Origin of the sequence: Frankia sp. CgMI4 (assembly GCF_001756285.1) — a bacterium.
Classification (GTDB): domain Bacteria; phylum Actinomycetota; class Actinomycetes; order Frankiales; family Frankiaceae; genus Frankia; species Frankia casuarinae.
The window spans coordinates 1-57,671 of the sequence record NZ_MAQZ01000044.1 but is presented as its reverse complement, the minus strand read 5'-3'; the positions used below and the strand labels follow the sequence as shown (position 1 = coordinate 57,671).

The following is a 57,671-nucleotide window of genomic DNA, read 5'->3' as shown; positions in this document are numbered from 1 at the left end:
CGCTTCCCCCCCGAACGGTTCCGAGCCCGCCGACGCCGGCGAGTACGCGGCGACGGCAGGCGCCGACCCGGGTACGTGGCTGCACGACCTGGTCGCCACCCTGCTGCCCCCCATGCGCAGCATCACCGGGGACGGTGTCCGCACGACGCTCGCCACCGTCGCGCGGGCGCTCGGCCCGGAGCCCGCGCTCACGGTGCACGAGGTCCCCAGCGGGACACCGGTCCTGGACTGGACCGTGCCCCGGGAATGGAACGTCGCCTCGGCCCGGTTGACCGGCCCGGACGGCAAGACCGTCGTCGACGCCGCTGACAACCCGCTGCACCTGCTGGGGTACAGCACACCRGTCCGCGCCCGGCTGTCCCTCGACGAGCTGCGCCCGCACCTGTTCTCGATGCCGGACCGCCCGGACTGGGTGCCCTACCGGACCTCCTACTACACCGAGAACTGGGGCTTCTGCCTGACCGACCGGCAGCTCGCCGCGCTGCCCGACGGCGAGTACGACGTGGAGATCGACACCACCCTCACCGCGGGGTCGCTGACCTACGGCGAGATCGTGCTGCCCGGGACCACGGACGACGAGTTCCTCATCACGACCCACACCTGCCACCCGGCGATGGCGAACGACAACTGCTCGGGCATCGCCACGGCCACCCTGCTGGCCCGCACCCTGGCCGGGCTGCCCCGCCGGCACACCTTCCGGCTGCTGTTCATCCCCGGCACGATCGGATCGATCACCTGGCTCGCGCGCAACCGCGACACCGTCGGGCGCATTCGGCACGGGCTGGTGCTGACCGGCCTGGGCGACCGGTCGGACCCGACCTACAAGCGCAGCCGGCGGGGTAACGCCGCCGTCGACCGGGCCGCGGCGGCGGCGCTCGCCGAGACCGGGCGGCCGCACCGGGTCGTCGACTTCTCCCCCTACGGCTACGACGAACGGCAGTTCTGCTCCCCTGGCTTCGACCTGCCCGTCGGCCGGTTCGGGCGCGGCCAGCACGGCGACTATCCGCAGTACCACACGTCCGCGGACGACCTCGACTTCGTGACCCCGCAGTCACTGGCCGACTCGTTCGCGATCCTGCTGCGGACGATCGACATCTGCGAGCGCGACCGCATCTGGCGCAACACCACCCCGTACGGGGAGCCGCAGCTCGGCCGGCGGGGCCTGTACCGCGCCATCGGGGCCACCATGAACCGCCAGGCGATCGAGATGGGCCTGCTGTGGGTGCTGAACCTGGCCGACGGCACGCGCAGCCTGCTCGACATCGCCGACCGCGCGGACCTGCCGTTCGACACCGTCGCGGCGGCGGCCGATGCCCTGGCGGGCGTCGATCTACTCAGCGACGTCACCAGCAGCGACGTCACCAGCGCCGCGCCCGCGGGAGYCCGGCGGTGACCGACACCGCTGTCGCCGTCGCCAACGGTGCGGGGAGCACCGGGAACAGCGGCCCGGTCTGGACGATCGTGCTGGCCGGCGGCGGCGRCACGCGTTTCGGCGGGCCGAAACAGTTCTTCGACCTCGGGGGTGAGCCCCTGCTCGCCCATCCGGTCGCGGCGGCGCGGCCCGCCAGTGACGGCATCGTCGTGGTCGTCCCCGCCGCCCTGATCGGCCACTGGTCACCGCCGGACGGAGTGCGGATGGTCGCTGGCGGCGCCACCCGGGCCGAGTCCGTCCGGGCGGGGCTGGCTGCCGTGCCCGCGGACGCCGGGGTCATCGTGGTCACCGACGCCGCCCATCCACTCGCGACTCCCGCCCTGTACCAGCGGGTCATCGACGAGGTCCGCGCCGGCGCCGACGCGGCCGTACCCGGGCTCCCGCTCACCGAGGTCGTCAAGGAGATCCGCTCGACGGTGCTCGGCAGCCCCCCCGACGACACCCCCCGGTTGGTCACCGGGGCCTCGCTGCCGCGGGAGACTCACCGGCTCGTGCAGACCCCGCACGCCTTCCGGGCGGACCTGCTGCGCTCCGTGCACGCGGAGGCCCGCGAGGCCGTCGAGGACTCGGCGATGGTTGCCGCGGCCGGCGGCCTGGTCGTGGTCGTCCCCGGCGAGCCGGCGAACATCCATGTCACCACGCCGGACGAACTCGCCATGGCCCGGCTGCTTCTCACCCATGTTCGTTCCGAGGGGGAACCTAATGAGTTCGGTACTGGTCGAATCCACGCTGTCCGATGACGAGCGGCGGGCGAGGCTCTACGCCGGCGAGCTGTTCGTCTACGCGCCCAGGCCCGCGACGCGGGAGTTCGTCGAGTTCAGCCGCACCCTGATCCGCGAGGCCTTCGGCGATCTCGACCCCGAGACGGCGCAGTACCACATGCCGGTCGAGGACTACGCGGCCCTGCTCGCCGAGCTGAAGCCACGGTTCATCCAYCACCCCACCTGCAAGGAACTGCTGCCGGCGATTCTCGCCGAGCACGGCTGCGACCTGTCGAAGACCTACTTCGACGTGCCCCGGCTGCGGACCTCGACGTCGGACGACTACCTCACCTCGGGCATCGCCTATGCCTTCCACCCGCACCGCGACACCTGGTACTCGGCACCGTTCTGCCAGCTCAACTGGTGGATGCCGATCTTCGACATCGTGYCGGAGAACGCCATGGCCTTCCACCCGCGCTACTTCTCCCAGGGCGTGAAGAACGGTTCCCGCGACTACGACTACTACGAGTGGAACGCGAAGAACCGGGCCGACGCCGCGAAGCACATCAAGTCCGACACCCGCAAGCAGCCCAAGCCCGAGGAGGAGGTGGAGATCTTTCCGCAGACCCGGGTGGTCGCCCCCTCCGGCGGCATAATGATCTTCTCGGCGGCCCAGCTGCACTCCTCGGTGCCGAACAACTCCGGCCGCACCCGGTTCAGCATGGACTTCCGCACCGTCCACTTCGACGACGTGGTCAACCACGTCGGAGCGCCGAACGTCGACGCGGAGTGCACCGGCACGACCATGCGGGACTACCTGCGTGGCACCGACCTGAGCCGGATTCCCGAGGACATCTGCCTGACCTACGACACCGCGCCGCCGCGGGAGGACGCGATGCTGGTGTTCTCCCACCAGAACGCATGACGGCGGCCCCGAACGGATCCGGCGCGGGCGACCCGGCGGCGGACGAGGTTCCGCTCGCCGGGCGGGTCGCCGTGGTGACCGGTGCGTCGAGCGGCATCGGCCGGGCCACCGCGCTGCGGCTGGCCTCGGGCGGAGCCACCGTCCTCGCGCTCGGGCGCGACCAGACCCGGCTCGACGCCCTCGGCAAGGAGGCGAGCGGTCCGGGCACCCTGACGCCGGTGCGCCTCGACCTGACCGATGACGCGGCCGTCGTCGCGTTCACCGCCGAGGTCACGGACCGCTACAGCCGCGTCGATCATCTGGTGCACAGCGCCGGCGCCTACGGAAGCGCCCGGGTGGACGCCGTGTCGCTGGCCGATCTCGACGCCCAGTACCTCGCGAACGTCCGAGCACCATACGCGCTCACCCAGCGGCTGCTGCCGGCGCTGCGGGTCGCCGGGGCCGACCGCGGCGCCGACATCGTCATCGTCAACTCCACCCAGGGCATCCGGGCCGGCGCGGGCACCAGCGTGTTCGCCGCCACCCAGCACGCCATGCGGGGGTTCGCCGACAGCCTGCGCCAGGAGATCAACGCCGACGGCATCCGGGTGACCACCATCCATCTCGGCCGTACGGCGACCCCAAGGCAGGAGGCGATCTACGCCCGGGAAGGCCGTGAGTACGCACCCGAGCTGCTCGTCCAAGCGGCCGACGTGGCCGATCTCGTCAATTATCTGATCCGGCTCCCACCCACCGCGGAGATCACCGAGCTGCACCTGCGGCCGGCGAAGAAGAGCTACTGACGCACTCACGCTGCGCAACGACTCGGGGCCCGTGGGCGCGCCAGAGCCCACGGGCCCCGAGGCCCAGAAGTCCGCCGACGGCGCGGTCCCGGACTCGGGACCGGAACCCCGGGACCGGAACCAAGATCCGGAAGCAAGATCCAGGACCAGGACGAACCGGCCTCCGCGGCCGCGGCGGAGCAGGTCAGCGGTGTAGCGTCCGGGTCCCGGGTGGCCGAGGGCATGTGTCCGCCCCGCCCCGCCGGAATCCAGATCTGCACGGATACGAACCGATGGCGGTCAAGCCTGACGACCGCTATTATTCATCGCCCGTGCCGGGTTCGAAGAGCCCCCCAGCAGCTGGCTGCAAGGCGTGACGGAGACGCAACCATGCGCTCCGGAAACGGCACGGAGACCACCTTGCGAGACGGCACGAGGGCCCCGGATAGACTGAATCGCCCACGCCGTCCGCCCGTAGCGCCAGCTAGCCGACCTGCCGACGTGCGGATGGGCTTCCATCGCCGGACCCCCGTCGCCGGACGCGGCGCCCGGGAGCCCACTGACCAGGAACGGGGGGGACGGGAACCAGTGGTCACCACCACGCTCACGACCAGGATTCCACGGTCGTGGGTGATCCCGACCCAGGAGGCCGGCAGCGGGAAGTCGGTCAACGACGCCACCTTCCGGATGCTGACGATCCTGCTCTTCTGCGAGATCTTCCTGCAACGGATCGCTTTCCCGGTGGGCGGTTCACAGGTCCAGGTAATCCTGCCGATCACCTATGTCTGCGCGGCCTTGATGCTGCGCCGCGGAGGTCTGACGTACAACTCCAGCCGGGTGACCACCTACCTCGTCGCGATGACGGCATGTTCGGCCTCGGCACTCGTCTGCTTCCTCCGCGAGAAGGACGACACGTCCTTCACCTCATTGCTGCTGCTGCTGGCGACGTACGTGCCGTTCGTCCTCGGCCTGCGCGGCGCGGACGCCCGCGCTCTCCTGCCCCGGCTGCTGGACCGTTTTCTGATCATGATCACGGTACTCGCCGGTCTCGCGCTGTTCCAGTTCGCCATTCAGCTCGTCGGCGTTCCGTACACCGACGTCGTCAAGGACATCGTGCCGTCGCAGTTCCTGATGCATGGGTTCAACACGTCCTACCCCGTGCAGTACGGCTCGTCGTTGTACAAGTCGAACGCCTTCATCTGCCTCGAGGCGTCATTCTGCTCACAGTTCCTCGGCTTCGGTATCGTGGTCTGCACACTGCGCAACGGCGGCTGGTGGCGCATGATCATGTTTGTGCTGGCCATCCTGAGCACCGTTTCCGGCACAGGTCTGCTCCTGCTGGCCTGCGCAGGCGTCCTGCTGGCCGTTCACAAGGGCGCCCGATTCGCGCTCACCGCCCTGCTCGGAGTGAGCCTCGTGGCGCTGATCATCAGCTTCACCCCGGCATCGAGCATCTTCGCCGCGCGTGCTACGGAGACATCCTCATCGACGTCCAGCSGCAGCCTGCGCTTCGTCCAGCCGTACCAGCGGACCTGGGACGCGCTCGGCAGCGACCCGATGACGGTGGCGTTCGGCTCGGGGCCCGGGTTCGCCGACCGGGACGCGGCCGCGTTCTTCTACCGCACCGGACTGCCGCTGAACTACGCCCTCCTGCCCAAGCTGATCCTCGAGTACGGCGTCGTCGGGACCACCGCGTTCATCGGTCTGGTGGTGGYGATGTTCGTACGCGGCTCGCAGTCGTTCGTGCTCTCCGGGTCGGTGTTGATCTTCTATAGCGTGCTGTCCGGAGGCCTGCTGGCCCCGGTTGTCACCGGGCTCGGCCTCCTGCTCGTCACCTGGTTCACGGTTACCCCCGAGGAGACCGTCAGGCTCCAGAGGGATCCGGGAGCGCCGTCACCGCGGATCCCACCGGCTCCCGCACCGGGCCGGTCCTTCGCCTCGATCTGACCCAGCGCGCAGCAGGCGCGCGACCGCACGCACCACAGCGCACGGATGGCGCCATCCGCCCATACCGCCATCCCTGCCCGTGCTCGTCTCGCCTCTCGCCTCTCGCCTCTCGCCTCATCTTGGCAGGTAGGGCCATCGCGATGGCCGGAACTGGGACCGGGCGCCGGGACCAGACCCAGGGACCGGAGATACGACAAGAAGCCGCGACAAGAAGCCGGTACAACGAAGGAGCCGGGCGGTCAGATTACGCTGACCGCCCGGCTCGTCATACCGGCGTTGCGACGCCTGGAATCCAGGGAACCTCGGGGTCCCGGACCCTCGCGGCTACGGGCTCTCTAACGCTTGCCGGGGCGGGCGTAGCGGTCGGTGGCCTCCGAGTCCACGCCGCCGCCCCGCTTGCTCACCGCGGCCGAGTCCCCCACCGGGGAATTGGAGGTGATGGTGTCGACCGACGAACGACGCTCCGGGGCCGCCGCGACGGCCCGGCGGATGCCGGTCCGGYCGTCGTGCACGACGCCCACGACTCGCTCGGCGAGCGCCGGCCAGTCCCGCGGCACCTGCTCAAGCTCCTTGAGGCTGGTTTCGGTGGAGGTGATGACCACGACGGCGTCGGCCTGGATGGCGGAGGCCGCGGTCATCGGCAGCTCGGCCAGCGCCGAGGTGACGAGGATGACGAGGTCGACGACCGGCGCCCGGTCGGCGAGGATCGGGGCGAGGCCACCGGGCCGGGCGGCCCGGGCCGGCGACACGCGGTTGTAGAGGATGTGCCCCCGTCCGGTGCCGGACGAGCGTGCCAGGCAGGTCGGCTCGTGCGCCCAGCGAGGCAGCTCCCCGGAGGTCGCCCGGGGCAGTCCCTCAAGAACTCCCCGCACCTCGGACGACGGCGAGGTGTCCAGGATCAGGACGACGCCCTGATCATCGGACCATGCGGCGGCCACGGAGGCGACGAGATCGGCGGTCAGGTCCCCTCGCGACGCCGGGGTGAACGCGATCACCTTGCTSGTCGGGGACATCACCGCGGACATCGCCGAGACCAGGGTCTCGGCCGCGCTGGCGGTGGTCCGTCCCGGCTCCAGGACGGCGATCAGCGGCACGCCCAGGGTGTCGGATGGGTTGTGCGGGTCGAGGATGGTGGGCCGGCGCTGATACATGATCCAAATCGCCGCGATCGAACCGAGCAACCCGACGATCGCAGCGACCAGCGTGTTACGGAACAGGTTCGGCCCGCTCTGGCCTTCGGCGACGGGTGGCTCGGCCAGKTTGATCGACGCGCTCGCCAGCGCGGAGGCGGTACGGGCGGTGGCGATCTGCGTGTTGAGGTTCGCGATCTGCGTGTTGCGGACGGTGTTGTCGACGCTCCCGGCAATACCGGCTCCCTGGCCCGCAGCGGCCTGCTCCGCCACCAGCCCGTCACGAAGTTTGATCATGGCGCTGATATTCGCCTGGCTGTTGGGGCCATAGGTCGTCAAAAGCTTGCTGTAGGCATCCTCGGCCGACTTGACCAGCGCGTCCGCCGCCTGCTGGCTCGGGCCCGTCCCCTTGATGACGAAGAAGTAGCCCTCGTCGGACGGCGAGGTACTGAGCCGGGCGGCGACGTCCAGCTCGGGCAGCTTGAGTTCCTTCGCGATCTCCGCGACGGCCGCCGAGGACTGGGCGAACTGCGCCTGGGTCTGCACGAAGCGGGTCGCGTCGACCGAGTTGGCGCCGAGCGTACCCGAGTCCGTCGAGAGGAAGACCCGGGCACTCGACCGATAGGTCGCCGTCTGCGTCTTGGAGTAGGCGGCCGCCAGAGCCGCGAAGACGACCACGACGATGGCGACAACCAGCAGCCGTGGCTGGAGGATACGAAGCAGGGACGGGGCGGAGGGAGCCCGGCTGGTCTCGTTGCCCGCCTGCACGTTGCGACTCATGACGCACCCGCCACGGACTCGGAACGAGCGGACCGGGCCCGTACCCGGATCGGAGTGCCGGTGAGACGACGCAACGACTCCTCCAGCGGGACATGAAGCGAACTCAATGTGGCCCCCCACAGGAGCATCCGGCCCGTTTGCCGGACCACGGTCTAGATCTGACGGAACCGATTTGTGAGCATAGCCGATAGCGGATAGTAAACGGTCTATAGCTATGACTGACGCCGCGCGGATGCTCAGGTGCCCCGCCCACCACGCCGCGATCCGGTTCCGCGACCAGGCCGGCGAGGGCCGTGCTCCGGAGCGACATCCATACCCTCGACATCATCCACGGGATCCATTCGATGGTCAGATTCGCCAGCGTTCGACCGTCTCGACCGACGTGCGTCGCTCATCCCGGCCCGGCGCGGGCGCGGCAGCTCTCGTCCTCCCGGCCCCGCCGGGGCGGGGTCAGGCCCGGAGCCGCCCCGCGCCGCCCGCAGCGCGGCCTGCTCCGCGTCGTGCTCCCGAGCGAGTCGACGGAGCAGCACAAACCACACCGGCGCAATGGACCAGAAAGCAATGTTATAGCCGACGACCGCACCCCGCGCCTCCCCGACAAGCAACCCAATGATAGGAAAACCAAACAACATCGGCGCAAAGACCGCATTGACCCGAAATGTGATCTTGGCTTTTCCGAGTGCGTAGACCATGCAGGCCGGTCCGACCGGGACCGACGCGGCCAGATAGTGCAGAATCGACAGCCCCAGGATGTTCCTGACGCCGTCCCACGAGTCGCCCAACAACGCCTGGCCGTAACGTTCCGGAAGGAGGTAGAAGATCAGGCTCCACGCCGTGCCGATGGCGAGGACGAGGGCCGAGAGAGCGTAGGCGGCGCGCTCCCGGGCGTGGCGGGTCATGGAGGTCCGCTTGGAGAACTCCGGCAACGCGAAGCTCACGACCCCCACCCCGACCACCGTGGTCGGGCCGAGCAGCGTGCGCRCACCTTGCAGGGCGCCCACCGTCGCCAGCGAACCMACCGCTCCGATCACCAGCAGCGAGGTCTGCATCGCGCCCTGGACGGTGATGAACTCCGCCGCCAGATAGGCGGAGTTCGACTTGTTCCTGCGGAGCCATCGAAGGGTCTCGCCGGGCGACGGCCAGAAGCCGGCCTGGGCTATCCCCAGCAGGGCCGCGACGAGAGCCGAGGCCCCCCAGGCGAGCAGCAGCGGCGGGGATGCGGTCACACCGCGGTGGATGAGCAGGAAGATCCCGAAAATCTGGACGACCGCCCAGACGGTGTCGTTGACGAAGGCGCCGAAGGGCTTCCCCATCGCGAAGAAGACATAGCGCCACGCATCCTGCAGCAGCAGGCCGGGCAGCACGAGGCCCATCGCCGACAACGACGACCCGACCGGGCCGCCGAGGAGCAGACCCGGACCGACGAACGCGATTCCCACGGCCACACCGAAGACGAACGACGAGCCGGTGGTGGCGGTGGCCGCCGCCCGGAAGTCGCTCCGAGTGGCACCCGAGTAGAACATGCTCAGCGGCATGCAGCTTCCGGCGCGGACCAGGCCGATGACGATGGAGAACAACGTGTACGCAATACCGAACGCGCCGTACTCGACGTCGCTGACCTGATGGGCGATCAGGAACGAGACCGCGGCGTTCGTCGCACTGGAGACGGCCTGGTCCGCCAGCGTCCAGATCGCCTTCGACCTGGCTCCGCCACGGCCGCCGGAACCCTCGCGGCCCGGACCCTCGCGGCCCGGACCCTCGTCGCCGGTCAGATCGTCCACCAGGCCGTCGGCCCCGTTACCGGGCCCCGGCCCGAAGGACGCGGCCGCGGCGGCCCGCTCGCCGCCGCCCGTCGCGGCGGGCCTTCGTCGACCGCGGGACCGCGCGGTGCCCGCCCCGGGAAATCGGCCGCCACGCCCGGCGGGGGGCGGCCGCGGAAAGATCTGTGTGCTCTCCGGATCGGTCTCGTCGGTTCGACGCGCCCGCCGGTCCGAGCGGCGATGCCGGGGAGTCTGCCCCTCGACCCGCCGGAGGAGCTCGGTCTTCTCCGCCCGCAGCCGGCGTTGCAGCGCGCTCAGGTCCATCGTGGCGGTGACGACGTCGGGCGGCTGGATCGCGGGCCCGGACCGCCCGGACACCGGCCCCGCGGGGCGGACCGGGTCGACTGGCGGTCTTCCCCCGGCCTCGCCCGACGGTTCTCCCGCCTTCCCGTCTCCCGCCTTCCCGGCCGTTGGCACCCGGCTCACGGAGATCTCGCCCGGGGAAGCGGTGGGCCGTTGCTCCGACGGATCGCCGTGGGGCCGCACCGGGCCGGTCCGCACGGTACCCGGGGGCGGGCGGCGGATCAACGGCAGTCCAGAGACCTTGATGGTCTGCTCGCCCGCCCCGGATTCCGGCCGCGGCGCCGGAGCGGGCTGCGGGCGGATCGGCCCCGTGGACACCTCGAAAACCTCGCCGGGTCGGCGGCCGCCACGGCGTTCGAACCCTTCGCCGAGACGTTCGGTCCGCTCTCCGGGACGCTGCCCGGTCGCCCGCGCGGGACGCTGGGATCGTGGCACGTACCGGGTCTCGTCAGGGGAACCCTCGGGTGGGGAGTCGTCCTCCCCACCCGTGGCTCTCAGGTCCACGTCGATGTCCGTCATACCCGCTCTCTCGACCAGCCCGACCGGCTCAGCCGGCCCAGCGAGCAGGGTCCGCACAACCGCGGACGGAAATAACGACGGCCTGAGACCACGATGGGTTGCCTACAGCACTACGGGCCGGGGAACCGGCACGATGAAGGAGCCACCGCGCGCGGCGTACTCGGCCTGCTGGGCGATGATCTCCTTCTTCACGTTCCACGCCAGCAGCAGCAGGTAGTCGGGCTGCCGCTCCAGCAGGACGGCAGGATCGAGGATCGGCAACCGGGCGCCGGGCAGGTACCGGCCCTGCTTGTGGATGTTGCGGTCGACGACGAAATCGAGCAGGTCGGTACCGATGCCGCTGGAGTTCAGCAGGGTCGCTCCCTTAGCCGCCGCGCCGTAGGCGGCGATGGTCCTACCGTCGGCGCGCAGCGAGCGCAGCAACGCCACCAGCTCGTCCTGCACGGCGCGGACGTCGTCGCCGAAGCTGGCGTACCGGTCGAACGTGTCGAGCCCGGCGGCCCGCTCGGCGTCGAGCACCGCCGCCACCGACTCGGCCGGGTCCGCGGTGGCGGTGTGCTGCATGCTCCACCGCAGGGTGCCGCCGTGCAGCTCGGGGAACTCCTGGACGCCGACGAGCGCGAGGCCGTGCCGGCGCATCAGGGCGTCGACCGCGATCGTGGAGAAGTAGCAGAAGTGCTCGTGGTAGACCGTGTCGAACTCGGTGTGGGCCAGCAACGCGCCGACCCCGGGGTTCTCGACGTCGACGAGGCCGCCGTCGGCGAGCAGGATCGAGAAGCCCTCGACGAAGCTGTTGAGGTCCGGGACGTGGGCCATCACGTTGTTCGCTATGATCACATCGGCCTTGCGACCCTCCGCGACGAGCTGACGGGCGAGCTCCGCGCCGAAGAACTCCTCGCGGGTCGGCACGCCCGCCTCCCGGGCGGCCGCGGCCGGGCCCGGGGTCGGCTCGATCCCGAGGACCGGGATGCCCCGCTCGACGAACGCCTTCAGCAGGTAGCCGTCGTTGCTGGCGACCTCGACCACCAGGCTGTCCGGCCCGAGGTTGCGGCTCGCGATCAGGTCGATCACGTGCTTCTCCGCGTGGCGGACGAGCATGTCGGAGAACGAGGAGAAGTAGGGATAGTCCTCGTCGAAGATCTCGGACGCCGGCAGCTCGTGGGTGAGCTGGACGAGTGCRCAGGCCTCGCAGAAGCCGACCTCAAGCGGGAACGACGGATCGGTCGCGTCGAGGGCGTCGGCGCGCACCAGGCGGTTGGCGATGGGGGTGGACCCCAGGGAGAGGAACAGGCGCGGGGCCGGTCCGCCGCAGGACCGGCAGGCGATTACCGCCGTGGCGATGCCGCCGGGAGCATCCTGCTTCTGGGTCGCCTGCTTCTGGGTCGCGTCGGCCTCGGCGGTGCCACTACCGCGCTGGGCCGGGGTTGCGGATGACATGCGTTCCCCTAGGTGAGGTGTCGACATCGATCTTCACGATCTGGTGGACGGGAATGGCTGTGCCAGTCGGCCGCGAGGCCGAACGAGAGGCCGAACGACATGATGACCGCACATCCGACCAGAAGGATGTGACGGTCCCGCGAACGACATGATCTTCGTGAAGCCGGGACGGGCCCGCCACGCCGCCGGGCGATCGCCGGCGAAGGCARGAAGGAGAGCGCGGGCACCGGGCATGCGGGCACCGGTCATCGGCCGGACACCCGCCACCCACCGCCGCAGCGGCGACCGCCGGACGAGCGCTCGTTTCCGTCGGCGAGATGCCACCGCCGGCACCGCTGACGGCAGCCCGATGATTTTCCGGCGAAGATCGGCGGTCATGGGTTCTGCGCACGCCGGGTCATGCTAGCCGGTGGGCACCACCCCCCACGTGACCCACAGTCGCCGAGAGGAAGCCGTGGCACCACCCCCCGACGCCGCCGAGCCGGCCCCGCCAGCCGTCCCGCCCGGCGGGTATCCGCGGCGTTGCAGGCATTGTCGGCCGTCGGTCGACCGACTGTCGACCGACGGCCTCGTTCAGCCGGTCGGGGGAAACCCCGGTAATCCAACCCTCACGTCCGCGCCTGGTTGTCCAGCTGGCAAGACGTGGGATGCCCTCCAGCACCCGCCCCCGTTCGTGGGCAACACCCCACACCCGCCCACTTTTCCCTGCCAGCATTGATTTTCACTGGTGGAGCGGAGGCCCGGCGGTCGACCGAACCGGKGACGACGGATTCAGGCCGTCGCGCCGACCCCGCCGGATGCGTGAGCTACAYCACGTTGGATGCCGGGAGGGCCGGGTGGCGCGGCGTCGCCGGATGGTCCGGCCGGGCCATCGCCGGCCAGCAGCGGCCACGCACGGTCCTTGTCGGAGATCACCGAGACGGGCAGCGGCCAGACGATGCCCAGTCGCGGGTCGTCGAAGCGCAGCCCACGGTCGTGTCCCGGCGTGAACGGGACGTTCATCTGATAGGTCGCCTCGGTGGAGTCGACGAGCGTCTGGTACCCGTGCGCCAGGCCCGCGTCGATGAACAGCGCCCGATGGTTGTCGGCCGAGAGCTCCACMGCCACGTGCCGCAGATAGGTCGGCGAGTCCGGGCGGGGATCGACGACGACGTCGAGCAGGGCGCCGCGGGTGCAGCGCACCAGCTTGGTCTCCCGCACCGGCTCCCCCKCCCAGTGCATCCCGCGGACGGTGCCCGCGGAGGCGTTGTAGGCCACGCTGCACTGGGCGACGTCGACCGTGAGCCCCGCGGCGGCGAACTCGTCGGCACAGAACGTGCGCGCGAACATGCCGCGGGCATCGGGGAACGGCTCGACATCGACGATCATCACCCCGGCGATCGGCGTCGGCGTAATGATCACGAGTGGGCCCAGAACAGGTCGGCGTCGAGCTGGCCGGTGCGGATCAGGTACTGAAGCTGCTTGAGCCGGGTGTGCCCGCGGCCGGTGAACGTCTCGTTGTCGAGCTGGATACGGGTGAAGACGTCGTGCAGCTGCTGGGCGCCCCTGAGCGCGTTCCAGTCACAGGAGAAGCCGGGCAGGGTGGAGGCGATCTTGTCGAACGACACCCGGTAGCTGCGATTGTCACCGCCGTTGTCACCGAAGCTCAGCGTGCAGCCGGTGAACACCGTGGCGACCGCGTCCGCGATCTCCTTCACCTGGTAATTCTGCTCGCTGTCGCCGACGTTGAAGATCTGGTTGTGCACGATGTCGCGCGGTGCGGTCAGCACCAGGCGGATCGCCTTCGCGATATCGAGCCCGTGGACCAGCGGGCGCCACGGGGTGCCATCCGAGGTCATCGCGATCTCGCCGGTAGTCCAGGCCACCCCGGCCAGGTTGTTGAGCACGATGTCGAAACGCTGCCGCGGGGAGGCACCGTAGGCGGTGGCGTTGCGCAGGAAGGTCGGCGAGAAGGTGTCGTCCGCCAGCGGGGCGACGTCACGCTCCACGTAGACCTTGCACTCGGCGTAGGGGGTCTGCGGGTTCACCGGCGAGGCCTCGGTGACGTCCACAYCGGTCGCGACGCCGTAGACGCTGCAGGAGGACATGTAGACGAACCGTTCGACGCCGGCCTGCTTGGCCAGCTTCGCCAGCCGGACCGAGCCGACGTGGTTCACCTTGTACGTCACGTCCGGGGCGAGCGCGCCGAGCKGGTCGTTGGACAGCTCCGCCATGTGCACGACGGCGTCGACCCCCGCGAAGTCCTCGACCGTGAGATGGCGAAGGTCCTTGTCAAGGGTCAACGGGGTCCGGTCGACGCCGCGGTACAGCCAGCCGTACTTGTAGTAGCCGGTGTCCACGCCGATGACCTCATGGCCATCACGCAGCAGCTCGGGCGCGAGCAGGCACCCCAGATACCCCTCCGTGCCCGTCACGAGCACCTTCATCCGCGAGTCCTCCCCATCTCGGCAACGGCACAGGTCGGGTCCAATCGGACACCAGTGTTCCGGCCTCAAACCGTACCGAGTCGATCCCACGAGCCGGTCGCCGACATCCCGCAGTGGCGCGTCGGCAGTCTCAGCGCGCCGGCGGGCGCGTCACCCGGACGGTCTCAACGCCCCGGTGGGCGCATCACCCGCGCGGGAGCGGCGAAGACGGTCGAGCCCRCCGGCACGTCCGTCATCACGATCGAGCCCGGACCGATCCTGGCGTCGTCGCCGATGCTGATCGCSCCGATGAGGTGGACCCCGGGGGCGAGCTCGACCCGCTTGCCGACCTTCGGCACGTCCCGCGGGCCCGCCGTACCGCTCGCGTAGCCGATGGTCAAGTTGTGCCGCAGGGTGCAGTCGTCCCCGATCACGCAGTGCGGCGGGATGAGGATCGTCTGGTGATGGCCGATGTGGACCCGGCRGCCGATCCGCGCCTGCTCGTCGAGCTCGGCCCCGTACAGGTTACGGATGACCAATTTGTTGACCACCTTGTAGAAGACGGTCACGATCCCGCGGACGGGCTGGCTGCGGGTGCGCCGCCACTGCCCGATGCGATAGACGGCGAGCACGTGCAGCCCCGGGTGGGCGAACGATTTGTAGTGCCGGCGCCAGTCCTCCCGCAGGATCTCCCACAGCCCGAGGTCGGAGGCATCCCGGGTGTCCTGGTCGCCGTCCGTCTCGGCTACCCGGGGGGACGGGGCGGCTGCGGGCTGATCGGCTCGGACGGCGCCGCTCCCTGCGGAGTCGCTCCCTGCGGAGTCGGGTCCGGCGGACCCGCCGGACCCGAGAGGGGCACCGGGGCCGGGGCCGTTGACACGCTCGATCTCAGTGGACACCACTCAGCTCCTCGATGTGCTCGCGCAGGTCACCGACGGTGGCGAAACTCGCGAGCCGTTCATCGGCGATCTGGATCGAGAACTCGCGTTCGACCGCGTAGATGAGGTTGATATGCGCGAGCGAGTCCCACCCCGGTACATCGGCGGCGGTCATTCCGTCGCTGATGACGAGGTCGTCGTCACTGAAGATCTCCCGGAAGATCTGCTGTAGTCGCTCCTGCACCATCAGCGAGGCACCTCTTCCATCTTGCGGTCCTGTGGCCGCGGCTGGGGGAACACCTGGGGAGACAGCCCGGCCACGACGCCGGACGGCTCGGCCACGACGACCCGGATGAGCCCAGGCGGCAGGTACGGCGACCGCGCATCACGGCTCCAGCACGTCGTCTCCGCCGCCGGGGTCGTGGCCGGCGCCGGGTCGACCCGCTCGAAACCGAGCCGTTCGTAGAGGCCGGCCACCAGAACGTTCTTCGCCGACGGCCGGTAGTGCCCGGTCACGCGGGCGAGGCCGCGGCGGCGGGCCTCGGCGAGAACAAGCGCGGCCACCTCGTCCTCGAGGGTCCGGCCGATCACCCGGCAGCTCATCAGCCAGGTGTCGATGTCCAGCGCGTCCGCCGACTCCACCGCGATGACCACGGCGACCAGCCCGTGGTCGGCGAACCGGTCGGCGAGCCGGACGCAGAACACCGCCGTGCCGGGATCGGCGGCCAGCCGCTCGATCTCGGCGGCGCCCCGGCGGCGACCGGTCAGGTTGAACTGGTTGGTCTTGCCGACCAACTGGGCGACCCGCGGCAGGGTCATGTCGTCGAGCGGGACCACGGTAGCGGTCATGTCCAGCCCGCGGTGGAAATCCTCCAGCGAGGTCGCCGCCGCGGCGGCGGCAGCCGTCTCGGCCCGGGCCCGGTACGCGGCGGTGCGCGCGGCGTCCTCGGCCGTGAGGGCGCTGGCCTCGAAGAAGGGATAGTCCGCCAGCGCCCGGACGTAGCCGTGCGGATCGGCGGGCAGCGCCACGACGTCCACCTCGGGAACGAGTTGGYGGACGACCTCGCGTTCGGCCGGGTTGTCGTCAACGAAGACCAGCGCGTCGAGGCCGAGGCCGAGCGCGGCGGCGATCCGGCGGATCTGCGTCGGCTTGTCGTCCCAGCAGGCGCTGAACACCGCGATGTCATCGAGGCCGAGCCGCATCCCCGGATGACGCTCGAACGCCTCCCGGGCGTCGGCGTCGTTGTTCTTGGAACAGACGGCGAGCACGACCCCGCGGGCCTTCAACTCGGCGACGTACGTCTGGAACGCGGCGAACGCCTCCCCGACAGCGCCATCGCCGAGCGCGATGCCGGCCAGGCCCTCCTCCCCGAGCACGCCGCCCCACAGAGTGTTGTCGAGGTCGAGGACCAGGCACTTCCGGCTCGTTCCCAGCTGAGCCCCGATCACCGCGGCGGTGTGCMGGGCCAGCAGCGGCACCTGCGCGAGCGACACCGCCTGCTTGGACCGGTGCCAGTACCGCGCGTCGAACCAGGCACGCTTGCCCACGTCGGCGGCGAGCCGCTCGCAGTCGACGAAGGCGACCCMGTCGCCCCGCTCGCCGGACACCCGGCCGAGTTCGGCGTTGACCCGCGCGAGCATCGCCGGCCGGGAGCCGGGAACCCGCAACGCCAGATGGCCGAGCGCGACCTCGCCGGGGATGGCGAAGGTGTGCTGGACGATCCGGGCCCCGCACCGATTTATGATCATGTCCCACAGCGACGTCCAACGCTCGACCTCGGTGGCCACCGCGGCGGCCGGGTCGTCGGCGACCGCCGGCAGGGCGGTCTCCCCGGCGTGCACCGCGAGCACGACGACGTCGGGCCGGAACCGGTAGAGCTCACTCGCGGGGTCCAGGACCTCCTGGCGGTACTGCCCATAGCCGCATTCGTAGACCTCGACGGCGACCCCGGCTCGCGCCGCGGCCAGCGGCAACAGCGCGGCGAACTGCGACGTCGTGTAACTGCCGAGCACGGCCACCCGCGCGGACCTCGGCAGCGGCGCGACCCGCGGCAGGACGCGGCGCAGCACGCCGGCAGCGGCCGACCAGGCACCGAGGTCGCTGCCGGCGTCGGTGAGCGCCAGGGCCCACCGCACGGCCCCGGCGTCGTCGCCGGCCCGCTCGTGCGCGACGGCGAGATCACGGCACAGCGCCGCGGTCGGGATCTCACTCGTGGCGGCACGCGCGGTCAACTCGGCGATCCGCGGATGTTCCGGCGGTGACGCGACGCCCTCGCCGACGTCCGTGCCGACGTCCCTTCTGTCGGTCATTGCTGCGGCCCCTCTCGGTGCGACTCTTCGCGGCGCCCATACGCGGTTCCTCGGCACTCTACCGTCACGTAAGTGTTGGTAGGCGACGGAGCGACCATCAGGCCAGGGCGGCAACCAGGGACGCGAGGAGCGTGCCCCGGTCCGGTGGAGGTTGCGCGTCGACCGGGACCGGGACCGGGGAGGCGGTCACCCGGCAGAGCCACGCCCCACTGGGCATCGATCGTCTCCTGCGCCGTCGAAGGCACTGAAGCCGGGAAAACCACCTCGGGCTATCCGGACGRGCTATCTGCTTTGTAACAGTGGTCTGCATAGACCATGCAATGTGGAAAACTTCCTCAGACAGGGCGCGTAACCGGACACGATCAGCCACGCCCGCCGAGCGGCAGCCCCCGGAGGCAGGACCCCCTCATGCACCACCGCGCCATGCTCGGCCTGCTGGTCGGCCTCGCGCTGCTGGTCGRCCTCGTGATGACGACCGCTCCGGCCGGCGCCGCCGTCCCGCCGCACGCGGCCGGGCCCGGCCCGGCTTCGATCGCGCCCGCCCGAGGCTCGCAGTGGTACCACGCTGTCCTGGGACTCGCCCAGGCGCACCGGATCAGCCAGGGCGCGGGCACGGTGGTGGCCGTCATCGACGGCGGGGTCGACGCCAGCCAACCCAAGTTGTGGGGTCAGCTGCTTCCCGGTACCGGCATCGGCCCCGGGGCGGCGCGGGACGGTTGGCGCGACGATGATCCGAACGGCCACGGCACCGCCATGGCGGGCATCATCGCCGGTCGCAACGACAACGGCCGGCCCGAGGTCCGCGGCATCGCCCCGGCCGCCAAGATCCTGCCCGTCTCGACCGGCGCCGAGGCGAACTCGGAGGAGGTCGCGATCGGCATCCGCCGGGCAGTCGACCTGGGTGCCGACGTCATCAACCTCTCCCTGGGCTCGACGGGGACGGCGACCCCGGACGAGGAGAAAGCGGTCGGCTACGCCCTCGCGCACGACGTGGTGGTGGTCGCCTCGGCGGGGAACGTCGAGTCCGGCGACACCGCGATCAACTCCCCCGCCAGTATCCCGGGGGTGGTCGCGGTGACCGGATCGACGGCCGCTGGTGGTTTCTGGCGGGAATCGGCCCACGGGCCGCGGGCCGTCATCGCCGCGCCGGCCCCCGGTATCCGGGCCCCCGTCCCGACCCGGGTCTCCCCGGACGGCCTGGACACCGGGGGCGGCACCTCGAACTCCGCGGCGATCGTCGCGGGCGTTGTCGCCCTCATCCGGGCCGCCCAGCCGGACCTGGACGCACCCAACGTCATCGAGCGGCTCGTCTACACCGCGCGGGATGCGGGCTCTCCTGGCCGCGACGACGAGTTCGGCTTTGGCATCGTCGACCCCGTCGCGGCGCTGACCCGGGCCGTGCCGGTGGTCAGGAGCAATCCGCTGCTGTCGGCACCGACACGCTGGGGGGTGGGGGGGCCCGCGCCGGCCGCCGGCCGCATCATGCCCGGCGGGCAGGCCCGGGGGTCCGCCGGCGACGCGACGACCCACGGGGCCGGCGCCACACTCACGAACACCGGTCCGATCGGCGCAGCCGGCCCAGACTCATCGAAACCCTCGCCACTGGTCTGGACCGCCGGGCTCGGGATCGCGGCCTCGTTGGGCGTCCTGCTCGGGATCGTGACACATCTGCTGTACGCCTGGCAGCGCGCGACGCGGGCGGGACCGGGCCGCGCGGGCAGCCGCGTCCGCCCGCGCTCCCCTACCGGGTGATCTCGCGGTGTCACTGCGGACCGGCGCGCCACTTCTACCATGGGCCCATGACACACGCGCTCCTGGWCGAGCTGTCCTGGCGTGGACTCCTCCACGACAGCACCGATCCCGCCGAGCTGCGGGAGCACCTCGACAGCGGACGGCGGCGCTGCTACATCGGCTTCGACCCGACGGCCCCCTCGCTGACGATCGGCAACCTGCTGCCGATGACCCTGCTGATCCGGGCCGCACGGGCGGGGATCGGCGCGGTCACCCTGTTCGGCGGTGGCACGGGTCTGATCGGCGACCCGTCGGGCAAGTCGGTGGAACGTAGCCTGCTCACCGCCCAGGAGGTACGGACGAACATGCTCGGACAACAGGAGATCATGGAGTCCGTCTTCGCCCGGGCCCTGGACTCCGGCCAGCTACCACAGTTCGTCGACAACGCCGACTGGCTCGACGGACTCGGAATGATCGAGTTTTTGCGGGACGTCGGCAAGCACTTCCCCGTCACCGAGATGGTCCGCCGTGACTCGGTGCGCCGGCGGCTGGACGATCCCGACGTCGGCCTGACCTACACCGAGTTCAGCTACTCCCTGCTCCAGGCGTACGACTTCCGCCGCCTGTGCGAGGACCACGGGGTCACCCTTCAGATGGGCGCCTMCGACCAGTGGGGCAACATCGTCGCCGGGATCGACTACGTGCGACGGGTGCTGCGCACCCAGGTACACGGGCTGACCTGCCCGCTGCTGCTGCGTTCGGACGGCACGAAGTTCGGCAAGTCGGAGAAGGGTGCGGTCTGGCTCTCGGCCGACCGTACCTCGCCCTACACCCTGTACCAGTTCGTGATCAATCTGTCCGACGACGAGGCACGCCGGTTCGCCCTGTTCTTCTCGCTCATCGACCGTGAGCCRCTGGAGCGGCTGTTCGCCGAGCACGCCGAGGCTCCGGGTAAGCGGGCGTTGCAGCGTCACCTGGCGCGGGAGATCACCGCACTGGTGCACGGTCAGGCCGCGGTGGACGCGGCCGAGGCGGCGTCGGCGGCGTTGTTCAGCGGGGACGTGAAGGCGATCGGCGCGGATCTGCTCTCCGACGTCTTCGCCGACGTGCCCACGGTCGAGGAGCCGGCCGCCCGGCTCGAGGATGACGGCTGGCCGGTTGTCGATCTGCTGATCGCCACCGGCCTCGCCAGCAGCAAGCGGGATGCGCGCGAGCACCTGGGCAACCATGCGGTCCTGGTGAACGGGGAACGGGTCGGCGTGGAAGCCACCGTCGGGACCAAGGATCTGCTGCACGGCTCGGTCATCCTGGTCCGCCGCGGTCGCCGGGAATGGCGGGTGGCCCGCTTCACCTGAGCCCGGGACCAGCGAGCCCGGGACCAGCGAGCCCGGGACCAGCGAGCCCGGGACCAGCGAGTTCACTTCCCTGCCTGGCCAGAGGGACGAATCGGACAAACAGCCCACTGAACAGGCAGGGAACGAACGAGGAACGGGCGCGGCTACTGGGCCGGCGGTCCGACCAGCAGGCCCTTGATATATGCGGCGTGCTCSTCGGCCACTGCCTTCCTGCCCCGGGCCCGAGAGAGCACCGTACGCCCGGCGTAGCCGGCGACGAGCATCGAGCGCATCACGTTCACCCGAGCCGGCGCATTGTGCTTACGCAGATAACGCACCATGGACGCACCGCGCATCTGCAGCATCCATGTCTTACCGGCCCCGGAACCTCCCGCCCCGTGGGGTACCAGCAGATCGGTGCGCAGCTTCTGCCGCAGCCCCGCCTCACGGATCGCCCGGCCGAGCRCCATGTCCTCGTTGTAGACGTAGAACGTCTCATCAAAGGCGCCCAGTTCGAGGAAGGTGGACCGACGGACGGCCATGCAGGCGCCGGTCAGCCACTCGGGGTTCATCGGGCGGCCCGGTGTCGGCCGGGCGAACAGCGCCGAGCTCGGCGCCACCTTGTGCGCTCCCAGCACGTGCAGCAGCACCCGGCGAGGCGTCGGCTCCCAGCCGCCGTTACCGAGCTCGGGCTTGTCGTCGTGCCCCTTCATGGTGGCCGCGCTGGTCACCAGTTCGGGATCGGCGATGAGGTCGTCGACCAGCGTGTCGATGACCTCCACGGTGGGCCGGCTGTCCGGGTTGCCGAGCACCACGTACTCGTAGCGCGACGAACGGATGCCCATGTTGGCGGCCTTCGCGAATCCCTTGCCGCCACCGGAGTCGAGGTAACGGCTGTTGGGCCGGTCCGCGATCAGCTCGTCAACGCGGTCGACGCCCTCCGCGTTATCGATGATCACAACCGGCATGTCCAACGGAAGGGTCGCGAAGAGCTGCTCGAGCTGGCCACGGCTGTGAAAACTGACCAGTACCAGCTCGTACTGCCACCTGGACCGGTTGGACTTCTCGACGGACATGGCGGCACGCTCCTCACTGCGTGTGCTGACGCGCACTCAGGTGGATATCCACGCCTCGTGCGGTGTTGCGGTGTCGCGCCACACGGTATTCCCACCCCACGGCGGGTGGTATTTCGATAGGCGTAGCCGGTGACGGGCCGCGGTGGGTTCTCCGGTCGAGGCCGGTCCCGGCCGGCGTCAGCGGCGTCAGTTGCCGGAGCAGGTCAGTTGCCGGAGCAGGTCAGTTGCCGGCCGGGGCCAACTCGGTCGGCGGGCCAGGCGGCGTCGTCTGCCCCGGTGGCAGGACCGACCCCGGGGGCGCCGGTGACGTCGCGGAGGCCACGGCCGGCCGCTCCGGCTTGGGCCAGACGGCGGGCYGGTCCCGGGCCACAAAGCGCCGCACCCCGCCGAGCGCGACGGCCTGCAGGAAGAAGACCTGCGCGACCAGGCGGGTCGGACCGGGCGGCGTGCGCCCGGTCAGCAGCGCCGCGGTACTCACAGCGCCGACGGCGTTGCCGGCCAGGAACAGCCGGGCAATCCAGCTCCGGCGGGCGGCCGGGAGGGCGAGCCCCACCAGGACGACCTGCGCCAACGGGCCGAATGACGAGCGGACCAGCCGGTGGCCCCACAGTTGCGGGGTGACCGGCAGCGCGCCGGGCACCAGCGCCGCCCGGCGCCGCCAGAGCATGTCGAKGTTGCCAGCGACGATCCGGGTCCGCCGCTCCCACTCCGCCGAGTAGTCCGGGCTCGACGACTCGATCGAGTACGCCTCGGGTTCGTAGACGACCCGCAGCCCCCCTTCGAGGATGTCGAGAGCCAGCCAGGCATCGTCGACGGCCACGTCCGCGGGCAGGGGCCGAAACGCCTGGCGGCGGAAGGCCAGCATCTCGCCGACCACGCCGATGGTCGCCCCGGTCGCCGACTCGCGGCGCTTCAGCCAGGACTCGAACTTCCAGTAGAAGCCCTGGGCGCCGTCGGGATCGTCAACCTGCTTCTCCCCCGCCACCGCGCCGACCGTCTCGTCGGTGAAATGACGGGCGGCTGCCCGCAGGGCACCGGGCGCGAGCACAGCGTTCGCATCGGTGAGCACCACGAGCTCGTGGGTGGCGGCGGCGACTCCCCGGTTGACCGCCCGCGCCTTGCCGAGGCGTTCCCCGGACGACAGCACCCGCACGCCGGGCCGGCGCGAGGCCTCGGCCGTCTCCGGATCGTCGGCCACGACGATGATCTCCATCGGCCCGGGATAGTCCGCGCGGGTGAGTTCATCCAGTTTCGCCCCGATCACCGCCGACTCCCGATAGGCGGAGACGACCACGCTCAGTCCCGGCCAGATCTCAGGGTCCGGCGGTRCCGTCGACTCCAGACCACGGCTGCGCAATCCGATATAGATCGGATACAAGACGTGACCGTAAACGGTTGTGGCTCCCAGCGCCGCCACGGCGGCACCTCGACCGATGGTCCGGACACCTGTCATGGCGGTTACCGTAGCGTTCCGCCGGTCAGCCACAACCAACGGCTCCGTCCTTTGCGGTACGGCGCCATTGACGCCATGACGCCATGACGCCGCGCAGCCGTGACACCCGCACCGCGCCAAAGTCGTCCCGCGGAATCGGATGGACCCCCGGCGGGCCTGCGCGCACCTCGACCCCACCCTCACCTCACCTCACCTCACGACACTCTTGTCATCTACCTGGAACTGTCCGCGACACCCCGCGCGAGTACCGAGCCCGCAGTCGTTACCCGACCCCACGGTCGTTACAGTTGTCCGGTGAGCGACTCCACACGCTGGATCGTCGTTGTCRAGGAACCGTTTCTCCCGGCGGACGCGGGCGGCCGGGTGGAGACCTTCAGCTTCCTCACCGCGGCTTCCGCGGCCGGCGTTCGGATGCAGGTCCTGGTGCCTTCCCGGGAGAACCTGGATATCGCCGTGTACGAGGAGGCCGTGYCGGGTTCGGCCGTCATCCGGCTGCCTCGTGACGACAGCCCACGGGCACACCTGACGGCCCGGCCATTCATGCACGCATCCCGGCCGGTCGGTCCGTTGCGCCGCGCGCTGGAGTCGACACCGCCACGGGCCGACGCCGTGATCAGTTACAGCTGCCGGACGTCGCATCTCGGCGAGGAGGTCGCCCGGATCTGGAAGCTGCCGCATCTGGTGCGCGCGCACAACGTCGACTCGGAGTTCTTCCGGGTGCTGGCCCGCAACAGCTCGGGGCCGCGCGCCGTCGCCTACGAGCTGGAGTATCACAAACTGCGGCTGGCGGAGCTTTCGATGCACCACTCTCCGCTCATCACCTGCATCGCGGACATCTCGCTGGAAGACCACAACTGGCGGCGTACGCGGGCGAGCATCCCAACGTTCCACCTGCCGCCGTTCCTGCCCGTCGGCGCCCTCACCGCACCGACGGGCACCGGGTCGGCCGGTACCGAGCCGGCCCCGCCGGGCCGGAAGCCGGCGCCTCGGGACAGCGCCGGCAAAAAGCTGATCTTTGTCGGCTCGCTGGACACCCCGACCAACATCGAAGCCCTGCGCTGGTTCCTCGGCGGCTGCTGGCCGACGATCCGGGTCCGCCATCCCGACGCGACCTTCCAGGTGGTGGGGCGGCGTCCGGAGGAGGGCCTGGCGGCATGGCTCGGTGGCTTCGAGGGCGTGGAGTTGCACACCGACGTGCCGAGCGTCGCCGGTTACCTCGCCACCGCCACCCTGTCGGTGAACCCGATGCGTTCGGGATCCGGCGTGAACATCAAGGCGATCGAGGCAATGGCGGCGGGAACGCCGGTCGTGAGCACACCCACCGGCAGCCGCGGCCTCGGCTGGACGCCCGGTACCCACCTCCTCGTCGCCGAGGACGCGGGCGCCTTCGCCGACGCCGCCTGCAGCCTGCTGGAACAGCCCTGGAAGGCGGCCGAGATCGGAACAGCCGGCCAGGCCTACGTGCTACAGGAACTCGACCACACGGCGCTCATCGGTCGCATCCAGGAACATCTGACGCCAGCCTGAGTCCCTGCCCGCCGGGCCTCACCGAGCCGACGGAGCAGACCGGTGGGCGGAAGACCGGTGGGCGGGAGACATATCAGAAGGTGAGCATCACCTTGCGGGCGTCGAACGCCTCCGCGTAGCGCGTCCCGCACTCTACGCCGCGCAGCCGCAGGGTCGCGCGGAAGGTCTCGTCGTCGAACCAGGCGCGGTCCTGCTGGCTGCGGAAATGACGTTTGAGATGATCGAGTTTTGCCCCGACCGTCTCCTCGAGGATCGGGACGTACAGGCTGGGGGACAGCCGGTCAGYCTCCCATTTCGGGATCTCGTAGCCGAGGATGAGCGCCCCGCGAAAGGCCTGCCACGCCAGCTCGCCGAGCACCCGGTGATCCTGGTGGGCATCCGCGAGCGCCGGGGCGAACACGATGTCCGGGGTGACCTGGCGGGCGATCTGCAGCAGGACCTCCTTGACCCCGCTCCACTCCCGCGGGAGGAAACCGTCCCGGACCTCGTGCAGGTGCAGCGAACCGAGCGAGGAGCCGAGCAGTTCACGCGCGCTCTCCTCCGCCTCCGAGCCGCGCTCGCCCTCGCCCGAGAAGACCACCCAGTGCACGGTGGCCTCCGGATGGGCGGCCAGCAACTGCATGATCGTGGCAGCGGCGCCGATCTCCACGTCGTCCGCATGTGCCCCGAGGGCCACGACGCTGTACGCCCGCCCATCGGCCGGCGGGCCCGCCGTCAACGCCAGCATCCGGCACTCCTCCGCGCTCGCCCGCCCTTTCTCTCCCCCTCATRCCAGTGCACGAAGCCTCCGCTCCCCGGTTCCCCGGCAACCGGCCATGCCGTTGACCTTTCGCATCCATGCCAACACTTGAAGTAGCCAAGCACCCGGAGTGCCCGCCGGACCGGCAGAAACACGCGGCGTCCGTCGAGCGGTTCAGAGCAACGCGTGATAGCGGTTCTGCGCGGGCTCCAGACCGTCGGCGATGAGCATCTCGACCGAGTCGGCCGCGTGTTCGAGCAGGAGGGGCAGCTCACGGCGTTCGGTCGAGGTGAAGTCCCGCAGCACGAAGTCGGCCGGATCCATCCGGCCGGGCGGACGGCCGATGCCGACCCGGACCCGCAGATAGTCCCGCGTCCCGAGCGCTGAGGAGATGGACCGCAGACCGTTGTGGCCGTTGTCCCCACCGCCGCGTTTGAGCCGCACTGCCCCGAAGGGGATGTCAAGCTCATCGTGCACCACGATGAGCCGGGAGACCTCGACCTTGTAGAAGCTCCGGGCCGCCGCGACAGGACCGCCGGAGAGATTCATGAAGGAGAGCGGACGGGCAAGGACCGCCCGCGCCCCGGCCAGGCGGGTCTCTGYGACATCGGCCCGGGAACGGTGCGACTTCAGCCGTGACCCGGTCCGCTCGGCGAGCAGGTCCACGACCATGAAGCCGGCGTTGTGCCGATTCCCGGCATAGGTCGGTCCGGGATTGCCGAGACCGGCGACGAGCCAGGGCCCATCGCCGGTCGGGGTGATCATCATCGGCAGGCGACATCGGCGATGGAGCGGATCCGCCTAGACGGACGCGCTCGCGACGCCGGCCTCCTCCGCCACCGGAGTCTCGCCGAGCGAGGCCTCCTGCTGGGCGTTCGTCCGCTTGGCCAGGCACTGCACGACGACCAGGTCGGGATCGGCGTCGAGCTCGGAGCCGGCCGGYAGGACCAGCTGGCGGGCGAGAATGCTCGTACCTGGCTCGAGCCCGGTGATATCGACCTCGATCGGGCCGGGCAGCCGGGTGGCGTCGGCCTTCACCGCGATCGTGGTGACCTGCTGGTCGACCAGGGTGTCCGGGTGTGGTTCCCCGATCACCTGCACGGGGATGTCGGCCACGACCTTCTCGCCCCGGGCCACGAGCACGAGGTCGATGTGCTCGAAGCTGCCCTTGATCGGGTGGCGCTGGACGTCCTTCGCGAGCGCGAGTTCGGTCCCCTCGGCCAGTTCGAGCGTCAACAGGACGTTCGTGCCGGCGTCGGTCTTGAAGGCGTGGAGGAGGTCGTGTGCGGGCAGCGCGATGTGACGCGGCGGCTTACCGTGACCATAGAGAACAGCCGGGACCTTGCCGGCCCGACGGGTGYGACGAGCCCCGCCCTTACCGAACTCGGTGCGCGGCTCCGCGGCGATGCGGACCTCGGACATGGCGGCGCTCATCCTTTCCTAAACTGGGGATCCGGCGCCGGAGGGCGGTGGAACCACCGCGGCGCGGTCCTTCACAGTACCGGACGCGCCATGGCATGGGGGAAACGACCCCGTTCTGTCAAGCCCCTGGGTGCGTCGCGGCCTTGGTCACCCTGCCCGGTCACGCCGGGCCGCACCTCAGCGCACCTGCGGCCGGATGGTGGCAGCGGGGCGGACCTCCACCTTGGCGGGTAGCCGCGGACGACCGACCGCGGTCCGGGCTCGATGGAGCACCGGGCCACGGATGTCGTCGAGCACGCCGGCGACCCCCGGCCCCGGGACAACGGTGACCGCGATCTCCAGCACGGGTTCCCGCCGGCCGCGCAGCACCGCCCGCACCGCCTCGACGCCCACGATCCCGAGCACGTCGTCCTCGACGGCGTCGGTCAGTGCCGCGGCGGACAAATGGACACCGCCGAGCGCATCATCCGTCACGTAGAGTCCACGACGCCGCGCYGCCAGCGCCGTCTGCGCCCGAAGCCACCCGAGGGCGAGCAGGRCGACCAGCCCGGAACCGATCCCCACGACGAGCCAGAACCAGGCGTGGGAGGTCGGGTAGGAACGGGTGTCGGCGTCGAGCACCGCCTCGTCGGCGACGTCGTTTCCGAACGCACCGGCCCCCACCAGCAACGCGAGAACACCGGCCGCGAGGCAGAGCAACCCGATTCCGACCAGGGCGACCCGGTTGAGGCGGTCGGGCGGCGGCTCGGACAGCCCGGCCGGCCTCCCGCCGGGCTCCGCGGGTACCCCGCCACCCGCCGAGCGGCCCTCGGCGGCCTGCCCGCCCGCTGCCCGCGTCTCGGTCATGMCGCACCGCCAGCGGCCCGGTCCGCCCCGTTGACGGTCCGGTCCGCGGCCGGCGGGGTCGCCTGGATGCGCAGCTCGAGCGGCTCAGCCAGCTCGAAGGAGACAAGCGTAGAGGCCAGGACGGCACCCGCGCGCTCCCGCGCGCCACCGGCGACACGCTGCCGAAGGCGCAGGCGGACGTCGGCGGTCCGGTCACGGACCCGAACCCGGGCGGCCCGCACCCCGTCGACGGTCAGGGCTGCGGAGCGCAGCGCCCGCGCAACCCCTCGCCGCTCGACGAAGACAATGGTCTGCGCGCAGCCGCGCCGCACGGCGAGTCGGGACGGCGTTCCGCGCCGCGCTCCGAGCCAGATCAGCAGCAGGCCAACTAGAACGCAGACCCCCGCGGCCAGTCGGACCGGCCCGGAGGACCAGGCCGTGTCCRCCAGGTCGTCCGCCCACGCCGGCCAGTCGACCACGACGTAGCCCCTGCCACCGCCGGCCGCGGCCACGATCTCGATGACGGTGATGACCCCGGCGGCCACGATCAGCGCGGCGAGCAGTCCGGCGACGATCCTGCGCCCCACCCGCACGGCACCCTCCCCTCACCGAGCCCAACCTTGTCTGTTACCCGTGGTCTGTTACCCGTGGTCTGAACGCGAACCGGAGGGACAGAAGAGGGCCGCTACCCATCGGAGGGCAGCGACGGGATATCGATGTCCAGATGTGCCACGCGCACACCCGTGAGCGCCGCGACCCGGTCCCGCACCTCGCAACGGACCAGCTCGGCCGTCTCCGTGACCGGGATCGGGTAACGCACGGAGAACGACATCGTCAGTCGGGCGGTGGCTCCCTCCATCTTCGCCGAGACCCGTGGCCGCCCGGCACGCCCACGACGCCGCGCGCCGCCATGGCGCGGGAATCCGCGTGGCGGTCCGGTAACGCCGACGACATCCGCCGCCGCCATGGCCGCGATCTTCTCGACAACCCGGTCCGCCACCCGCAGGGAACCGGCCCCCGCCCGCCTACCCGCGGGACGGCCCGGTCGCGCACGCTCCCTCTCGTTCACCGCCGCCCCCGACGCCGGTCACCGCCCACATAACGGGTGATATCGAGGTCACCATCCACCACCTTGCCGATGACCAGCCCTATCGCACCGAAGACCAGCACGATCAGAAACTCGCTGAAGCCCCCGAAGGCGAGGGCGAGTCCGGCGATCAGACCGATGATCAGGCCAAGCGCGCTCGATCGCATGTGGCTCTTCCCCTTTCCTGGCCCATCCAGCCCGGCCCCGTCCAGCCCGGCCGCAGTACCCGGTYCGCCCCTCTGGACCGGCAGATCGAGGGGCATCCCGCGTGATCGTCACATGGAACCGAGCCCGGGGTGCGGTCCCGCGGACCCGGTGTCGCCTCAGCGCACCCGAGGACCACGGCCGGGGCCGAACCGCGCCCGGCGGTGCGACCACCACCGACGCGTGGAGTCGGAACAGCGGCGCCCGCGACCGCGAACCCAGGCGAACAGGATGTCCGCGGCGTTGGGCCGGTGATGGGTGGTGAGGCGGACACCCGGAACACCCGGCCCGTCCGGCCCATCCGGCGTGGATCGCAGGGCCCGCAGGCCGGCGGCGAACGCCTGTGGATCACCTCCCCGATCCGGATGGTGCGTGCGGATGAACGCGCGGATCTCGGCCCTGCGTCGGGCGGCGTCGAGCTGGCGTCGGGATGACTCCTGCCGCCGATCGGAGGTCACGGCACCCCCATCTCCGGCACCCCCATCTCCGGCACCCCCGCACCCGGCACCCCCGCACCCGGCACCCCCGAACGGGGCGTCCCCGGACCGACTACCGCCGCGTCCGGCCCCTGCGGACACGACAGGTCCGGATCCGGAATTGCCAGATCACGGATGACGACGTCGACCCGGGGACAGCCGGGTTCGACCACCAGCACCGCGGCGCGCACCCGGGCGGCGAGCTCACCGAGCCGTTCCCMGTACCGGCACACGATCTGCACCAGGATCCCGTCCGGYCGTACCCGTACCCCCTCCACCCGGCGGCCCGGAAGGTAGGTCGCGACCTCGGCCGCGGCACCCGCCCCGCCGTCCGGAACACGGTGACGATCCTTGTGCCGGACCGGCGCGCCGATGAGCCGGACGACACCGGGACAGGACAGCACGGTCCGGGCCACGGCATCCGGGTTCCAGGCGAACCCGCTCACCGGCCCGGCCGCTGTCGGGTTCGTGCTCATTCGACCCGCCGCGACTCTTCCGACTCCTCCTCGCCGATGTAGACGTCATCGATCGCGATGTTCACCTCGGTGACCTCCAGGCCCGTCATTCCCTCCACAGAGGTGACGACGTTGTGCCGGATCGAGTGGGACAGATCCACGATGGAGACCCCGTAGTCGCAGACGACGTCGAGGTCGATCGCGGCCTGCCGTTCCCCGACCTCCACCGCGACCCCCTGGGAGACGCTGGCCGACGCGCCGGGGATGCGGGCCCGGAACGAACCCATCGCGCGGGCCCCGCTCGAGCCCAGGTTGTGTACCCCGGAGACCTCGCGTGCCGCGACACCGGCGATCTTGCTGACGACGGCGTCCGCGATCGACGTCCGGCCCCGGCCGGTCACCAGCTCGGTGGATGTCTTGCGCTCCGGCACGGTGGTGCGACGCGCACCACCTGCGTCCGAGGCCTTCGCCTCGGGCCCGGCCGCGCTGGTTGTGGTGGTCATGGTGCTCCTTCCTGGCCGGCATCGTCGGAGCGCCCGAAGCGGTGGAAGGGGTCAGGTCCGACCAGGAGCGGGACGTCGAGGGACGATCCGTCCGGGCGCTCTCCGGTGCGGCCGTTCACGATCAGGGATACCCGAATTCTCCGGTCGGACAACAACCCGTTCCCGTCGGCACAGCTACGATCACTGAACGGAAGCGCGCATCGTCCCCGCCGCGTCGCCGGGGGCCGATTCGCTGCGTCCCTCGCGATCCTTCGCGGGCGGACGCTCATCCGCTCCCGGCGTGGGCGGATAGGTTTGGGTGCCGGCCGCCACCGAACGCCACGCCGCCCAGCGGGCGCGCGTGCGTCCGAGCGAAGGAGCATCCGCTGCCTCGATCCCACCCGGGTCCGCGCCGAAGCGTCGGAGCCGGCCCCGCCACCGTCACCGTGCGAGCCCCCGCCAAGGTCAACCTGCATCTCGGCGTCGGACCGCTCCGACCGGACGGCTACCACGACGTCATCACAGTGCTGCAGGCCGTCTCGCTGTTCGACGACGTCTCGGCGACGTCCGTCGATCCCCCGCGGTTCCACGACCCGGGGCCATCGACCACCGACGGGAACGGCGGGTCCGACGGGAACGGCGGGTTCGACGGGAACGGCCGGTCCAGYGGGGACATCGTCGTGACCGTCGAGGTGTCCGGGGAGGGCGCCGACCCGGCGTCGCTGGGTCCGGCGACGTCCACGCCGGAGGTCTCCATCGTCCCCACCGGCCGGGACAACATCGCCGTCCGGGCCGCTCACCTGGTTGCCGAGGCCGCGGGCATCACCTCGGAACGGGTTCATCTCACCCTGACGAAGGGCATCCCCGTCGCCGCGGGGATGGCCGGGGGCAGCGCCGACGCGGCGGCGGCGCTCGTCGCCTGCGACGCGCTCTGGCAGACCGGCCTGGACCGGGCGACCCTGACCCGACTCGCCGCCCAGCTCGGCAGCGACGTCCCGTTCCCCCTGGCCGGCGGCACCGCACTCGGCACCGGGCGCGGCGAGCAGCTCACCGACGTCCTGGCGACGGGCGAGTACTACTGGGTGTTCGCGCTCGCCGACGGCGGCCTGTCCACCCCCGCGGTCTACAAGGAGTTCGACCGGCTGACCGAGGGCAAACTGCGGACCGGCCCGACCCCCGCCGACGACGTGCTCGCCGCGCTGCGCACCGGCGACCCCGGCCAGCTCGGAGCCGCCCTGGTCAACGACCTGCAGCCGGCAGCGCTGCGGCTTCGGCCGTCCCTGCGCCGCGTCCTGGAGGCGGGCCGGGAGCTGGGAGCCGTCGGGGCGATCGTGAGCGGCTCCGGCCCGACCTGCGCCTTCCTCGCGGCCGGAGCGCAGGAGAGCATCGCGCTCGCGGCGAGCCTCGCCGGGATGGGGGTCGCCCGCGCGGTACGCCGGGCCTCCGGGCCGGCGAGCGGCGCCAGGATGGTGGAGGGAGCAGGCGAAGCGCCGTGAGCGCCGTCCTGGTCAGCCTCGAGAACGTCAACGCCGCGTTCGGCACCCGGACGTTGCTCGACCGGGTGAGCCTGGGGATCGGCGCCGGGGAACGGATCGGGGTCGTGGGGCGCAACGGGGCCGGGAAGTCCACCCTGCTGCGGATCATCGCCGGCGAGGTGGCCCCGGACGCCGGCCGGGTCGTGCCCGCCGGTTCCACCCGGGTCGCCACCCTGGCGCAGGCCGACGTGCTCCCCGCCGAGCGCACCGTGCGCGAGATTGTCGTGGGCACCGTCGCTGAGCACGAGTGGGCGGCGGATCCCCGGCAGCGGGGCATCCTCGCCGGGCTCGGGCTGCTCGAACGGCTCGACGACCCGGTCGGACCGATGTCGGGCGGGGAACGCCGCCGGGTGGCGCTGGCCCGGCTCCTCGTCCAGGACACCGACCTGCTGATCCTGGACGAGCCGACGAACCACCTGGACGTCGAGGGGGTCGCCTGGCTCGCCCGGCATCTAGCCGGCTTCCGCGGTGGACTGCTCGTCGCGACCCACGACCGCTGGTTCCTCGACGAGGTGTGCGGACGGGTCTGGGAAGTCGTGGACGGGCGTGTCGACGCGTACGAGGGCGGCTACTCAGCGTACGTGCTCGCGCGGGCCGAACGCACCCGGCGGGCCGACGCCACCGAAGCCAGGCGCCAGAACCTGCTGCGTAAGGAACTCGCCTGGCTACGCCGCGGCCCGCCCGCCCGGACCAGTAAGCCGCGCTTCCGCATCGACGCCGCCAATGCGCTGATCGCCGACGAGCCGCCGCCCCGGGACACCATGGCGCTGCGCAGCTTCGCGGCATCCCGGCTGGGCAAGGACGTCTACGACGCCGAGCACATCACGGTCCGGATCGGGGACCGGACGTTGTTCGACGACGTCACCTGGCTGGTCGGACCGGGGGACCGGATCGGGCTGGTCGGTGTCAACGGAGCCGGCAAGACCACCCTGCTGCGCGTGCTGCTGGGTGCGGTGACGCCGGAGGCCGGCCGGGTCCGGGTGGGGGCCAGCGTGCGACCGGCCCTGCTGTCCCAGGAGATTGYCGAACTACCGGCGTCGCTGCGGGCGCTGGAGGCCGTCGAACAGGTCGGGCAGGTCCTGGAGGTCGAGAAGGGCCGGGAACGGACCGCCGGCCAGTTACTCGAGCAGTTCGGCCTCCCGTCGTCACGGCAGTGGACGCGGGTCGGGGACCTCTCCGGCGGCGAACGCCGCCGGCTGCAGCTGCTGCGCCTGCTGATGGCCAGACCGAACGTGCTGCTCCTCGACGAGCCGACCAACGACCTCGACACCGACACCCTCACCGCGCTCGAGGACCTCCTCGACTCGTGGCCGGGCAGCCTGATCGTGGTCAGCCACGACCGCTATTTCCTCGAACGCACCTGCGACGTGACACTGGCGCTACTTGGCGACGGGCACCTGCGCATGCTGCCCGGCGGCATCGAGGAGTACCTCGCCCGGCGCGCGGCCGCCCGGCAGGACGCCGCGGCTCGGGCACCGTCATCCCGGGGTTCGTCGGCCGCCGGCTGCGGAGCGGGCGGACAGACCACCACCGTCGCCGAAGCCGGGCGGACAGGTGGGCCGCCCGTCCTGTCCGGGGGCGAGCTGCGCGCCGCCCGCAAGGAGCTGACCCGGCTCGAGCGCGCCCTGGATCGCCTGAGCCGACGCGAGCAGGAGCTGCATCACGAGCTGGCCGAGGCCGCGACGGATCACGAGCGTCTGCTGACGCTGGACGCCGAGCTGCGCGCCGTCGTCGCGGACAAGGACAGCACCGAGGAGGCCTGGCTCACCCTCGCCGCCGAGATCGAGGGTGGCTGACAAGCCACCGCCACCCGCCGTCCGGTCAGGCGGTGGCGCGTTTCGCCGCGAGACGCGCCGGGTCCGGCCAGCGGACGTCCCACACCAGGTGAACGGTCTCCATCATCTTGATCAGGTAGAAGCTGGTGTCGATCTGCCAGGGCCGCACCCCGTGCCGGGCCGAGGTCGGCTCGGCGTGATGCAGGTTGTGCMAGGATTCGCCCATCGACAGCAGGGCCAGCGGCCACACGTTGGTCGACCGGTCCCGCGACCGGTAGGGACGCGAGYCGAGGACGTGGCAGATGCTGTTCACCGACCACGTGACGTGGTGCAGCAGCGCGATACGGACCAGCCCGGCCCAGAAGAACGCCTCCAGCGCCGCGGCGAACGAACCCCCCCACAGGCCGCCGATCACGGCGGGCAGCGCGAGGCTGGCGAACGCGCACAGCGCGAACGAGCGGCTGACCTTCATGATGTCGGGATCGTCGAGCAGGTCCGGGGCGAACCGACGCTGGTCGGTCTGCTCGACGTCGAACAGCCAACCCACGTGGGCGTGCCAGAGACCCTTGATCAGCGACCACGTCCCCGGACCGTAACGCCACGGCGAGTGCGGGTCGCCCTCGGTGTCGCTGAAGGCGTGATGACGCCGGTGGTCGGCCACCCAGYGGATGACCGGACCCTCGATCGCCATGTTGYCGGCGACCGCCAACGCGATCCGCACCGGCCTGGACGTCCGGAAGCCGCGGTGGGTGAAGTAACGGTGAAAGCCGATCGTCACGCCGTGGCCGGTGATGCCGTAGAACACCACGGCGAGGACGACGTCCCGCCAGGAGATCCACTGCCCCCACATCGCCGGGATCGCGACCGCCAGGGCGACCAGCGGCACCACGATCGTCACCACCATCACGATCTGCTCGGCGTGGGCCTTCGCCATCGAGCGGGGCCGCGTGGCGTTACCGCGGCTGTTCGCGGGATCAGCCCGGCGGGGAACCGGACCCGTGGTGGGTTCGCGGTTGTCCCGCGGTGCCCGATTATCGCTCGGCGTCACCGTGTCGGTAGCGGTCATTGCCTCGTTCCATCCGTCGCGGCTGGCCCACTGTGCCGGCGCTCCATCCGCCACGGTAGCCCGCCGACATGACAACGTCCCCCCTCCTCCACGTCCGCCACGCAAACAAACCATCCGTCGCCGACCCGACCCGGATCGATCGGCACCGCCGCGCACCACGATCACCGACAGGTCGATGACAAGCCGATGACAAATAATGACATCCAATGACATTTAACGCCATCAGCCGACAGTCGGTGACAGTCAGTGACAGTCAGGCGACGAAGAGATGAACGACAGCCGGCCAAACCCGGTCCGGGACGCCCGCCCGCGCCGGCCGCCCGCGCCGGCCGGCGGGCCGGGTAGCCGGTGGCGGCCCGGCTTTTACCATCCGAGCCACCCCACGATGGTAGAGTTGGCGTGTTTTCTCGCGGTCCGCCGTAGTGTAATCGGCAGCACAGGAGATTTTGGTTCTCTTAGTCCACGTTCGAGTCGTGGCGGCGGAGCACTACCAGGCACCACCAGTAATACCATCGAAAAGAATATTCCGGAAGCACCGCCGCCGCACCATCACCACGGCGGTGGCCAGGCCCACATCATTTCCCGGTCCGGGGCCGGCGTGTTCCCGGGATGGCCGTGGCATCTGYCGGCGCCTTCCGGTCGACGAGTAGTGTGGGCGCCGTCGCCCCACCGCTGTCCAGGTCCGAAGACTCGGGAGATCGCGTGACATCATCACGTCCGGTGGCCGTCATCATCCTGGCAGCGGGCGAAGGCAAGCGCATGCGCTCGACGAGACCGAAGGTGCTGCACCACATCGCTGGGCGCTCCCTTCTCCACCACGTGCTGAGCGCGGCCGGAGCCCTCGCGGCGGCGCGTACCGCGGTCGTCGTGGGCCACGGCCGCGAACAGGTCGCGGCGATGCTGGCGGAGCAGGCTCCCGAGGTCGTCCCGGTCGTCCAGGACCGCCAACACGGCACGGGCCACGCCGTCCGGGTGGCCCTGGCGGCGCTCGGCGAGCTGGCGCCCGGCGACACGGTGGTCGTGCTGCCCGGCGACACCCCGCTGTTGACCAGCGCGACACTCACTGCCCTGGTGGCCCAGCACCATGCCCGGGCGGCCGCGGCGACGGTCCTGTCGGCCGTCATCGACGACGCCACCGGTTACGGCCGGGTGGTGCGCGACGGCGACGGCGCGGTCCGGGCCATCRTCGAGCATCGCGACGCCGACGCCGCCACCGCGACGATCCGAGAGATCAACACCGGCGTGTACGCGTTCGCAGCGGGCCCGCTCCAGACCGCGCTCGCGCGGCTGACCAGGGATAATGCTCAAGGCGAGGAGTACCTCACCGACGTCGTCGGGCTGCTGGTCGCCGCCGGGCAGCCGGTGGCCGCGCGGGTCGTGGACGATCCCGGCGAGGCCGGTGGGGTGAACGACCGCGTCCAGCTCGCCGCCGCCGGACGGGTGCTGCGGGACCGGATCGTCGAGGCGGCGATGCGCGCCGGCACMACCGTCGTCGACCCGCGGACCACCTGGATCGACGCCGACGTCACTCTCGAACCGGACACGACTATCGCCCCCAACACCTTCCTGCACGGCCGGACGCACGTCGCTCGCGGCGCCGTCATCGGCCCCGAATGYACCTTGACGGACACGACGGTAGGCGCGGGCGCGACCGTCCTGCGGACCACGGCCGAGCGGGCCGAGATCGGCGCCGGGGCCGTGGTCGGGCCTTACAGCCATCTCCGACCGGGCACCCGACTGGGCCGCGAAGGCAAGATCGGCTCCTTCGTCGAGACGAAGTCGGCCGATCTCGGGAACCAGACGAAGGTCCCGCATCTGGCGTATGTCGGCGACGCGGTGGTCGGCGAGCGCAGCAACATCGGATGCACGACGGTCTTCGTGAACTACGACGGGGTGGCCAAGCACCGCACGGTGATCGGCTCGGACGTCCGGATCGGCAGCGATACCATGCTCGTTGCTCCGGTCACGGTCGGGGACGGGGCCTACACCGGCGCCGGATCCGTGATCCGGGAGGACGTTCCGCCGGGCGCGCTGGCGGTCCGGGAGGGGCGGCAACGGATCATCGAAGGCTGGGTCTCCCGCCGCCGTCCCGGCAGCCCGGCGGCACGAGCGGCCGCCGCTGCCGGCGTCCAGGCCCCCGGCAGCGCCGGGGATCCCGAGCATCCCGATGAAATGCCGCAACCGTCCGCGGCCGAGGCCGCCGTGCCGATCCCAGCTCATCAGGGTGACGTGGCGCACCGGAGTGAGTTGCCGCATACCGGCGAGGGCGAGGCCGGCATCGCTGGCATTCCCGGCGCGGGGAGCAGAACGTAAAGAGACGTCCGTCCAAACCTTCTGGCCAGCGAGGGGATGCACACCGCCCGACCTGCCCCGCCCGGGTCGGCCGCCCGGGGTCCGCAGGCGGCGATCCGGGCACGTGGGTACCATCCCGCCTGCGCAAACAGGGGCGGGGCCGGGTATGCCCGAGTGTTGAACCGTGCAGCCTCACGGCCGTTCCCCCGGACGGGTCACCCGCCCGGGGGCTGCCCCCGCCAGCCCGATCACGCCAGCCCGATCATCCCGTCACGCCCGAGGAGTACGCGGTGGCCTACCAGACCGAGAACCGGCGCAATCTGATGCTCTTCGCGGGACGTTCGCACCCGGGCCTCACGGCGGAGGTCGCGGCCGCGCTCGACGTCGAGCCCGTCCCCACCCATGCCTACGAATTCGCCAGCGGCGAGATCTTCGTCCGCTTCTCCGAATCGGTTCGGGGCTGCGACGCCTTCGTGCTCCAGTGCCATTCGGCTCCGGTGAACACCTGGCTGATGGAACAGCTGATCATGGTGGACGCGCTGAAGCGGGCCAGCGCCAAACGGATCACCGTCGTCGCGCCCTTCTACCCCTATGCGCGCCAGGACAAGAAGCACCGTGGCCGGGAGCCGATCTCGGCCCGCCTCGTCGCCGATTTGTTCAAGACCGCCGGCGCGCACCGGCTCATGTCGGTCGACCTGCACACCGCCCAGATTCAGGGCTTCTTCGACGGGCCGGTGGACCATCTCTTCGCGTTGCCGCTGCTCACCRACTACATCGAGTCCAAGCTGGACACGTCCGAGGTGACCGTCGTCGCCCCCGACTCGGGCCGGGTCCGCGTGGCCGAGCGGTGGACCGACCGGCTCGGCTGCCCGCTGGCCATCATCCACAAGCGGCGTGACCCGGACGTTCCCAACCAGGTGAAGATGTTCGACGTGGTCGGCGAGGTGCACGGACGGACCTGCGTCATCGTCGACGACATGATCGACACTGCCGGCACGATCACGAAGGCCGCGGAGTCACTCAAGGAGCACGGCGCGGCGGGCGTCATCGCGGCGGCAACCCACGGCGTGCTCTCCGGCCCCGCCGCCGACCGGCTGAAGAACTCGGAGATCAGCGAGGTCRTCCTCACGAACACGCTGCCCCTGCCCAGCGAGGCTCGCATCGACAAGATCACCGAACTGTCCATCGCCCCGCTGCTGGCCGCGGCCATCAAGGCCGTGTTCGAGGACGGGTCGGTGACCGGCCTGTTCGGCGGAGACGCCTGACCGAGGCTCGCATCCCCACCCCGCCGCGAGACAGGCGCGGGCAGGCGAACGGCCGCGGCGAACGACCTGGGGCGTCCCGGCGGCCGCCCCGCGTCCGTAGACTGCCCTGCMATGGCAGCGCAACAGCCGAAGGTGTCTCTCACCGGGATCAAGCCGACGGGCGAGCCGCACCTCGGCAACTACATCGGAGCGATCCGGCCGTCGCTGGAGCTCACCTCGGCCTACGAGTCGATCTACTTCGTCRCCGACTATCACGCCCTGACATCCGTGCGTAGTCGCGAGGAGTTGGCGAGCTATACCCGCTCGGTGGCGGCCACGTGGCTCGTGCTCGGGCTCGACCCGAYGAGCACGATCTTCTACCGCCAGTCCGACGTCCCCGAGATCTTCGAGCTGACCTGGGTGCTGTCCTGCGTCACCGGCAAGGGTCTGATGAACCGGGCCCACGCCTACAAGGCGGCCCGTGACCGCAATGCCGAGGCCGGCGTCCCCGATCTGGACGCCGGCATCAACATGGGCCTGTTCAACTATCCGATTCTGATGGCCGTCGACATTCTCATCATGAATGCCGACGTGGTCCCCGTTGGCCAGGACCAGTCGCAGCATGTGGAATACGCCGCCGACATCGCCGGCTCCTTCAACCATCTGTTCGGCGACGTGTTCAGCCTGAAGATCCCGGAGGTGGTCCTCCCGGCCGGGAGCTCGGCGAAGGTACTGCCCGGCATCGACGGCCGCAAGATGAGCAAGTCATACCGGAACACAATCCCCCTCTTCGCGCCGGAGAAGCAGCTACGGAAACTCGTCCGTGGGATCGTGAGCGACAGCACACCGCTGGCGGACCCGAAGGACCCGGACAGTTCCGCGGCCTTCGTTCTGCTCGAGAACTTCGCGACTCCAGAAACGATCAAGGAGATGCGCGGCCGTCTGGAGCAGGGCGGCACCGGGTGGGGCGAGGTGAAGAACGCCCTGTTCGAGACGCTCAACGACTGGCTGTCACCGCTGCGGGAGCGCTACACCGAGCTCATCGCCCCGGACAGCGAGCTGGACGGCATCCTCGCGGCGGGTGCCGAGCGGGCCCGCGACCGGGCCCGGCCGGTGCTCGCCGGCGTCCGGCGCGCGATCGGGATCTCGCACCTCTGACCTCCCCCGCCGTTGCGCCCTTCCCCGCCGTTGCGCCGGGTGGCTCAGTTGCGCCGGGTGGCCCAGTTGCGCCGGGTGGCTCAGTCGGAGCGGGCGGCGCGGGCAGCGGCCAGCCGGCAGAAGGCCGCGATGTCGAGGGTCTCGCCCCGGGCACCGGGATCGACCTCGGCGGCACGCGCCAAGTCCCCGGCGGCGGCGGGCGATCCGGCCCAGGGCGCCAGGGCCGTACGCAGGGTCTTGCGGCGCTGCGCGAACGCGGCATCGATCGCGGCGAACACGTCCGCCCGCAGCCGCGCCGGACCGGGCAGGGGCCTGCGGGCGAAGGCCACCAGCCCTGAATCAACGTTCGGCTGCGGCCAGAAGACCGGTCTGGGCACCGCGCCGGCCGGCCGGCCGTGCGCGTACCAGGCCAGCTTGACGCTGGGCGCCCCATACACCCGGCTGCCCGGCGGCGCGGTGAGCCGGTCGGCAACCTCCGCCTGGACCATCACCAGCCCACGGCGCAGCGAGGGCAKCCGTTCCAGCAGCCCGAGCAGCAGCGGCACCGCGATGTTGTAGGGCAGGTTCGCGGCGAGCACCCCGGGCGCGGCCACGTCGGCGGGCAGGTCGGCCAGGGTGACCCGCAGACCGTCGGCGGCCACCACGCGCAACCGCTCGGCGACGTCGGCCGGCAGCCGGGCGGCCACGGTCACCGGCAGGGCCGCGGCGAGGGGGCGATCCACCTCGACGGCGACGACGGCCTTCGCCGCCTCGACGAGCCCCAGGGTCATCGACCCGAGTCCTGGCCCGATCTCCAGCACCGTGTCGTCCGGGCCGACGCCGGCGAGCCGCACCAACCGGCGGACGGTGTTCGCGTCAACGAGGAAGTTCTGTCCGCGCCGTTTCGTCGGCCGCAGGCCCAGCTCGTGCGCGAGGGCCCGAAGTTCAGCCGGCGAGAACAGCGCGTCGGTGTCTACCAGGGCCCGAACACCCGCTCCGCGTTCGCGGCGATGTGCGTGCCGAGCTCGGCGACGCCGACGCCGCGGGTCTCGGCCAGCACCCGCAGCGTCAGCGGAATGAGGTACGGGCCGCCGGGCCGGCCCCGCCAGGGGGTCGGGGTGAGGAACGGCGCGTCGGTCTCCACCAGGATGAGATCCGCCGGAGCGACGGCCGCCGCCTCCCGCAGATTGGCGGCATTGGAGAAGGTGACGTTGCCGGCGAACGACATCACGTACCCGGCGTCCGCGCAGATCTTCGCCATCGCCGTGTCCCCGGAGAAGGCGTGGAAGACGACCTTCTCCGGGGCGCCCTCCTCGGCGAGGATACGCAGCGTGTCGTCGTGGGCGTCCCGGTCGTGGATCATCAGCGCCCGGCCGGTCTCCTTGGCGATCGCGATGTGGCGCCGGAAGCTCTCCTGCTGCACGGCATGCGCCTCGGGTGGGGTGCGAAAGTAGTCCAGGCCCGTCTCGCCGACCGCGCGCACGCGATCGGCGCGGGCCAACTCGGCGATGGCGGCGAACGTCTCCTCGGTGACCCCCCGGGCCGCCTCGTTGGGATGAATCGCGACGGCGGCGTAGATCTCCGGATGCGCCGCGGCAACCTCGGCCTGCCATCTGCTGGTGGGCAGGTCGATGCCGACGGTGACGGCCCGCGTGACACCGACCGCCCGGGCCGCCGCGATCGCCGCCGGAACTTCGGTGCCCATCAGGTCGAGATGACAGTGGCTGTCGACCACGGCCACGGGAAGAGGGTCCGGCGGTGGCGGCGGATCAYCCGACCGGCCAGAGTTTCGCGCCACCTCACCCGCCCTCTCGTGCCCGCCCTTCGTTTCCTGAGGTCTGAAGTCTACGACCGCCGCCGGGTGTGCCAGACAACCCGGCATGGGACGCTAATCGGGTGAGCAAGCGCAAGGACCCCACGCGATGACGACACCGTTGACCGTTGCCCTGGTCACCCCGCTGACCGGTCCCGATGCCGCCCAAGGCCTCGCCGGGCTACGAGGGGTCACCCTGTGGGCGCGTGACGAACGCCTCCCACTGCCCTGGGACGAGGTGAGTCTCACCGCCTACGACGCGTATCCCGATTCGGCCGCCGCCATGCGCGCCGCGGTGGCCGCGGGGCCGGACGCCCTGCTCGGACCCTACGGCCACCGGGCGGCACTCGCGGCCTGCGCCTCGACGGACCGGGTGGTCTTCAACACCGGCGCCCCGTCCACGCGCTTCGTCCGGCAGGCGTTCCCGAACGTCGTGAACATCGCCGCGGCCACCTCGACCTGGCCGCGCGGGGTCCTCGCCGCCGTACGGGCGGCCGATCGACGGGCCCGCAAGGTCGTCCTGCTCGCCTCCGGGGACACCGCCGTCGAGATCACATCGGTGACGAAGGCCGCCGCGGTGGCGCAGTCGTTCGAGGTGGCCTCGCACGTCTTCCCCCCGGGCAAGGCCGCCCTCGCCGCGACCCGGCTGCCCCCGGGCGACATCCTCATCGTCCACGCCGGCCCGGACGACGAGCTGGCGGCGGCGAACATCCTGCTGCGCCGGCCGTGGCGGGCGGCCGCTTTCTCCACGGCCGTCAGCGCGCAGGCCACCGCGAGCCTGGGCGACCTGCGCGAGCAGCTGCTGGCGCCGGGCAGCTGGATGCCCGAGAGCACCCAGCCGACCGCGACCGGCCCGACCGCGCGGGAGTTCACCGCCGACTTCACCGCCCTGCACGGCGTCGCGCCGACCGAAACGGCGGCCTGGGCCTACGTCACCGGGTTGATCCTGGGACGGGCCATTCGCTACTGCGGAGGCGTGCAGGATGCCTCCGTGCTCGCCGCCGCCCGGGGCATCGACACGACCACGTTGCTCGGTCGCTTCCGGCTGGACGAGGCGACGGGGCTCCAGGTCGGCCACCAGATCCCGATCGTGCAGTGGCAGGCCGGTGCCTCCCGGACGGTCTGGCCCCGTGAGTCGGCGCGGGCACMGTTCGCCCATCCCCGGCTGTTCACCAGCCGACCGGGGATGGCGTCTCGGACTTCGCCGGGGACGCCCACGCCCACGCAGCCTCGGACGCCTCCGGCCTCACGCACACTCCCCACCACGTGAGTGGCTCTCCGCCGCCAGCGGACCGTCCGGGGCGGGTGAACCGTCCGGAGCGGGTGAACCGTCCGGAGCGGTGGACCACCCGGAGCGGGTGAACGGTGGTTGGTTCGGGTGCCGCCGTGGTACTGAGAAGCTCTACGGYGGCACCTGCGCGGGCCGCGGAGGGGGAAACATGACGGCGGGTCCACTCGGTCGTGTTCCCACGAGGCCGTGGCGCCGCCGGGCCGCGGTGGGCATCCTCGGYGGCCTGACGGTGGCCTTCGCGGTGGCGACGGCCCGGCTGTTCGTCTTTCCGCACCAGGATGCTCCCGCCCCGGTGGACGCGATCGTCATGTTCGCCGGGAGCCCGGGACGGCTCGAACGCGCCGTCGCACTCGCGCGGGCCGGCTACGCACCCGTGCTCGCGGTCTCGGCGCCGACGGAGAAGGACCCGTGCCCCGGGCCCATTCCCGGGGTGGAGGTGATCTGTTTCTCGCCCGATCCGCGGACGACCCAGGGCGAGTCGCGGTGGACCTCCGCGGCGGCGGCACGCCGCGGGTGGCATTCACTCATAGTCGTCGCCTCGACCTCGCAGAGCACGCGCGCCCGGCTGCGCCTCGCCCGTTGCTATGACGGCGAGACGCGGATGCAGGGGGTCCCGCCCCCCCGCCGGGCCTGGCCGTACGTGATCGCCTACGAGTGGGCGGCGCTGGGCAAGGCCCTCGTTCTCCAACGCCACTGCTGACCGCCGACCGTGCTCAGCGCCCGYCAGCCCGGTCCCCGGCCCGGACGGCGAGCTCCGCGGCATAGACCTCGTTGCGGGAGACGCCGTACTCGGCGGCCACGGCCTTGCGCGCGTCCTTCGGGGACATCCCCACCGAGGTTCGTCGGGCTACCTCGGCGACGAGGATCCTGCCGTCGATGATCGGTTCGGCCCCGCTCAGCCCGGCCCCGCCTGGTTCGGCCCCGCTCGGCTCGGCCCGGYCCCGGGCACCGCCGGCGACCACCAGCGTGAACTCCCCCCGGATGACCCGGCCGTCGGTGGCCCAGCCGAGCAGATCGGCGAGGTCGCCGCGGACGATCTCCTCGAAGGTCTTCGTCAGCTCGCGGCAGAGCACCGCCGGCCGGTCGGCGCCGAAGGCCGCGACGAGGTCGCGCAGGCCGGCCACGAGCCGGTGCGGGGACTCCAGGAACACCATCGTCCGCGGCTCGCCGGCCAGGTCGCGAAGGCGTCCACGCCGATCGCCGCCCTTGCGCGGCAGGAAGCCCTCGAAGGTCCAGCGGTCCGTCGGCAGCCCGCTGACGGCCAGGGCCGCGGTGACGGCGGACGGACCGGGAACGACGGTCACGGCCATCCCCGCGGCGGYGGCCGCGGCCACGACCCGGAACCCGGGGTCGGAGACGGCGGGCATCCCGGCGTCGGTGACGAGCGCGACGGTGGCGCCCTGGCGCAGGTAGTCGGTGAGCTGGGCGGCCCGGGCGCCTTCCACCGCGTCGTAGCACGACACGATCCGCCCGGACACCGTCACGCCGAGCGCGTGCGCCAGCCGTAGGACCCGGCGGGTGTCCTCGGCGGCGATCACATCCGCGGTGGCGAGGATCTCGCCGAGCCGAGGGCTGGCGTCCCGGACGTCGCCGATGGGGGCACCGCACAGCACCAGGGTCCCGGACACCCGACCAGTCTGTCAGGAGCCAGGACCTACCCTGATCGGTGTGACGGCGACGACGGCTCACCTGCCCTGGACGGCGACCGGTCGCGGGGACGCGGCGCGGGTGACCGGCCCGGGTTCCGCCGGCCCGGCCGGCGGTCGGGCGCTCTCGGTGCGTGAGCGGCTGTGTCCACCGATGCCGCGGTCGCCGCTCATGGGGTGGCTGGCGACCCTGTCCGTCGCGATCGTCGCCGGGCTGCTGCGTTTTTGGCACCTCACGGAGCCCCGCGGGATCTACTTCGACGAGGTCTACTACACCAAGGACGCCTGGGGCCTGCTGACGGCCGGGTATGAGATCAACTCGACGACCTGTTCCGGTCCGGCCTACGTCGTCCATCCGCCGTTCGGCAAATGGCTGATGGYCGCCTCCGAGGGCCTGTTCGGCTATACCGACTGTGCCGGGGTCCCGCACGGCAGTCCGGAGCTCGGCTGGCGGTTCTCGTCCGCGCTGTTCGGGACGCTCGCCGTCCTGGTCCTCGCCCGCGCCGCCCGACGGATGTTCCGCTCCACGCTCCTGGGCTGCTTCGCCGGTCTGCTCCTCGCCCTCGACGGGCTGGAGTTCGTGCAGAGCCGCATCGGGATCCTCGACATCTTCCTGATGACCGGCGTCGTCGTAGCGCTGGCCTGTCTGCTGCTCGACCGGGACGACGGCCGCCGCCGGCTCGCCGACCGGCTGGAACCGGTTGGTTCCAGCCCCGGCTCAGCACCCCTGGGGGACGAGGCCGCCGGCCCGGACGGCGGTACGGACGCCGGCCCGGACGGCGGCCCGACCACGACGGCTCCGCCCACCCGGGCCGACCGCCTCCTCGACATGTACGGGCCGCGGCTGGGGTTCCGCCCCTGGCGGCTGGCCTGCGGAGCGGCCCTGGGACTGTCCATGGGGGTGAAGTGGAGCGCCCTCTACACGATCATCGGCTTCGCGGCGCTCGCCCTCGCGTGGGACATCGGAGCACGGCGCACCGGCGGAGCCCGCCGACCCGTGCTGGGAGCACTGCGCCGGGACAGCCCGGCCTGGTTCGCCGCGTTCGTACTCGTCCCCATCGTGACCTTCCTCGCCACCTGGACCGGCTGGTTCGTCACCGACGGCGGCTACTACCGCCACTACTACGGCAACGGTTTCGGCGCCGCGTGGCACGGCTGGTGGAAGTACCAGATGGCGGTGCTGAAGTTCCACGAGGGACTCCACGAGGGGCACGCCTTCGCGTCGCATCCGATGAGCTGGCTGGTGATGGCGCGGCCGGTCGCGTACTACTACTCCTCGCCGGCGTACGGGACCTCGGGCTGCCACGATCCGGCCGGCTGCTCCCGGGAGGTCATCGCCCTGGGCAACCCGGCGATCTGGTGGGTCGGCACGGCGGCACTGGTCGCGATGCTCGCCTGGTGGGTCTCCCGGCGGGACTGGCGGGCGGCCCTGGTGCTGGTCGGGTTCGGCTCGGCCTTCGTGCCGTGGCTGCTGTTCCCGAACCGCACGATGTTCTTCTTCTACGCGCTGCCGTCGCTGCCGTTCCTGGTCCTCGCCATCACGGCGCTGGCCGGGCTCGTCCTCGGCCCGCGCGAGGCGTCGGAGACCCGCCGCCTGGTCGGGGCGCTGTCGGTCGGGGTCTACACGATCATCGTCGTGCTGCTCTTCGCGTACTTCTACCCGATCCTGGCCGCCGAGGTGATCCCCTACTCCTCGTGGCGCGCCCGGATGTGGTTCCCGGGCTGGATCTGACAGGACACCACACCAGGCCCACAGCGCCGACCCGTGGACCCCCGACGAGGCCCCACGGCGTCGCCTCAACGTGATCCGACTCACGGCTCCGCACCCCATTCGTGGCATCACCACCGTAGGCGATGCAACCATTACGAATCGGCAAGCTGGAACGGCGACAGCCGCGGCGACAGGGGTTATCGAAGTTGGACGGTCACGAAGAGTCGGACCAGGATGCCACTAGCAGCACCGCCCTGGCCCTTGAACGGGGGGGTCGCGTACAGCTCGAGAAGTCGATCCGAGAGGGTGGGGTGGTCACCATGCCCCGAGGCCGTGCGGCAGTGAGCGCCCAAACGGGCCTYCCTCCGACCTCCAACCACCGGAGACGGGTGTCGGGCGGGCCGAGACTGGGAGGAACCACCATGGCGGATGTGTCGGTACGCTTCGCGATGACCGATGACAGCGAGATCGTGCTGAACCTGTCGCTGACCCAGGCGATCCGGCTCACGGAGGCGATCGCGTCGAAGGTCAGCCAGGCGATGACCGAGCAGCCGCGAGCCGGCATGAACGGCAACGCCTACGGCCCCGGGGTGCGCCCCGGTCCCTACTCGACGTCCTGAGCCATCCGGCACCGAGCCGGGCTTGTCCCCCCGGTGTCGGGCTATCCCCCGGTCAGCTGGGCGATCAGAGCCCGCAGCAGGTCGAGATCCCGGCGGCGCAGCTCGGCGACGGACGACGGATCCGGCCGCGTGGAGGYCAGCGCCGCACGCACCKAGCGCAGCTTGCCGCGCAGGATCTCCACGTCGGCGGGTGTCAGTAGACCGTCGCGCAGGACCAGCACGACGTGGCCACCGTGCTGCACCACGTCCACCGGCTCGACCATCGGCAGCGTGACGACCCGGATACCGACGGGTGCCTCCTGGTCGTAGACGAGGCACAGCTGGTCCTCCGCCATCACCTCCGCGGTGCCGTCGTCCCACAGCACAGTCGCTCGGGCCGTGACGGGGGTCACGCCGCGGGCCGACTCGACCCGCACGGGGTCGGCGTTCCCGGCCGGTTCGCGACGGCCGGCCGGGTGGACGGCGAGTACCGTGCCGCGCCGCGACCAGACCCCGCCACCGAGGTCGTCAACGGGGAAGACCCGGTCACCCCGGGCGAACATCACCAACGCGGCACGACCGTCCTCGGCGATCGGCGGGTGGGCGGCCATGGCGTGATCGTAGGTGGCCACTGTGAGGGCCCGAGCGCCGAGACCCCWCCAGGGCGCATCCGCAACACCCGCACACCCGCGCCGGGAACCACCGTTTCGCACCGGTGAACCGGTGCCAACGATCCTGGTAGCCACCGATGTGGCCGCGAACCACCGCCGGCATCGCACGTTCACCGGCTCGCCGCGGCCACTGTGGCTTATGCCCGGTGATGGTCCCGTGGACTCCGCCACGGGTTACCTTCGCCTGGTTGCCACCGAATCGCGTGGCGACCGGCGGCGGTCGGAGGACGCGGGCGGCTCCTAGYGGGCCGCGGCGACACGGTCCATCCTCCCCCCTGTCCGCAACCCCCACGGCCGACCTCGGCCGGTCACGCTTCGCGGAGCCCACGAATGCCCGACACCGACTATCCGCCCATCGAAGAGCACGCGGTCATCGGCGACCTGCGTACCGTGGCCCTGGTCGCCACGGACGGCACGATCGACTGGTACTGCCCGCAGCGCTTCGACGCGCCGTCGGTTTTCGCGAGTCTGCTGGACGCCGACCGTGGCGGATYGTTCCGTATCCACTGTCCGGACTCCCGGGCCAGGCAGCTCTACCTCCCCGACTCGAACATCCTGATGACCCGTTTCCTCGCCCCCCGCGCGGTCGGTGAGGTCATCGACTTCATGGTCCCGGTGGACAGCGACGTCACCGAGACACCGCACGTCGTGGTCCGCCAGGCCCGAGCGGTGCGTGGAACCGCCACGTTCCGGCTGCGCTGCGACCCCCGGTTCGACTACGGCCGGGCCCCGCACACCGTCACCCTGGTGCCTGGTTCGGGCGCGGTGTTCGAGTCGACCGCCGGCACCCTTGTGCTGCGCAYGGCCCTGCCGCTGCGCGTCGAGGCCACGGCCGTGGTCGCCGAGTTCGAGCTGGCGATGGGCGAGYGTGCCGACATCGTGCTCGAATGGAACTCGACCATCCGCCCATTGATCATCGGCGAGGCGGAGACGTTGTTCACCCGGACGCTGAACTACTKGCAGGCCTGGATCCGGCGCGGGCGCTATCACGGCCGGTGGCGGGAGATGGTGCTACGCAGCGCTCTCGTCCTCAAACTGCTCGTCTACCGGCCCACCGGGGCGCTGGTGGCCGCGCCGACCACCTCGCTACCCGAGGAGCTCGGCGGCGTGCGCAACTGGGACTACCGCTACACCTGGATCCGCGACGCGGCCTTCACGGTGTACGCGCTGATGGCGCTCGGATTCACCGACGAGACCGCGGCGTTCATGGACTGGCTCGAACAGCGATGTCACGAGGCACCCAAGCACTGCGGGCTCTACGTGCTCTACAGCGTGGACGGCAACGCCGACCTGGACGAGCTGGTCCTCGACCAGCTGTCCGGCTATCGCGGCTCGAAGCCGGTGCGCATCGGCAACGCCGCCGCCACGCAGCTCCAGCTCGACATCTACGGCGAGCTGATGGACTCGGTGTACCTGTACAACAAGCAGGTCCCGATCTCCTTCCAGCTCTGGGAGGCGCTGGGCCGCCAGCTCGACTGGCTGGCCAGGCACTGGGACGAACCGGACGAGGRCATCTGGGAGACCCGGGGTGGGCGCCAGCGCTTCACCTACTCGGCCGTGATGACCTGGGTCGCCTTCGAACGGGCCTGCCGGATCTCGCGCCAGCGCGGCCTRCCCGGGCCGACGAACGAATGGAAGGACTACGCCGGGCGGRCCTACCGGTTCGTCCAGAACGAGGCGTGGAACCCCGCCCGCGGCGCCTACATGGAGTTCCCCGGCTCACCACGGATGGACGCATCCCTGCTGTGCATGCCGCTGGTGAAGTTCTCCGGCCCCACCGACCCCCGGTTCCTGTCGACCCTGGAACGGTTCAGCGGGGACCTGGTCAGCGACAGTCTGGTGCGCCGGTACGCCGCGGACGGCAGCGACGGCCTCACGGGTGACGAGGGCACCTTCAACCTGTGCTCGTTCTGGTACGTGGAGGCACTGACCCGGGCCGGTCGGGTCGCCGAGGCCCGGATGGTCTTCGAGAAGATGCTCACCTACGCCAACCATGTGGGGCTCTACGCCGAGGAGATCGGTTCCTCCGGGGAAGCGCTCGGCAACTTCCCGCAGGCGTTCACCCACCTCGCCCTGATCAGTGCCGCGATCCATCTCGACCGCGCGCTGGGGTGACCGACCCGAGGACAGGTGCGCGGTGACCACAGGTACGCGGTGACCACAGGTGCGCGGTGACCACAGGCGGTTTCCGGTGCCGGCGCGGCACGGCAGGATAGGCGGCGAGGACACGCACCGGAGCCGATAGCCTGAAGATCGGCACCGATGTTCGGAATGCGGGATCCTTCAAGGTCGGGATCCTCCGGGGTGCGGGATACGAGGGGCGAGGTCATGGCGGGACTGGACCGTTTCCGGGTGGTCGTGGAATCCGGGCGCGGAGATCGGACGGGAGTGGTCGTCCGGCTGCCCGGCGCACTCATCGTCGCCTGTGCCGGCCGGGCGGAGACGGCCGAGACGACCACCAGGCTGCTGGCGCTGTGCGCCGAGGTCGCTGCCGAGGTGGGCGCCACCGCGTCGACCATGGGTCGCCGGCTGGTGCGTCGGGTCGCGGGGCTGCTGGCCGATGCCGATCCGGATCGGGTGCCCGACTTCAGCCTGCTGACCACGGTCAATGACCGGGTCGCCGCGCTGGTCCACGGGGCGATGGACGTCGTCGCGACGGGCAGCTGCGGAGTGACGCTCTCCGGCGTCGACTCGGCCACGTGGGTCGACCGGCTACTGCCCACCGAGATCAGCCGGATCGACGTCGGCCCCACCGGCCTGGTCGGGCCGACGGGTTTCCCCGGCGGGCTCGGCGATCTCGGTTTCCCGCTTGACCTGYGCATCGGGGCCGTGCCCGGGATCGGGGTGAGTCTGCTGCTCAGCGACACGCCGTCGCTGCCCGCGCCGAAGGCCTCCGCCGAGCAGCTGCTCGCCGGATTCGATCCGGTCCGGGAGCCGATGACCGGCGCCGCGCCCATCCCCACGCCGGGAACCCGCGCCCCCGATCCGATGCCGACCACCCCGCCGGCGCTCGCCCCCCTGCTCAGCAAGGAGGAGGAGGCCCATCGACGCCGCGCCGCCGCCGAACCGACGCAGGCGGCCGACCTCGACGAGCTCGACGAGCTCGACGAAGATCCGCCCACCGAGCTGGCCCAGCGTGACTCGGTCCCGCGTGCCGGGAGCGATCTGGGTGGCAGGCACGGCCACGCCGGGCCCGTCGGCCACCGCGAGGGCCTCTCCGACGGTCTGGGCGACGACCTCACCGACGACGAGCACGACGCCCTGACCCAGCTCCCGGGCCAGAGCTTCACCGTCTCCGACCTCATCGAGGACGACGAGGCACCGACGATGCTGCCGAGCAGCGGCGAGCCTCAGGTCGAGGGTGTGCTGTGCGCCAACGGCCACTTCAACCACCCGCAGGCGCCGTACTGCTCCGAGTGCGGCCTGTCGCTCGCCCAGCAGAACACCCGCACGGTCTGGGGTCCCCGGCCGCCCGTCGGCGTCCTCGTCTTCGACGACGGCCAGACCATGAACGTCGACATGGACCTGGTGATCGGCCGCCAGCCGGACCGCGACGATGCGGTCCGGGCCGGGAAGGCACGGGCGCTGCCGGTCGAGGACGGTGAGAGCGCCGTCTCCMGGGTGCATGCCGTCATCACCCTCAACGGTTGGGACGCGGTCATCACCGACCAGGGTTCGGCGAACGGCACCTACATCGCCCCGCCGGAGGCGACCGTGTGGACGCCGCTGAGCCCGCACCAGCCGGCTCCCCTGATCCCCGGCACCCGCGTGCAGGTGGGCAAGCGGACGTTCGTCTTCAACTCCCACCTGCACGTTTGACCACCTGCCCGGGCAACCCACCCGCCCAGCCGAGGGGATCATGACGACGACGGACGACAACCGGCCAGCCGGCAACGACCCGCCGGCCAGCGATGGCGATGCGGCGCGCGGGAGTGACGCGCGGCCGCGGCGCCGCTGGGCCCGAAGCCGGCTGTGGTGGACGCCGATGGTGCTCGCCGTGCTGGCCGGCCTGCTGGCGGCCGGCGCGGCGCTGGGCAACCTCGCCAGCCGGTCACCGGACGAGGGGTCGGTCGATGTCGGCYTCGCCCGGGACATGTCCGAGCATCACGCCCAGGCCGTGCAGATGGCCATGATCGAGTTCAGTCACGGCGGTGACCAGGACACCCGCAGCGTGGCCCAGGACATCGCGCTGACCCAGCAACGCGAGATCGGCATCATGTCCTCATGGCTGTCCGGATGGGGGCGGCCCCAGTCCACCTCCGGGACACCGATGCGGTGGATGCGGGACTCCCGCACCGTCAACGGCGCCTCGGGCGGGCATGACGGTCATGCCGGGCCTGGCGCCGCCATGCCCGGCATGGACCTGCCGGGCCTGGCCGGGGGTGCGGCGCAGGACGCGTCCAGCGACCCGCGGGACACCGCGCGCATGCCGGGCATGGCGACCCCCGCCGAACTGCAACGGCTGGCCTCGATCCGGGGCCATGACCTCGACGTCCTCTTCCTTACCCTGATGGTGCACCACCATCAGGGGGGGCTGGCCATGGCCCAGTACGCGGCGATGCACGCCGGTGAGGACCGGGTACGGGCGATGGCCAGGGCGATGGTGCTCGCCCAGTCAATGGAGATCGACCAGATGCAGCGCGATCTGGTACGCCTCGGCGCGCCTCGGGCCTGACCGGCGAACCCACCTACTGTCACGACGAAACCGGCTTTGTATAGTCGGGTGGGACTAACCGGACTCGGGGAAGGCAGCCCCCTCGTCGCAGGGCAGGGGAGGCCGCCGCCGTGCCTGATGTAACCGCCCGAGAGGCCGCCGACGCCGGGGGCTCCGTTCGCCGGACGGCCCCCAGCGGCCCCTGGTACTCCCGCCGCCGCACCGGCCGCTGGCCGGGAGTTCGTCACATCCGGGTGGAACTGCTCGCCGGCCTGGTGACCGCGCTCGCGCTGATCCCGGAGACGATCTCCTTCTCCGTGGTGGCGGGGGTCGATCCGAAGGTCGGTCTGTTCGCGTCGTTCACCATCTCGGTGGTCATCGCGTTCACCGGCGGACGCCCGGCGATGATCTCGGCGGCGGCAGGCTCCATGGCCCTCGTCGCCGCCCCCCTGGTCCGCGATCACGGCCTGAACTACCTGCTGGCGACGACCATCGGGGTGGGCCTGCTGATGTTTGTGCTCGGCCGGCTCGGGGTGGCACGGTTGATGCGGTTCGTCCCGCAGAGCGCGATGATCGGCTTCGTCAACGCGCTGGCCATCCTCATCTTCACCGCGCAGATGCCGCACGTGATCGGCAAGTCGTGGCAGGTCTACGCCCTCGTCGCCGCGGGCCTCGCTATCCTGCTGGCTCTCCCCCGCCTGACCAGAGCGGTCCCGCCGCCGCTCGTGGCGGTGGCGGTCCTCACCCTCGTCACCGCCGGTTTCGACATCTCCGTCCCTACCGTCGGCGACGAGGGCCGGCTGCCGAGCTCACTGCCCGTCCCCGGTGTGCCCGACGTGCCGCTGACCTGGGAGACACTGCGGATCATCGCCCCGTACGTGGTGGCGCTCACCGCCGTCGGCTTGGTGGAGACGCTGCTGACCGCGCAGATCGTGGACCGGTTGACCGACACCACGCATGACCCGAACCGCGAATCCTGGGGCCTGGGTGTCGCCAACATCGTCAACGGGTTCTTCGGCGGGATGGGCGGCTGCGCCATGATCGGCCAGACGATGGTGAACGTCAACTCGGGCGGGCGGGGCCGGCTGTCGACCTTCGCCGCCGGCGGTTTCCTGCTCATGCTGGTCGTCCCGCTGCGCGACCTCGTGCGGGTCATCCCGATGTCGGCGCTGGTCGCGGTGATGATCCTGGTGTCGGTCATGACCTTCGAGTGGCGCAGCATCCAGCCCTCGACGCTGCGCCGGATGCCCCGCGGCGAGACCGCGGTCATGGTGGCGACCGTCGCCGTCGTGGTGCCCACCCACAACCTCGCCTACGGCGTCGGGGTGGGCGTCATGCTGGCCGCGTTGCTGTTCACCCGCCGGGCCGCGAACCTGGCGCTGGTGACCAGCGTGCTCGACCCGGAGGGCCGGGAGAGGATCTACGTCGTCCAGGGCACGCTGTTCTTCGCATCGACCAGTGATCTGGTGAACGCCTTCGACTACGCGTGCGACCCCGAACGGGTGGTCATCGACCTCTCGGAGGCCCACCTTCTCGACTCGGCGGCGGTCACCGCCCTCGACGACGTGCGCGCGAAGTACCGCGAACGCGGCACGCAGGTGAACCTGGTCGGGGTGAACGCCCGCAGTGCCGCTCTGCTGCACAAGCTGTCCGCCGAGCCGGCGCAGGTGGAACCGGCACCGACCGAACCGGCACCGACCCGCGTCCGGTGAGGTCGAGCTGACCGCGAATACACTCTGCCATTAGATGCTTACTCAGATACTTGCCCTGAGGATGGTGGCGGGATGGCCGGAGAGAAGGGCGCCGGGCTCGCTCAGGGTCTGATCGACTTCGTCCGGCGCCAGCCCGCCGTGGTCGTCATCATCATCGTCCTAGGCGGGTTGTACCTTGCCAGGTCCGGTCCGGGCCCGGGTTCCCGGGCCGTCCTCGTCCCCGGGATCGAGTTCTCAGCCCCGTCCCTGATCACCCGCAACCGGACAACCTATGCCTTCGGTGTGGACCCGGACTCCCCCGGCACCGTTGACGTGCTCTCCAGCCGGGACCGCCGGAGCTGGACGATCGAGCCGGCCGCGCTGCGCGCCCTGCCGCCCTGGGCCGACCCCGCGGGCGGCCTCGGCCCGGCTGCCGTCGGCGCCTTCGGCCACGGGTTCRTCATGTACTACGCGACGGCCGTGCGTGGCCTCGGCGTCCGCTGTATCTCCGCGGCGACCGCCGACTCCGCCGACGGTCCGTTCGTCGACACCTCCCTCGCGCCCTTCATCTGCCAGACCGCGGACGGCGGCAGCTCGGATCCGAGTCCCTTCGTTGACGAAGCCGGACGCGCCTACCTGGCCTGGGCAAGCCCCGGTGCGGGCGGYGGCTCGGACCGGAACCACGGCGCGCCGCCCACCCTGTGGGCGGCGCGGCTGCGGTCCGACGGACTCGTGCTCACCGGCGAACCCGCCGTCATGCTCCGCCCGAGCCTGTCCTGGCAGCAGGGGCGGATCTCGGCACCATCGATGATCTCAGCCCGCGGGCGTCACCATCTGCTCTATTCGGCCGCGTCGTCGCTCGGTGGACGGCAGGTGGTGGCGACCGCGTCGTGCAAAGGGCCGCTCGGGCCCTGCCTGCCGGCGGGCGAACCGATGCTGACCGGGGGAAAGGTCGGCTTCGGACCGAGCGGGGCCCATGCCTTCACCGACGCGCGGGACCGCTGGTGGGTGGGGCTGCACAGCTRGGACTCCCGACCCGACGGCGTCTACCTGCCGATCGGTCGGTTCGTCGTCGCTCCGCTCGACGTCACCCGGGACGCGGTGACGCTGCACGTCGATTCCCTCGTCCGGGGACGGGTGCTTGATCCGGATGAGCGTGACCCGCCCCACGAGCGCCGCCGGCAGCACGAGGATCGGGTAGACGGCGAGGACCGGATGGGATAACCAGGTGGTGGGCCGGCTCCCCGTCGTCTTCGCGGACTACGACATTCCGAATCCGGGCATTCCCGGCATCTCCACCGAGGACCACGAGGCCATGGAGATGCYGACAGAGCGACTCGCGAACAAAGCGCCTTACAGACCAAGCGACTTACGGAGAAGTTCCATATGCCAGTCGAACTGAATCATACTATTGTGCATGCCCGGAATAACCGGGAATCGGCCGAGTTTCTGGCGGATRTCCTGGATCTCGAGGTCGGCGCCGCGTGGGGGCCGTTCATCCCAGTCGTCACCGCAAACGGTGTCACCTTGGACTTCGCCACCGCCCCGGTTGGGTCGATCACTGCGCAGCACTACGCGTTCCTGATCTCCGAGGAGGAGTTCGACGCGGCGTTCGAGCGGATCCAACGGGCCKGGATCACCTACTATGCGGATCCGCAGCGCAAGCACCCGGGCGAGATCAATCATAATGACGGCGGACGCGGGTTGTACTTCCTGGACCCGGCCGGTCACGGCATGGAGATCATCACCCGTCCCTACGGGGGATTCGAAGCAGATTCCAGAGCAGTCTGAGATCGGGAACAGTCCGAAATCGGCGAGCAGACCGATAAGGAGCACCTTTTATCGGTCATATGGGCTCGATGGAACGTGGCGTGCGCCACTGCGGCCAGCGGTCAGCGGCGAACAGGTCGATATTTGCCGCGAGGCTCCGCGCCGGGCGGAGTCATGATCCACGTGTGGCAGTTCGCCAGAGAGTGCAGCGACCGGTCGCGGTCCCCCGACCTGGACGTCCAGCGCGGGCGTCCAGCGCGGGCGTCCGCGGCATCCGCACCTGGCGAGCGTCCACGGGAAGGGTGCGCTGTGGGTACACAATCCGCGGAGACAACGGACGCACGAGCCGGCGAGGCCCCCAAGCAACGGGCAAGCACGCAGGATCAGGTCGATGCGGTGCCGGCGCCCGGCCAGTGCACTCTGAGTGAACTACTGGCAGTTCTCGACCTCGGCGGGGATGTTCCGCCGGTGCCGGCCCGATGCCTGCCCAGCACACACGGCGGCGTCCTCGGGGCGCAGCTGCTCGGCCAGCAGATCGTTCTCGCCGAGCGCATGACCCCCAACAAGATCACGCACAGCCTGCAAACGGTGTTCATGCGCCCCGGCGACTGCCGCCAACCGGTCTGGATCGACGTCGAGCGGCTGGCCCACGGGCGGTCGATCGACTCCCTGGCCCTGACCTTCCGGCAGGACTCGTTGCAGATCTGCCGGGCGGACGTGATGCTCCGTTCCCCGGAGCCGGACTTCCTGCGCCTGCGCTCCACCGAGTCCGACTTCCTCGGCCCGCAGCACGCCAGCCCCCTTGACCGTCCGATGATGCCCTGGGAAGTTCGGGTGCTTCCCCGAGCGGACACCCATCAGCTGGACCAATGGCAGCGCATCCCCGAGGCGCCGGAGGACCGGTCCCTGTGGAGGGCGTTCATCGCGCACAGCTGCGAGTTGCTGCCGCTGTCCGACCTGCTGGCCGTCACCGGCCTGACCCCCACCAAGCGCCTGGCAGTCGCTGTCCTATCGCAGAATGTGACCTTCTACGACGACCTGGACGTCCGGGACTGGCATCTGTTCCGGGTGCGTACCCTGCACGCGGGCCACGGCCGGGCGATCGGTCGCGTCGAGGTCTTCGGCCCGGACGGGGAGCTACGCGCGGGCAGTGAGCTCGTCGGGCTGCTGCGCGGATCCGCGATCTGATGTCCGCACGGCTGATAGAAATGGATCAGATCTCCGCGAGTGCCTGGTCCTCGTCATCCGAGGCCCCGGACGCGGTCTTCTCCGTCGCGCCGAGGGGCGGCTCCGGCTCGGGCCRCCGGACACGGGGCAGCAGCAGCGCGGCCAGGATCCCGACCGCGAGGACGCAGCCGCCGATGAACAGCCCGAGGGAGTAGCCGGAGGCCAGCGCGTCAAGCCGCGCGGCCCCGTGCCTGAGGCGGCCGTCGGTATGCCTGGTCGCGATCGTCGACACCGCGGCGAGGCCGATCGCCGCGCCGATCTGGCGGCTGGTGTTGATCAGACCCGACGCGAGGCCCGCCAGGCGCATCGGCACGCCCGCCGTGGCCGCAGCGACCATCGCGACCATGATAGACCCCACCCCCAGCCCGACGATCAGGACCGGGCCGAACACGTGCACCCAGTACGAGCCGTCCCGGGTGATCGTCGACATCCAGAGCAGACCCGCCGTTCCGCTCACGAGACCGAACACGATGATCGGCCGCGGACCGAGCCGCCCGATCATCCGGGTGACAATCCGCGAGGCAACGATGATCATGAGCGGCATCGGGAGCATGGCCACCCCGGCGCGCAGCGGGCTGTAACCCTGAACCTGCTGGAGGAAGAGGGTAAGGAAAAAGAAGATCGTGAACATAGCGGCGCCGAGGAAGGCTGCGACCGAGTTCGCCGCGGCGAGCCCGGGGTAGCGGAAGACGCTCAGCGGCACCAGCGGGGCGGGGGTCGTGACCTCGACGGCCACGAACGCGGCAAGAAGCACTACCGCCCCGGCCAGCATCCCGAGTGTGACCGGGGACGTCCAGGAGGAACTCTCGGTGCGGACGATGACGTAGACCGACAGCACCAGACCCCCGGTAACGGTCACCGTGCCGGGAATGTCGAGATCACGCAGCCGGCTCAGTTGGCCCCGCGACTCGACGAGCACGAGCCGGGCGGCCACGAGGAGCGCCACGCCGATCGGCACGTTGACGAACAGCACCCACCGCCAGTTCGCGACCTCGGTCAGCGCACCGCCGACGATCGCGCCAAGCGCCCCGCCGCTGGCCGCGGTGGCGCCCCACGCGCCCAACGCCCGGGTCCGCTCCCGCCCCTCGGCGAAGGAGGTCATCAACAGGGTCAGCGTCGCCGGGGCGAGCACGGCCCCRCCCAGCCCCTGCACGGCCCGGGCGACGATGAGCTGCGCCTCGGTCCGCGCAAAACCACCGCCGAGGCTCGCCAGGGTGAACAGCGCCAGCCCGGCCACGAACACCCGGCGGCGACCGAACAGATCCGCCGCCCGGCCGCCGAAGAGCAGCAGACCCGCGAACGCGATCGTATAGGTGTTTAAAACGTCGTAGCATCATGGTATGGAATTTCCGCCGTTGAGCCCCTTGCCCCAATGGCCCGATGCCGACCC

General features: G+C 71.0%; 50 protein-coding genes (1 of these 50 running past the window's edge). 24 read left to right on the top strand and 26 right to left on the bottom strand.

Going from position 1 to position 57,671, the window contains the following annotated elements; all coding sequences use genetic code 11:
• From Manayef4_RS04205 to Manayef4_RS04185, 5 genes are all read left to right on the top strand, one after another.
• On the top strand, window positions 1–1,393 hold the 3' portion of the coding sequence (locus tag Manayef4_RS04205) for a DUF4910 domain-containing protein (RefSeq protein ID WP_139139996.1). The gene continues 56 nt to the left of window position 1, outside the view; the window shows 1,393 of its 1,449 coding nt (coding positions 57–1,449); its start codon lies off the left edge, out of view; it ends in the stop codon at window positions 1,391–1,393.
• Window positions 1,390–2,172, top strand: a complete 783-nt coding sequence (locus Manayef4_RS04200; protein WP_070130684.1) for an IspD/TarI family cytidylyltransferase — start codon at window positions 1,390–1,392, stop codon at window positions 2,170–2,172. Before Manayef4_RS04205 ends, Manayef4_RS04200 begins: the two co-directional genes overlap by 4 nt.
• On the top strand, window positions 2,135–3,058 hold the full coding sequence (locus Manayef4_RS04195) for a hypothetical protein (RefSeq protein WP_070130683.1): 924 nt from the start codon (window positions 2,135–2,137) through the stop codon (window positions 3,056–3,058). Before Manayef4_RS04200 ends, Manayef4_RS04195 begins: the two co-directional genes overlap by 38 nt.
• Window positions 3,055–3,840 carry an SDR family NAD(P)-dependent oxidoreductase gene (locus Manayef4_RS04190; RefSeq protein WP_011438308.1) on the top strand — a complete coding sequence of 262 codons (786 nt, stop codon included), beginning with the start codon at window positions 3,055–3,057 and terminating at the stop codon, window positions 3,838–3,840. The genes Manayef4_RS04195 and Manayef4_RS04190 overlap by 4 nt, the downstream gene beginning before the upstream one ends.
• 567 nt (window positions 3,841–4,407) lie before the next feature.
• On the top strand, window positions 4,408–5,766 hold the full coding sequence (locus tag Manayef4_RS04185; protein ID WP_070130681.1) for a hypothetical protein: 1,359 nt from the start codon (window positions 4,408–4,410) through the stop codon (window positions 5,764–5,766).
• 335 nt (window positions 5,767–6,101) lie between these two features.
• Here Manayef4_RS04185 and Manayef4_RS04180 read toward each other — a convergent pair whose 3' ends face one another.
• From Manayef4_RS04180 to Manayef4_RS04145, 8 genes are all read right to left on the bottom strand, one after another.
• Entirely contained in the window at window positions 6,102–7,676 is a 1,575-nt protein-coding gene (locus tag Manayef4_RS04180; RefSeq protein ID WP_070130680.1) for a Wzz/FepE/Etk N-terminal domain-containing protein, read from the bottom strand.
• 236 nt (window positions 7,677–7,912) lie between these two features.
• Window positions 7,913–10,318 carry a hypothetical protein gene (locus Manayef4_RS26455; protein WP_070130716.1) on the bottom strand — a complete coding sequence of 802 codons (2,406 nt, stop codon included), beginning with the start codon at window positions 10,316–10,318 and terminating at the stop codon, window positions 7,913–7,915.
• Between the two features lie 102 nt (window positions 10,319–10,420).
• Entirely contained in the window at window positions 10,421–11,755 is a 1,335-nt protein-coding gene (locus tag Manayef4_RS04170) for a class I SAM-dependent methyltransferase (RefSeq protein WP_011438312.1), read from the bottom strand.
• A gap of 771 nt (window positions 11,756–12,526) precedes the next feature.
• Window positions 12,527–13,156 (bottom strand): dTDP-4-dehydrorhamnose 3,5-epimerase family protein, encoded by a 630-nt coding sequence (locus Manayef4_RS04165; RefSeq protein WP_070130679.1) that lies wholly within the window; start codon window positions 13,154–13,156, stop codon window positions 12,527–12,529.
• Complete coding sequence (locus Manayef4_RS04160; RefSeq protein WP_070130677.1) at window positions 13,153–14,181, bottom strand: SDR family oxidoreductase; 1,029 nt, start codon at window positions 14,179–14,181, stop codon at window positions 13,153–13,155. Before Manayef4_RS04160 ends, Manayef4_RS04165 begins: the two co-directional genes overlap by 4 nt.
• A 164-nt stretch (window positions 14,182–14,345) precedes the next feature.
• A complete protein-coding gene (locus Manayef4_RS04155; protein ID WP_254665449.1) occupies window positions 14,346–15,059 on the bottom strand; it encodes a serine acetyltransferase in 714 nt (237 codons plus the stop codon).
• Window positions 15,049–15,285 (bottom strand): acyl carrier protein, encoded by a 237-nt coding sequence (locus tag Manayef4_RS04150; protein WP_011438317.1) that lies wholly within the window; start codon window positions 15,283–15,285, stop codon window positions 15,049–15,051. Before Manayef4_RS04150 ends, Manayef4_RS04155 begins: the two co-directional genes overlap by 11 nt.
• On the bottom strand, window positions 15,285–17,348 hold the full coding sequence (locus Manayef4_RS04145; protein ID WP_070130675.1) for an HAD-IIIC family phosphatase: 2,064 nt from the start codon (window positions 17,346–17,348) through the stop codon (window positions 15,285–15,287). Before Manayef4_RS04145 ends, Manayef4_RS04150 begins: the two co-directional genes overlap by 1 nt.
• Window positions 17,349–17,756: 408 nt before the next feature.
• Between Manayef4_RS04145 and Manayef4_RS04140 the strand changes: the two genes are divergently transcribed.
• Together Manayef4_RS04140 and tyrS are read left to right on the top strand one after the other, a co-directional pair.
• Window positions 17,757–19,100: a S8 family serine peptidase gene (locus tag Manayef4_RS04140; RefSeq protein WP_070130674.1), complete on the top strand. Its 1,344-nt coding sequence runs from the start codon at window positions 17,757–17,759 to the stop codon at window positions 19,098–19,100.
• A 47-nt stretch (window positions 19,101–19,147) separates the two neighbouring features.
• Window positions 19,148–20,434, top strand: coding sequence for a tyrosine--tRNA ligase (gene tyrS, locus Manayef4_RS04135; RefSeq protein ID WP_070130673.1), 1,287 nt, complete (start codon window positions 19,148–19,150; stop codon window positions 20,432–20,434).
• Window positions 20,435–20,577: 143 nt separating this feature from the next.
• Here the strand turns inward: tyrS and Manayef4_RS04130 are convergent, their stop codons facing one another.
• Window positions 20,578–21,489 carry a glycosyltransferase gene (locus Manayef4_RS04130; protein WP_070130715.1) on the bottom strand — a complete coding sequence of 304 codons (912 nt, stop codon included), beginning with the start codon at window positions 21,487–21,489 and terminating at the stop codon, window positions 20,578–20,580.
• Between the two features lie 220 nt (window positions 21,490–21,709).
• Window positions 21,710–22,942: a glycosyltransferase family 2 protein gene (locus Manayef4_RS04125; protein ID WP_083282267.1), complete on the bottom strand. Its 1,233-nt coding sequence runs from the start codon at window positions 22,940–22,942 to the stop codon at window positions 21,710–21,712.
• A gap of 294 nt (window positions 22,943–23,236) precedes the next feature.
• Here Manayef4_RS04125 and Manayef4_RS04120 point away from each other — a divergent pair, with 294 nt between their 5' ends.
• On the top strand, window positions 23,237–24,469 hold the full coding sequence (locus Manayef4_RS04120; RefSeq protein WP_070130671.1) for a glycosyltransferase: 1,233 nt from the start codon (window positions 23,237–23,239) through the stop codon (window positions 24,467–24,469).
• 73 nt (window positions 24,470–24,542) lie between these two features.
• Here the strand turns inward: Manayef4_RS04120 and Manayef4_RS04115 are convergent, their stop codons facing one another.
• The 10 genes from Manayef4_RS04115 to Manayef4_RS04070 all read right to left on the bottom strand — a co-directional run bounded on the left by Manayef4_RS04115 (window position 24,543) and on the right by Manayef4_RS04070 (window position 30,180).
• Complete coding sequence (locus tag Manayef4_RS04115) at window positions 24,543–25,196, bottom strand: PIG-L family deacetylase (protein ID WP_070130670.1); 654 nt, start codon at window positions 25,194–25,196, stop codon at window positions 24,543–24,545.
• Window positions 25,197–25,382: 186 nt separating this feature from the next.
• Window positions 25,383–25,976, bottom strand: a complete 594-nt coding sequence (pth, locus tag Manayef4_RS04110; protein WP_139139994.1) for an aminoacyl-tRNA hydrolase — start codon at window positions 25,974–25,976, stop codon at window positions 25,383–25,385.
• A 33-nt stretch (window positions 25,977–26,009) separates the two neighbouring features.
• Window positions 26,010–26,630, bottom strand: coding sequence for a 50S ribosomal protein L25/general stress protein Ctc (locus Manayef4_RS04105; RefSeq protein ID WP_070130713.1), 621 nt, complete (start codon window positions 26,628–26,630; stop codon window positions 26,010–26,012).
• A gap of 177 nt (window positions 26,631–26,807) precedes the next feature.
• Window positions 26,808–27,476 carry a hypothetical protein gene (locus Manayef4_RS04100; RefSeq protein ID WP_083282266.1) on the bottom strand — a complete coding sequence of 223 codons (669 nt, stop codon included), beginning with the start codon at window positions 27,474–27,476 and terminating at the stop codon, window positions 26,808–26,810.
• Window positions 27,473–28,042 (bottom strand): DUF6286 domain-containing protein, encoded by a 570-nt coding sequence (locus Manayef4_RS04095; protein ID WP_175443312.1) that lies wholly within the window; start codon window positions 28,040–28,042, stop codon window positions 27,473–27,475. The genes Manayef4_RS04100 and Manayef4_RS04095 overlap by 4 nt, the downstream gene beginning before the upstream one ends.
• A gap of 98 nt (window positions 28,043–28,140) precedes the next feature.
• Window positions 28,141–28,524, bottom strand: a complete 384-nt coding sequence (locus tag Manayef4_RS04090) for an Asp23/Gls24 family envelope stress response protein (RefSeq protein ID WP_023840061.1) — start codon at window positions 28,522–28,524, stop codon at window positions 28,141–28,143.
• Window positions 28,521–28,709: a DUF2273 domain-containing protein gene (locus Manayef4_RS04085; protein ID WP_035732549.1), complete on the bottom strand. Its 189-nt coding sequence runs from the start codon at window positions 28,707–28,709 to the stop codon at window positions 28,521–28,523. The genes Manayef4_RS04090 and Manayef4_RS04085 overlap by 4 nt, the downstream gene beginning before the upstream one ends.
• A gap of 156 nt (window positions 28,710–28,865) precedes the next feature.
• Complete coding sequence (locus Manayef4_RS25660) at window positions 28,866–29,204, bottom strand: hypothetical protein (protein WP_049760994.1); 339 nt, start codon at window positions 29,202–29,204, stop codon at window positions 28,866–28,868.
• A complete protein-coding gene (locus tag Manayef4_RS22380; RefSeq protein WP_175443311.1) occupies window positions 29,201–29,698 on the bottom strand; it encodes a hypothetical protein in 498 nt (165 codons plus the stop codon). Before Manayef4_RS22380 ends, Manayef4_RS25660 begins: the two co-directional genes overlap by 4 nt.
• Window positions 29,695–30,180 (bottom strand): Asp23/Gls24 family envelope stress response protein, encoded by a 486-nt coding sequence (locus Manayef4_RS04070; RefSeq protein WP_023840059.1) that lies wholly within the window; start codon window positions 30,178–30,180, stop codon window positions 29,695–29,697. Before Manayef4_RS04070 ends, Manayef4_RS22380 begins: the two co-directional genes overlap by 4 nt.
• A 425-nt stretch (window positions 30,181–30,605) precedes the next feature.
• Between Manayef4_RS04070 and Manayef4_RS04065 the strand changes: the two genes are divergently transcribed.
• Window positions 30,606–31,655: a 4-(cytidine 5'-diphospho)-2-C-methyl-D-erythritol kinase gene (locus Manayef4_RS04065; RefSeq protein ID WP_023840058.1), complete on the top strand. Its 1,050-nt coding sequence runs from the start codon at window positions 30,606–30,608 to the stop codon at window positions 31,653–31,655.
• Window positions 31,652–33,490 (top strand): ABC-F family ATP-binding cassette domain-containing protein, encoded by a 1,839-nt coding sequence (locus tag Manayef4_RS04060; protein WP_070130668.1) that lies wholly within the window; start codon window positions 31,652–31,654, stop codon window positions 33,488–33,490. The genes Manayef4_RS04065 and Manayef4_RS04060 overlap by 4 nt, the downstream gene beginning before the upstream one ends.
• Before the next feature lie 25 nt (window positions 33,491–33,515).
• Here the strand turns inward: Manayef4_RS04060 and Manayef4_RS04055 are convergent, their stop codons facing one another.
• Entirely contained in the window at window positions 33,516–34,535 is a 1,020-nt protein-coding gene (locus tag Manayef4_RS04055; protein ID WP_070130667.1) for an acyl-CoA desaturase, read from the bottom strand.
• 702 nt (window positions 34,536–35,237) lie between these two features.
• On the opposite strand from Manayef4_RS04055, the gene glmU reads away from it, so the two are divergent.
• The 3 genes from glmU to Manayef4_RS04035 all read left to right on the top strand — a co-directional run bounded on the left by glmU (window position 35,238) and on the right by Manayef4_RS04035 (window position 39,229).
• Window positions 35,238–36,848 (top strand): bifunctional UDP-N-acetylglucosamine diphosphorylase/glucosamine-1-phosphate N-acetyltransferase GlmU, encoded by a 1,611-nt coding sequence (gene glmU, locus Manayef4_RS04045; protein ID WP_083282265.1) that lies wholly within the window; start codon window positions 35,238–35,240, stop codon window positions 36,846–36,848.
• A 269-nt stretch (window positions 36,849–37,117) separates the two neighbouring features.
• On the top strand, window positions 37,118–38,092 hold the full coding sequence (locus Manayef4_RS04040; RefSeq protein WP_070130666.1) for a ribose-phosphate diphosphokinase: 975 nt from the start codon (window positions 37,118–37,120) through the stop codon (window positions 38,090–38,092).
• A gap of 111 nt (window positions 38,093–38,203) precedes the next feature.
• Window positions 38,204–39,229, top strand: coding sequence for a tryptophan--tRNA ligase (locus Manayef4_RS04035; protein WP_070130665.1), 1,026 nt, complete (start codon window positions 38,204–38,206; stop codon window positions 39,227–39,229).
• Window positions 39,230–39,309: 80 nt separating this feature from the next.
• Here Manayef4_RS04035 and rsmA read toward each other — a convergent pair whose 3' ends face one another.
• Window positions 39,310–40,065 carry a 16S rRNA (adenine(1518)-N(6)/adenine(1519)-N(6))-dimethyltransferase RsmA gene (gene rsmA / locus Manayef4_RS04030; protein ID WP_305773810.1) on the bottom strand — a complete coding sequence of 252 codons (756 nt, stop codon included), beginning with the start codon at window positions 40,063–40,065 and terminating at the stop codon, window positions 39,310–39,312.
• Window positions 40,066–40,181: 116 nt separating this feature from the next.
• Window positions 40,182–41,006 (bottom strand): TatD family hydrolase, encoded by an 825-nt coding sequence (locus Manayef4_RS04025; RefSeq protein ID WP_070130664.1) that lies wholly within the window; start codon window positions 41,004–41,006, stop codon window positions 40,182–40,184.
• A 124-nt stretch (window positions 41,007–41,130) separates the two neighbouring features.
• On the opposite strand from Manayef4_RS04025, the gene Manayef4_RS04020 reads away from it, so the two are divergent.
• On the top strand, window positions 41,131–42,291 hold the full coding sequence (locus Manayef4_RS04020) for an ABC transporter substrate-binding protein (RefSeq protein WP_070130663.1): 1,161 nt from the start codon (window positions 41,131–41,133) through the stop codon (window positions 42,289–42,291).
• A gap of 169 nt (window positions 42,292–42,460) precedes the next feature.
• Entirely contained in the window at window positions 42,461–43,012 is a 552-nt protein-coding gene (locus Manayef4_RS04015) for a hypothetical protein (protein WP_023840053.1), read from the top strand.
• Between the two features lie 13 nt (window positions 43,013–43,025).
• On the opposite strand, the gene rsmI is transcribed toward Manayef4_RS04015, so the two are convergent.
• Entirely contained in the window at window positions 43,026–43,940 is a 915-nt protein-coding gene (gene rsmI / locus Manayef4_RS04010; protein WP_070130662.1) for a 16S rRNA (cytidine(1402)-2'-O)-methyltransferase, read from the bottom strand.
• A gap of 40 nt (window positions 43,941–43,980) precedes the next feature.
• Here rsmI and Manayef4_RS04005 point away from each other — a divergent pair, with 40 nt between their 5' ends.
• On the top strand, window positions 43,981–45,690 hold the full coding sequence (locus tag Manayef4_RS04005) for a phospholipid carrier-dependent glycosyltransferase (protein ID WP_070130661.1): 1,710 nt from the start codon (window positions 43,981–43,983) through the stop codon (window positions 45,688–45,690).
• Between the two features lie 401 nt (window positions 45,691–46,091).
• Window positions 46,092–46,289, top strand: coding sequence for a hypothetical protein (locus tag Manayef4_RS04000; RefSeq protein ID WP_006541195.1), 198 nt, complete (start codon window positions 46,092–46,094; stop codon window positions 46,287–46,289).
• A gap of 41 nt (window positions 46,290–46,330) precedes the next feature.
• On the opposite strand, the gene Manayef4_RS03995 is transcribed toward Manayef4_RS04000, so the two are convergent.
• Window positions 46,331–46,879, bottom strand: a complete 549-nt coding sequence (locus tag Manayef4_RS03995; RefSeq protein ID WP_175443310.1) for a hypothetical protein — start codon at window positions 46,877–46,879, stop codon at window positions 46,331–46,333.
• A 390-nt stretch (window positions 46,880–47,269) separates the two neighbouring features.
• Here Manayef4_RS03995 and Manayef4_RS03990 point away from each other — a divergent pair, with 390 nt between their 5' ends.
• The 7 genes from Manayef4_RS03990 (at window position 47,270) to Manayef4_RS03960 (ending at window position 56,242) form a co-directional block, all read left to right on the top strand.
• The gene (locus tag Manayef4_RS03990) at window positions 47,270–49,054 is read left to right on the top strand and encodes a glycoside hydrolase family 15 protein (RefSeq protein ID WP_070130659.1); all 1,785 of its coding nucleotides are present in this window, start codon (window positions 47,270–47,272) and stop codon (window positions 49,052–49,054) included.
• Window positions 49,055–49,267: 213 nt separating this feature from the next.
• Window positions 49,268–50,758: an FHA domain-containing protein gene (locus Manayef4_RS03985; protein WP_070130658.1), complete on the top strand. Its 1,491-nt coding sequence runs from the start codon at window positions 49,268–49,270 to the stop codon at window positions 50,756–50,758.
• 40 nt (window positions 50,759–50,798) lie between these two features.
• Complete coding sequence (locus tag Manayef4_RS03980) at window positions 50,799–51,614, top strand: DUF305 domain-containing protein (protein WP_070130657.1); 816 nt, start codon at window positions 50,799–50,801, stop codon at window positions 51,612–51,614.
• A gap of 233 nt (window positions 51,615–51,847) precedes the next feature.
• A complete protein-coding gene (locus tag Manayef4_RS03975) occupies window positions 51,848–53,305 on the top strand; it encodes a SulP family inorganic anion transporter (RefSeq protein ID WP_235462833.1) in 1,458 nt (485 codons plus the stop codon).
• 72 nt (window positions 53,306–53,377) lie between these two features.
• Window positions 53,378–54,508, top strand: coding sequence for a family 43 glycosylhydrolase (locus Manayef4_RS03970; protein WP_070130656.1), 1,131 nt, complete (start codon window positions 53,378–53,380; stop codon window positions 54,506–54,508).
• A 162-nt stretch (window positions 54,509–54,670) separates the two neighbouring features.
• Complete coding sequence (locus Manayef4_RS03965; RefSeq protein WP_070130655.1) at window positions 54,671–55,075, top strand: VOC family protein; 405 nt, start codon at window positions 54,671–54,673, stop codon at window positions 55,073–55,075.
• A gap of 288 nt (window positions 55,076–55,363) precedes the next feature.
• Window positions 55,364–56,242, top strand: a complete 879-nt coding sequence (locus Manayef4_RS03960) for an acyl-CoA thioesterase domain-containing protein (RefSeq protein WP_235462826.1) — start codon at window positions 55,364–55,366, stop codon at window positions 56,240–56,242.
• A gap of 25 nt (window positions 56,243–56,267) precedes the next feature.
• Here the strand turns inward: Manayef4_RS03960 and Manayef4_RS03955 are convergent, their stop codons facing one another.
• Complete coding sequence (locus Manayef4_RS03955; RefSeq protein WP_349257422.1) at window positions 56,268–57,587, bottom strand: MFS transporter; 1,320 nt, start codon at window positions 57,585–57,587, stop codon at window positions 56,268–56,270.
• Between the last annotated feature and the right edge of the window lie 84 nt (window positions 57,588–57,671).

Coding starts and splice junctions, on each gene's coding strand:
- Manayef4_RS04085 (WP_035732549.1), bottom strand. CDS start 28,709: ATGCGATCGAGCGCGCTTGGCCTGATCATCGGTCTGATCGCCGGACTC.
- Manayef4_RS04000 (WP_006541195.1), top strand. CDS start 46,092: ATGGCGGATGTGTCGGTACGCTTCGCGATGACCGATGACAGCGAGATC.
- Manayef4_RS04070 (WP_023840059.1), bottom strand. CDS start 30,180: ATGACCACCACAACCAGCGCGGCCGGGCCCGAGGCGAAGGCCTCGGAC.
- Manayef4_RS04150 (WP_011438317.1), bottom strand. CDS start 15,285: ATGGTGCAGGAGCGACTACAGCAGATCTTCCGGGAGATCTTCAGTGAC.
- Manayef4_RS04190 (WP_011438308.1), top strand. CDS start 3,055: ATGACGGCGGCCCCGAACGGATCCGGCGCGGGCGACCCGGCGGCGGAC.